Here is a 56,658-nt window from a genome sequence, read left to right as displayed (position 1 = left end):
TGGCAGCGATCAAGCAGGCCTATCCCCAGGTGAGCGTGCACCTGCAGCAGGCCGGTGAAGCCGACGCGCTGGATCGCTTGAACCAGGGTGATGCGGATATCGCCATCATCAGCACCGCCGGCGGTGAGCCCACCGATGGCATCGCGGTGCCGCTGTTCCGCTGGCGACGTCTGGTGGTGGTGCCGAAGGGCCACCCGCTGGACCGTGCCGGCCGCGCACCGGACCTGGCCGCGCTGGCCCGCCAGCCCTTGATCAGCTACGAATCCTCGACGCGACCGAACTCGTCGCTGCAGCGCGCCTTCGCCGCCAATGGGCTGGTGCCCGACCTGGCACTGACCGCGCTCGATGCCGACCTGATCAAGACCTACGTACGTACCGGTCTGGGCGTAGGCCTGCTGGCCGAGATGGCGGTCAGTTCCAACGACGAAGATCTGCGCTCGTGGCCGGCCCCGGAGCCGATCACTGAATGCATTGCCTGGGCGGTGCTGCCGCGCGACCGCGTGCTGCGTGATTACGCGCTGGAGCTGGTGCACGTGCTGGCACCGCAGATCGATCCGCGCGACCTGCGGCGGGTGCTGGATGGCAACCAGGCGGCGGCGTGGCCGGTACCCCCGACGTGGGAGTCACTGACCCAGACCATCACGGTGTGAGGTTGGTCGAGCAGGGCTGCGCCCTGCACCTGCGGTAGTGCCGGCCGCTGGCCGGCAACCTCAGCAGCAACATCAACATCAAATGCGGGTTTCCTGTGGGATGGCGGGGCGGTGTGGGCAGGCAGGACACGCCGTAAACCCATCCATGGGGGCTCGATGGCGCCATCCATGGCGCCAACGGTCCTGCCTGCCCACACCGCCCCACCTCTGACAGATTCCGATGGCTGTTGGTAGGTGTCGACCTTGGTCGACACGGTAGATCCACGCCATGCGTGGATGCTTTTCGATTCCAATTCGAAATATTCGATTCCGATGGAGATTCATCCACGCATGGCGTGGATCTACAGCAGATCGCGGGAATCTGTCGAAGGCGGGGTGGGTCCGGTTGCGGGGGCGTGAGCGCCATGGATGGCGCGACCGAGCCTCCAGGGACGGGTTTACGGCGTCTCCCGCAACCGGACCCACCCCGCCTACCCACAGGAAGCCAGCTTTTGATGTTGCTTCGGCTCTTGCCTTGGACGTGGCCTCTGCGGGTGCAGGGCGCAGCCCTGCCGATAACCCCCCTCCTGCGACGGTTCGTCGCACGGGCAACCCTGGACCCCGCTCTACACTAGCGGGGTGACCCGCCTGTCCCGCCCGCAGCGCCTTCTGCTCCAGCTCGCCGTCGTGGCGACGCTGCTGATGGTGCTTGCACCATTGGTCAGCCGCGCGCTGCAGGCGCAGCCGATGGAGCACGCCGCGATGGCAGGCATGGACCACGCTGCCATGGGCCATGACATGCACGCCATGGCCATGGCCGGGCACGATCAGCACGGCGCCGTGCCGGCCGCACCCAGCCGTCCGGCCGACCCCCACGCCATGCACGGCGAAGCCTGCGAATACTGCGTGCTGGCCATGCGCCTGCTGCCGTGGCTGGCGGTGCTGGTGCTGCTGTTGCCACTGCTGTGGCGGCCGCGGCTGGTGTTCCCGTGGTCGCAACAAGTGCTGCCCGCGCTGCGCTGGCCGGCGCATGCCGCACGTGGGCCGCCGCGCCTCTCCATCGTCCGCTGATGTCCCTATCGAATCTGCCGCACGACGCCTGACCGGGCGCCGTGCGCGCGTGCGTACCTTGGAGCTGTTCCGATGAAAATGACTTCCCGCCCCGCGGGCGCCTGCGCGCGCCTGCCGGTTGCCCTTGGCCTGGCCGTGGCCGCGTCACTGGCCCACGCTGCGCCTGCCGAAGAGGCGCGTACCCTCGACACGATGGTGGTCACCGCCGCCGCACCGTCCTCGCCGCTGCACTGGGTGACCGACCCGCGCCTGCCGCGGCAGCCGGTGCCCGCCAGTGATGGCGCCGATTACCTGAAGACCGTTCCCGGTTTTTCCGCCATCCGCAACGGCGGCACCAATGGTGATCCGGTGCTGCGCGGCATGTTCGGTTCGCGGCTGAACATCCTCAGCAATGACGGCAACCTGATCGGTGCCTGTCCGTCGCGCATGGACAACCCGCTGTCCTACATCGCGCCGGAAAGCTTCGACCGGCTGACCATCATCAAGGGCCCGCAGAGCGTGCGCTGGGGCGCAGGTGCGTCGGCTGGCACCGTGCGTTTCGAGCGCGATACGCCGCGCTTCGAGGAGCCTGGCCTGCGGGCGGACGCCAGTGCGCTGGTCGGCTCGCGCAACCGCAACGACCAGGTGCTGGACCTGACCCTGGGCAATCCGACCGGTTATGTACGTGCCAGCGGCAACCGTTCCGAAGCTGACGACTACAAGGATGGCCACGGTGATGTGGTGCCGTCGAAGTGGCGCAAGTGGAATGGCGACGTGGCCATCGGCTGGACGCCGGATGCCGATACGCTGCTGGAAATCTCCGCCGGTGCCGGCGATGCGATCGCGCGTTACGCCGGGCGCGGCATGGACGGTGCCGCGTTCGAACGCACCAGCTACGCGGCACGCTTCGAGAAGCGCAACCTGCCGGGTGCGTGGGATACGTTGCAGGCCAACGTGTACTACAACGAGGCCGACCACGTGATGGACAACTACACGCTGCGCACGCCGAACCCGCACAGCATGATGCCGATGCCGATGGCCTCGAACGTGGATCGCCGTACCCAGGGCGGTCGGGTCAGTTCCGAGTGGCGCTGGCAGGACGTGCAGCTGGTGGCGGGTGTGGATGGCGAAGACAGCCGCCATCGTGGCCGTATGGGCATGGGCCGCGACACCTACCGACAGGCGGCCTGGGAGACCGATGCCAACTTCCGCCGCTATGGCGTGTTCACCGAACTGACGCTGGGTGCCGGCACCGACCAGCGGTGGATCAGTGGCCTGCGCATTGACCGCGCCAGCGTGCGCGATGAGCGACAGTCGATCCGCGGCATGATGGGCAACATGCCCAATTCGACCGCAGGCCAGCGCCGCAAGGAATGGCTCGGCAGCGGTTTCCTGCGCTACGAACAGGATCTGGCCGATGGCCTGACCTGGTACGCCGGCCTCGGCCACAGTGAACGCATGCCCGACTACTGGGAGCTGTTCTCGCCCAACCATGGCCCTGCAGGTGCAGTGAACGCGTTCACCGGCGTGCAGCCTGAGCGCACCACCCAGCTCGATGTCGGACTGCAGTACAAGGGATCGCGCGTGCAGGCGTGGGTTTCGGCGTACGCCGGGCAGATCCAGGACTACATCCTGTTCACCTACCACGGCAGCGGCATGATGGGCATGAGCCAGGCCAGCAACGTTGATGCGCGCATCGCCGGTGCTGAAGCCGGGCTGGAAGTAAGCGTGGCCGAGCAGTGGAAGCTGGGCGGCACGCTGGCCTATGCCTGGGGCGAGAACCGCGACCAGCAGCGCCCGCTGCCGCAGATGCCACCGCTGGAAGCACGCCTGAGTGCGAACTGGGAAGGCCAGCGCTGGAGCGCCGGTGCACTGCTGCGCGCGGTGACCCACCAGCATCGTGTCGCAGATGGCCAAGGCAACGTGGTCGCACAGGATCTCGGACCGAGCGCTGGCTTTGCCACCTTCGCGCTCAACGCGGCGTACCGCTTCAGTTCGCAGCTGCAACTCAGCGCGGGCGTCGACAACCTGTTCGACCGTGCCTACAGCGAGCATCTGAACCTGGCCGGCAGCGCCGACTTCGGCTTCCCGGCCGACCCGGTGCGCATCAACGAGCCGGGCCGCAGCCTGTGGATGAAGGTGAACTACCGGTATTGATCAACGTGCGGAAACGGTAGCGCCGGGCCATGCCCGGCGTTGCGGTTGGGCAAAAAAAACGGGGCCGGATCCCCGCCAGGATCCGCCCCCGCCCGACGCCCTCCGTCGGGCAGCTTCGACTCTACGATGGCTGTCGCCGCCATGGGCGGCTGGATACACCTCGACACACGCCGACATCGCCGCGACCAGCCTTGCACGGAACGGATTCAAGGCGCTATCACGGCACTGGTTCCACGCCGGTAAACGCTTGGCACATACCGCTTTTGCGGGCCCTTGCCTACACTCGGCGGCCGTGGATCAATCTGGACCGTTCATGTTGGCTCGTATCGCTTCGACCCTGGCCCTTGGCCTCAGCCTGGCCGTGCTGGCCGGGTGCGCAGGCAAACAGGAGGCCGCCGCACGTCGGCAGGGAGAAGCGGTGCCGGTCACCGCGCAGGTCGTGCAGTCCAGGCAGTGGAACGACACCCTGCAGGCACTGGGCACGGCCAAGGCGCGCGAATCCATCAGCGTCACCGCCAAGGTCAGCGAGATCGTCGAGAAGGTGCACTTCGAAAGCGGCCAGCACGTTGCTGCCGGTGCGCCGATCGTGACCCTGCGTGGGCAGGCCCAGGAGGCAGCGCTGGTGCAGGCGCAGGCCACCTTCCACGAGGCCGACCAGCTGTACAGGCGCCAGCGTGAGCTGGCCACGCAGCGGCTGGTGTCCAGCGCCACGCTGGATACGCAGAAGTCGATCCGCGATGCCGCCGAGGCGCGCGTGGCGCAGATGCAGTCGGACATCGGTGACCGCCGCGTGCGTGCGCCGTTCGCCGGTGTGCTCGGCATCCGCCAGGTCAGCCCGGGCACGTTGCTGACGCCGACCACGGTGATTGCCACGCTCGATGACATCGAACACATGCACATCGATTTCCAGGTGCCGGAAGTGGAACTGGCCGCGCTGGGCGTCGGTGACAAGGTCAGTGCCACCAGCGTGGCGTGGCCGGGCCGTACCTTCGAAGGCGTGGTCAGCACCATCGATGCACGCATCGATCCGGCCACCCGTGCGGTGACCGTGCGCGCCGACTTCGCCAACGGTGACCATGCCCTGCGCCCGGGCATGCTGCTGGACGTGCGCCTGTTCCACCCCGAGCGCCCGGCGCTGGTGATTCCGGAAATTGCCGTGGTGCAGGTCGGTCGCGATACCTTCGTGTACCGCATCACCGCCGACGACAGCGTCGAGCGCGTGGACGTGATCACCGGCGCACGCCGTGCCGGCGTGGTCGAGATCAAGCAGGGCCTGGAAGCGGGCCAGCGCATCGTGGTGGACGGTACGGGCAAGCTGCGCCCGGGCTTGAAGGTTGCCGCCAAGGACGCGGCACCGGCCAGTGGTGCAAAGCCCCCTGAAGCCGCTGCGCCGGTCGTGGCCGAGGGCCACGGCGGATGAAGCTGTCCGACATCTCCATCCAGCGGCCGGTGTTCGCCGTGGTGATGAGCCTGTTGCTGCTGGTGCTGGGCGTGATGTCCTTCACCCGCCTGACCCTGCGCGAACTGCCGGCCATCGATCCGCCAATCGTCTCGGTGTCGGTGGACTACACCGGCGCCTCGGCCGCGGTCATCGAAAGCCGCATTACCCAGGTGCTGGAAGACGCGCTGGCCGGTATTGAAGGCATCGACACGATCAACGCGCGCAGCACCAACGGCCGCTCGCAGGTCAGCATCGAATTCACCTCCAACCGTGATATCGAAGCGGCGGCCAATGACGTGCGCGATGCGGTCAGCCGCGTCGCCGACCGCATGCCGGAGGAAGCGCGTCCGCCGGAAATCGCCAAGGTCGAAAGCGATGCCGACCCGATCATCTGGTTCAACATGGTCTCCTCGACCATGGACACGCTGGAACTGAGCGACTACGCCGACCGCTACGTGGTCGACCGTTTCTCCAGCCTCGACGGCGTGGCCCAGGTCCGCATCGGCGGCCGCCAGCGCTATGCAATGCGCATCTGGCTGGACCGTGACCAGCTGGCCGCACGTGGGCTGACCACCGGCGACGTGGAAACCGCGCTGCGCAACGAGAACGTGGAACTGCCGGCCGGGCGCATCGAGTCGACCGACCGCGACTTCACCCTGCGCGTGGAGCGCAACTACATCAAGCCCGAAGACTTCGCGACCATCCCGCTGGGCAAGGGCCGCGATGGCTATGTGGTGCGCATGGGCGACGTGGCGAAGATCGAGCTGGCCTCGGCTGAGCGCCGCGCCTACTACCGAAGCAATGGCGAGCCGGGCATCGGCCTGGGCATCGTCAAGACCTCCACCGCCAACTCGCTGGACGTGGCCCGTGTCGCGCGCGCGGAGGCGGAGCGGGTTGCACTGACCCTGCCCAAGGGCACGCAGATTTTCGTTGCCTTCGACAACACCACCTTCATCGAAGCCGCAGTGGACCGTGTCTACGCCACGCTGGTGGAAGCGATGATCCTGGTGCTGGCGGTGATCTGGCTGTTCCTCGGCAGCTTCCGCGCCGCATTGATTCCCGCAGTGACGGTGCCGGTCTGCCTGGTCGCGGCGTTCATCGCGCTGTATGCGTTCGACTTCTCGATCAACCTGCTGACCCTGCTGGCACTGGTGCTGTGCATCGGCCTGGTGGTGGACGACGCGATCGTAGTGGTGGAGAACGTGCAGCGCCGCATCGATCTGGGCGAGCCACCGCTGGTGGCGTCCAAGCGCGGCACTGCGCAGGTCGCATTCGCAGTGATCGCCACCACCGCCGTGCTGGTGGCGGTGTTCCTGCCGGTCGGCTTCCTGGAGGGCAACACCGGGCGCCTGTTCCGCGAACTGGCAGTGGCGCTGGCCGCCGCCGTGGCGTTGTCCGCGTTCGTGGCACTGACGCTGACGCCGATGATGGCCTCCAAGCTGCTCAAGCCGCACACCGGGCACGCGCCGCGTGGCCTGCATGGCTTCGTCAACCGCAATCTGGAGCGTCTGGCGGGCGCCTATGGCCGCGTGCTCGACCACCACGTCGACCGCACCTGGATCTACCTGCTGGTGATGGTGGCCGCACTGGCCGCCAGCTGGGGCCTGCTCAAACTGCTGCCGTCGGAACTGGCGCCGGCCGAAGACCGCGGTTCGTTCCAGATCATGATCGACGGCCCGGAAGGCGCCGGCTACGACTACACCGTGCAGCAGGTGCAGCAGGTGGAAGCAATGCTGGCACCGCATGTCGGCCCGGACAAACCCATCGTGCGCGCCAACCCGCGCGTGCCGGGTGGCTGGGGCGCCAGCGAGGAAATGCACACCGGCCGCGTCAGCATCTTCCTGCAGCCGTGGCGCCAGCGCAGCGAGGGCACGCCGGAAGTGGCCAACGAACTGCAGAAGGAGCTGGATACCATCCGTGGCGTGCGCGTACGCACGCAGGTGGGCGGTGGCCTGGTGCGCAGCGGCGGCCAGCCGTTCCAGATCGTACTGGGTGGCCCGGAATATGCCGAGATCGCGCAGTGGCGCGACCGCATCCTGCTGCGCATGGCCGACAATCCCGGCCTGGTCGGCCCGGACTCGGACTACAAGGAAACCCGGCCGCAGATGCGGGTGAACATCGACCGCCAGCGCGCGGCCGACCTCGGCGTGCCGGTCACCGCGATCGGTTCGGCGCTGGAAACCATGATGGGCTCGCGCCGTGTCACCACCTTCGTCGACAACGGTGAGGAGTACGACGTACTGGTGCAGGCCGGCCGCGATGGACGTGCCAGCCCGGCCGACCTGGCCGCGATCCGCGTGCGCGCGACTTCCGGCGAACTGGTGCCGCTGTCCAACCTGGTCACGCTGAGCGAAGTGGCCGAGGCCGGCACCCTGAACCGCTTCAACCGCCTGCGCTCGATCACCATCAACGCCGGCCTGGCGCCGGGCTATCCGCTGGGTGAGGCCATCGCCTGGGCGCAGCAGGTCACACGCGAAGAGCTGCCGCAGTACGCGCAGGTGAACTGGAAGGGCGAATCGCGCGAATACCAGAGCGCTGGTGGCGCGGTGCTGCTGACCTTCGCGATGGCGCTGCTGGTGGTGTACCTGGTGCTGGCCGCGCAGTTCGAGAGCTTCGTCCACCCGCTCACCATCATGCTGACCGTGCCGCTGGGCGTGCTCGGTGCGCTGGTCGGTCTGTGGGTGAGCGGCGGCACGGTGAACCTGTTCAGCCAGATCGGCATCGTCATGCTGGTCGGCCTGGCCGCGAAGAACGGCATCCTCATCGTCGAATTCGCCAACCAGCTGCGTGACGACGGAAGAACCGTGCGCGAGGCGATCATCGAATCGGCGATGGTGCGCCTGCGCCCGATCCTGATGACCTCGATCGCCACCGTGGTTGGCGCGATCCCGCTGGTGGTGGCCGGTGGCCCCGGTTCGGCCAGCCGTGGCACCATCGGCATCGTGATCATCTTCGGCGTGACCCTCTCCACCTTCCTGTCGCTGTTCGTGGTGCCGGCGTTCTACGCGCGGCTGGCCCCGTACACCCGCTCGCCGGAAGCGGTGAAGCGTGAACTGGAGAAGCAGGAAGCGAAATCGCCTTCGGTGGGTGGCCATGCCTGACCTGACCGCCAGCGGGGTCGGATCCCTTTCCCAAAGGGAAAGGGCTCTGACCCCACACCTGCAGGGCGAGGGCTTCTGCCTGCGCCCCTGGCGCCCGGATGATCTGGAATCCCTGCTGCGCCACGCCAACGACGCCGAAGTGTCGCGCGGCCTGCGTGACCGCTTCCCGTACCCGTACACGCGCGAGGATGGCGAGGCCTTCCTGGCTGGCCGCGTGCTGGCCCCGGGCACCCTGAACCTGGCCATCGAGATCGACGGCCAGGCCTGCGGCAGCGTCGGGGCCCAGCAGGGCCATGCCGAGCGCGGGCACATGGCGGAACTGGGCTACTGGCTGGGCCAGGCGCACTGGGGCCAGGGCCTGATGACCCGCGTGGTCGGACTGTTCGCACCGTGGGTGATGGACGAGCTGCGCCTGTTCAGGCTGCAGGCCGGGGTAGTCGACTTCAACCTTGGTTCGGCCCGGGTGCTGGAAAAGAACGGCTTCCAGGAAGAGGGCGTGGACCGCTGCGCGGTCTACAAGCGCGGGGTGCTGCATGACCTGCGCCGCTTTGCCCGGGTGCGCACGCAACTGCCCTGAACACGCGCGCAGGCGGCTGTAGAGCCGAGCCCATGCTCGGCTGCCGTCCCCGCCAAGCCGAGCATGGGCTCGGCTCTACAAAACAGCGCTACCGCAGCGGCCTTCGATCAGGGAGAATCGACCGGTCCCCTCCAGCCGACGGGACGTCCTTACAACCCGCCGACTGGAGAGAGCGCGCGTGGAAGCTACCGTACATTTCATCAACAGCATCATCTGGAGCAAGGCGCTGATCTTCATGTGCCTGGCCGCCGGCCTGTTCTTCAGCCTGCGCACGCGTTTCATGCAGATCCGCGGCTTTCTCGAGATGTGCCGCCTCACCGTCAAGGGTGAGAAATCCGACGCCGGTGTGTCCTCGTTCCAGGCCCTGGCCATGTCGATGGCCGGCCGCATGGGCATCGGCAACATCGCCGGCGTGGCCACCGCCATCGCCTTCGGCGGCCCCGGTGCCATCTTCTGGATGTGGGTGATGGGCTTCCTCGGCGCGTCCACGTCGTACGTGGAATGTACGCTGGCGCAGATCTACAAGACCAAGGACGCCGAAGGCCGCTACCGCGGTGGCCCCGCGTACTACATCGAAAAGGCCATGGGCCTGAAGTGGTACGCGTTGGTCTTCGCCATCGCCACGATCATTGCGGCCGGCTTCCTGATGCCGGGCGTGCAGGCCAATGCCATCGCCGACAGCATCATCAACGCCTGCCGCGGCACTGCGCTGTGTGGCCCGCTGGATGGCCAGATGCTGGGCATGGAATCGGTGCAGGCACTGAAGCTGGGTATCGGCATCGTGGTGGCGCTGCTGCTGGGCGTGGTGATCTTCGGCGGCGTCAAGCGCATCGCCAACTTCGCCGAGGTGGTGGTGCCGTTCATGGCAGCGGCCTTCATCCTGACCGCCATCGTCATCATGATCATCAACTACGATCGCGTGCCGGAAATGTTCGGCATCATCTTCAAGAGTGCCTTCGGCACCCACGCCGCGTTCGGCGCGATGATGGGCCTGGCGGTGGAGTGGGGCATCAAGCGTGGCATCTATGCCAATGAGGCTGGCCAGGGTTCGGGCCCGCACGCTGCAGCCGCCTCGGAAGTCTCGCACCCGGCCAAGCAGGGCTATGTGCAGGCCTTCGCCATCTACTTCGACACCATGATGGTGTGCACCGCCACCGCGTTCCTGATCCTGGCCAGCGGCACCTACAACGTGTACTCGCCGGTGGCCGGCGCCGAGCCGATCTTCCAGGGCCTGGCCGGCATTCCGGAAGGTGCGGGCTACGCGCAGGCCGGCGTGGAAGCGGTGCTGCCGGGCTGGGGTTCGGCGTTCGTATCGATTGCGATCTTCTTCTTCGCCTTCACCACCATCATGGCGTACTACTACATGGCCGAGACCAATCTCAGCTATGTGAACCACAACAGGAAGCGCCCGCTGACCGTGCTGGTACTGCGCCTGGGCATCATCGGCATGGTGGTGTTCGGCGCGTTCCATAATGCAACCCTGGCCTGGGCGCTGGGTGACATCGGCGTGGGCCTGATGGCCTGGCTGAACATCATTGCCATCCTCATCATCCAGAAGCCGGCCATGCTGGCCCTGCGTGATTACGAACGACAGAAGAAGCTCGGCCTCGATCCGACCTTCGACCCCGATGCCCTGGGCATCAAGAACGCCGATTTCTGGCGTCAACGCAAGCTGGAGTTGTCCCGTAGTGAATGATCCCTGGAAGAATGCCCGCCGCCCGTCGTCGCGACCGCCGCGGGCCACCCCGCTGCCTCCGCGTGAGGGCGGCACCCCGCCGCCACCGGGACGCGGCAATGACGAACTGCGCCTGTATGGCTGGAACGCCGTGCAGGCCCTGTTCGCCAAGCGCCCGCAGGCGCTGCGCAAGCTGTACCTGGTGGACGCGCTGATTCCGCGCATGCAGCCGGTGCTGAAGTGGTGCGTGGCCAACCGCGTGGGCTATCGCGTGGTGGAAGAGGGCGACCTCAACAAGCTGGCCGCGACCACGCACCACGAAGGCTTGGTGGCCGACGTGCTGCGCGCGCCGGTCGTGCCGCTGGCGCAGTGGCTGGAGGAACTGGACGAAGGCCCGGCGTTGGCGCTGTGGTTGGACGGTGTCGGCAATCCGCACAACTTCGGTGCGATCCTGCGCTCGGCCGCGCACTTCGGCGTCAAGGCGCTGCTGCTGCCGGCTGGCAGCACACTGGCGCTGTCCGGTGCCGCCGCACGCGTGGCCGAGGGTGGTGCGGAGTCGGTGCCGCTGGTGCAGTTGCCGGAGACCGCTCAGGCGATGGCGCAGCTGCGTGCAGCCGGCTTCGGGCTGGCGGCGACCCTCGTTGAGGGGGGCGACGACGTGTTCCGTGCGTCGCTGCCGTCGCGTCTTGTGTACGTAATGGGCGCAGAAGGCGAGGGCATGGACCGCGGCCTTGCCAGCGAATGCGACCTGCAGGTCTCGATTCCCGGCAGCGGCGCGGTGGAGAGCCTGAACGTGGCCTCGGCCACGGCCGTGCTGCTCGCGCAGTGGGCCAGTCGACGCGATTGAACCTCTGCTTGGGGTCGGATCCCTCGCCTGGGCGAGGGCTCTGATCCTGCCGGTTCCCGCTGCAGGATCTGCCGTGGTTGGTGCGAACCTTGGTTCGCACCGCTCCCGCCGCGCTCGCCGGGCATGGCCCGGCGCTACCGCATCACTCGTTCGGCGGCGTGGTCGCCTTCGCTTCGCTGCCGAAGTTGCCATCGGCCTCTGCCGCCAGGTACGCGAACACGGTGTATGCAGCCACGTTCTGCGCCAGTGCCTTCGGGTCGATCTTGTCCAGCGTGTCGTCGGCGGTGTGGTGCAGGTGGAAGTAATCCGAGCCGTCCTGCGCCAGCCACGCCCATGCACCGCCCTTGGCGGCCAACGGACCGACGTCCGGGCCCGAGCCGCCCTTGTCGGCCTGGTACTCGATGCCCAGCGGCTTCATCACTTCGGCAATCTGCTTCGTCGCTTCTCGTGAGCCGTCCGGGTTCGGCGAACCGGTGTTGAAGGCATAGATGCGGCCGGCACCGAAGTCACTCTCGGCGGCCAGCTGGTGCAGGGCCACGTCCTTGGCGTGTGCCTCGGCGTAGGCCTTGCCGCCGTAGAGACCCTGCTCCTCGTTGGCGAAGGCGATCACGCGGATGGTGCGCTTCGGCGCCTGCTTCAGCTGGCCGATCAGGTGGCCGGCGGCCATGGTGATGCCCACGCCCGCGCCGTCATCCACCGCGCCGGTGCCCAGGTCCCACGAATCCAGGTGACCACCGATCACCACCACTTCCTTCGGCAGGCTGCGGCCGGTGATCTCGCCGATCACGTTGTACGAGGTGGCAGTGCCATCCCAACCGCAGTCCAGCGCCACCTTCACCGTGGTGCTGCCTCGCGCGAGCAGACGGGCCAGCTGGTCGGCATCGGGCACCGACAGCGCCGCCGACGGCACCGGGGTCAGACCGTCGTCGAAGCGGGTGATGCCGGTGTGCGGCACGCGGTGCGAGTCGGTACCGGCCGAGCGCATCAGGAAGCCGATCGCGCCCTTGCGGATCGCCTCGGACGGGCCCTTGCTGCGGATCGCACCACCACGGCCGTAGTCGCGGCCATCGCGGAACGGCAGCATCTGGTAATCGACGAAGGCGATCTTACCCTTCAGCGAACCTGCCGGTGCAGCCTGCAGTGCGGCCAGGTCGGCGAAGCGCACCACTTCGGCTTCCACGGTGCCGCCCGGGCTGCCGCCCAATGCGGTGATCTGCAGCGGCTGCGGGTTCTTGCCGGTCACCGCGGCGTGTTCGCTGCGGCGCTCCCACTTCGGGAACGTCACCGGCTCCTTCCAGACCTTGTCGAAGCCGAGGGCCTTGAACTTGGCTTCGGCCCAGGCCACGGCGCGGGCGTCGGCTTCGCTGCCGGCGATGCGCGGGCCGATCTCGGTGGTCAGCGATTCGACCACCTTCCAGCCGGTGTCATCGGCCAGCGCCTGGTCGCGCAGCTGCGCGGCGGTCGCCAGCGACGCCGGGGGCAGGGTGGTGGTGTGCGGCGCCGCGAAGGCCGGGCCGGCCAGCAGGGCGAGGGAGGATGCGATGGCAAGGAGGCGGCGACGCATGGACAACTCCGGGAAGGGACCTAAGCCTTGGAGCTTAACAGTCGTTCAGGCGTGCGCATGGGCGGGAGGTAATGGCTGGCGCGAACGCTGTTTTCCGCCACGTCCGGCAAAGCGAAAGCCCCGCCGGGGCGGGGCTTTCGTGCAGTAGCGGTAGTGCCGGCCGCTGGCCGGCTCCCCGCTTGTTCGGAGGTTGCCGGCCAGCGGCCGGCACTACCGGTAGGCGGACTTATTTCTTCAGGCTGTCGCGGATCTCGCGCAGCAGCACCACTTCCTCGGCCGGTGCGGCCGGGGCGGCTTCCTGCTTGCGCGACAGGCGGTTGATCGCCTTGACCACGATGAAGATGGCGAAGGCCACGATCACGAACTGGATGATGGTATTGATGAAGTCGCCGTAGCCAACCACCACGGCCGGAATCTCCTTGCCATCAGGACCCAGGTGAGCCGGCGACAGGGTCCAGGCCAGACTGGAAAAGTCCACGCGGCCGATCAGGTAGCCCAGTGGCGGCATGATGATCTTCTCGACCAGCGCCGTCACGATCTTGCCGAAGGCCGCGCCGATCACCACGCCGACGGCGAGGTCGATGACGTTGCCGCGCATCGCGAATTCCTTGAACTCGGTGAGCATTCCCATTGTTGTTTTTCTCCGGTGGGGGAAGTGGACAGCGCGCAGGGTAGCGCAGGTGATGTCAGCCGGCGATCACGCCGTGGCGCTCGGCCACGTTTTCCAGGCGGGCACTGAAGCGGTCGCCGGGCTTCAGTGCGGCCACCCCGGACGGGGTGCCCATGAACACCAGATCGCCGGCACGCAGCTGCCACAGCTTGGAAAGTTCATGCAGGATCTCCGGTACGTTCCAGATCATCTGGTCGAGCAGCGCCTGCTGGCGTACTTCGCCGTTGACCTCCAGCGACAGGTTCAGCGCGGCCAGGTCGCCCACTTCCTCGGCGTGGACGATTTCGCTGATCGGCGCGGAGGCATCGAAGCCCTTGGCTGCATCCCACGGGTGGCCCTTGTCCTTGGCCGCGGCCTGCAGGTCGCGGCGGGTCAGGTCCAGGCCGACGGCATAGCCATAGACCAGTGCGTCGGCATCGGCCACCGCCAGCTCGCCGGCGGGCGCATCGCGGCCGATCGCCACCACCAGCTCTACTTCGTGGTGCAGGTTGGCGGTCGCCGGCGGATAGGGGATGGCATCGTCGTGGCCGACCACGATCGCATCGGCCGGCTTGCTGAAGAACATCGGGCGGCCACGGTCATCGGCCGCCGGCACCGCCGCGCCCATTTCGCGGGCGTGGTCGGCGAAGTTGCGGCCGACGCAGTAGATGCGGTGCACGGGGAAGCTGCCGCCACCGGCTACCGGCACACGCGGCAGGGCTACGGCAGGGATCACATCGGAGACATCGGACATGCGGGCATCCAGGAAGGGCGTGCCCGCAGTCTAGAACGCATGGCGCCCGCCGTCAGCGGGCGCGGTGGCGTAGGTCAGCGCGAGGCCGGCAACACCGGCTTGCGCACCACGCGGTACTCGCCCTCGACCACGGTCGGGTCGACCGGACGGGCGACACCCGGCTTGCGCGAAGCCAGCAGCTTCCACGCCAGGCCGACCAGGATCATCGCCGCACCAACAAACACGCCGATGAACACCATCGCGGCCAGGATCGCCAGGCCGAGCAGGCCCACGGCAACACGCACCAGCGGGTGACGCGGCTTGCGCGGCGCGAACAGGGTGCGGAACTGGTTGAAGGCGGATGCGCGATTGAACATGGCGACTCGATAGGCTGGGATCAGCGAAACCAGAGTATCGGGACGCGCCACTGTCATTGAGTGAAAAACTCGTTAAATATAGCCTGTGCTTATTACGGATCAATGACTTGTGTTCATGTCGCAGCCAGTCACCTGAGTGGGCGTGCGACAATGCGGGTTTACTGTCCGAGCCTTCGCCATGACTGCCGCCGCTGCCCTGATCGCCCTTGATGCCATTGCCGATGGCGCGTTTGCCGAGGTCGAAGCGGTGGTTGATGGCGATGCCGAGTCGCTGGTGCTGTACCGCGATGGCGCGCAGGTGCGTGCGTTCCTGAACATCTGCCCGCACGCCGGCCGTCGCCTGGACTGGGCCCCGGGCCAGTTCCTGAAGAGCCGCGAGGGCCACCTGGTGTGTGCCGCCCACGGTGCCTCGTTTGCGCTGGACAGCGGCGACTGCATCGCCGGCCCGTGCAAGGGCGACCGCCTGCGCGCGGTGCCAGTGGACGTGCGCGACGGGCAGATCTACCTGGCCTGAGGCCGGGCGATGTTGCTTGAGGTAGGTGCGGACCGTTGGTCCGCACGCTCCGTTGCAGGCAAGCCCTGTGCGGACCAACGGTCCGCACCCACCTATCGCAGCCCTGCCAACAAGCCCAACCCTCAGAACATCAGGTTGATCATCAGCACCACCACGCACGTGTAGATCAGCGACAACGGTCCGCCGACCCGCCACATTTCGCGTGGGGTGTAGTTGGCCGGGCCGGTGATCATCGAAATCACCGGGTTCGAGGCCGTCATCAGGTTGTTGGAGGCCGACAGCGCCACGATCAGCGCGAACGCCGTCGGATTGCCGCCCGCCGCCAACGCGAGGTTCACCGCAATGGGCACCATCACGATGGTCGCGCCCACGTGGCTGATCACCAGCGAGAACGCCGTGGTCAGCAGCGCCAGTGCCACTTCCAGTACCCATACCGGGATGCCGGTGGGCAGCTTGTCGATGGTGTGGCCGGCCACCCACGCCGCCGCGCCACTGGAATCCATCGCCCAGCCGAGCGGAATCAGCCCGGCCATCATGAACACCGTCTTCCAGTTGATCGAGGCGTAGGCCTCGTCCATGCGCAGCACGCCGGTCAGCAGCATGCCAGCCACGCCGGTCATCAGCGTCAGCGCCACCGGCAGCTTGCTGGTCAGCGCGATCAGGATGGTCAGCGCGAAGATCGCCATGGCGATCTTGAACTTGTGCGGGCGTTGTTCGCCGGTCGGGTAGTCAGTCACCACCACGAAGTCACGGCTCTTGGCGGCCTGCGCCAGGTCGGTCCAGATGCTGTGGAAGACCAGCATGTCGCCAGCGCGCAGCTGCACATCGCGCACGTCCTCGCGGATCACCTGCTTGTCGCGGTTGATCGCCAGCAGGCTGATGCCGCGTTCCTTGCGCAGGCGCAGGTCGGCCGCGCTCTTGCCGATCACGTTCGAGGTCGGCGGCACCACCGCCTCGGAAATACCGGCACGGCTCGGGTTGAACAGGTCACCCAGGTGCTTCAGGCGCGATGACATGCGCAGGAACTGGTTCTGCGCGAAGTCGTTGATCTGCTCGCGCGGGCCCATCGCGCCGAGCACGCTGCCGACCCAGATGCGCATCTCCGCCGGCGGCGCCAGGCGGGTGTCATTGCCGGTTTTCAGGGCCAGCAGCAGCGGGGCATCGTGCAGGGTCTCGGCCTCGCCCAGGGTCATGCCCACCAGCGGACTTTCGGCGGTCACCACCAGCTCGAACACATCGCCTTCGATGCCATAGGTCTTGGCGAAATAGCTCTCGGTGCGCGCCGGGGTGACCCCGTCGTTGACCAGGCTTTCCTCTTCCACCAGCTTGCGGTCGCCGTAGTAGCGGAAGTACAGCAGCGAGGCGATCAGCAGGGCCACGCCGATCGGCAGCGGCGCGAACATGCGCAGCGGCTCGATGGTGGCCAGGCCCGAGGGCAGGTTGTTGTTGGCCGAGGCCAGCAGATCGTTCAGCAGGATCAGCGGCGAATTGCCGACCATGGTCAGCGCGCCGCCCATCACGATCGCCGCCGAGATCGGCAGCAGCAGGCGCTGCATCGTCAGCCCGGTGCGCGCCGCCAGTCGCGAGGCGACCGGTAGGTACAGCGCCATCACCGACGGGTTCTGCATGAAGGACGAGTTCAGGCCGGCGATGGTGGTGGTCATCATCAGCAGACGCTGCTCGACACCGTGGCCGCGCCGCAGCAGCCAGGCTGCCAGGCGGTTCAGCGCCCCGGTGCGGTCCAGGCCCGCACCGAGGATGGTGGTGGCGATGATGCTCATCACCGCGTTACCGGAGAAACCGCCGAAGATCTCCTCCGGCGCGATCAGTCCGGTGACACCGAGCACCACCAGCACCACCAGCGCGACCACGTCGGCGCGGATGCGCTCGAACAGGAACATTGCCATCGTGAAGCCGACCAGCCCGAGCACGAGCTTCATGTCGTTGGTCAGCGTCAGCGCGGTATCCATGTGGGGCGCAGTGTCCTCAGGCGATCGTCAGGTGCGGTCGTACAACAGGTCCCAGACGCCGTGGCCGAGCTTCTGGCCGCGGGTCTCGAAGTGCGTCTGCGGGCGCCAGTCCGGGCGCGGCACGCTGCCACGCGGGCCGGCGCGGTTGACCAGCCCGGCGGTGGCATCAAGCACGTCCCACATCTGCTCGGCGTAGTCTTCCCAGTCGGTGGCGCAGTGCAGGCGGCCACCCGGGCGCAGCTTGCGCACCAGCAGCTCGGCAAATGCAGGCTGCAGCAGGCGGCGCTTGTTGTGGCGCTTCTTGTGCCACGGGTCCGGGAAGTAGATGCGCACTTCATCCAGCGCACCATCGGCGATCTCGTTCTGCAGCACTTCCACCGCATCGTGGTGGTACAGGCGCACGTGGTCGGCGTTGTCGTCGGCCAGCGCGTTCAGCAGCCGGCCCACGCCGGGCGCGTGCACTTCGATGCCGACGTAGTCGCGCGACGGATCGTGCTGGGCGGCGAAGCGCAGCGCGGCACCATTGCCGAAGCCGATTTCCAGCACCTTGTGCGCCGGGCGGCCGAAGGTGGCGTCCAGGTCACGCGGCTGGCCGTTGTAGTCGATGCCGAAGCGCGGCCAGCGTTCGTCGAACGCGCGCTGCTGGGCGGGAGTGAAGCGGCCCTGGCGCAACACGAAGCTGCGCACCTCGCGGCGGCCCTCGCTCACGGTGAAGGGCTTGGGCGGGGCCTTGGAACCGGCGCTGTCGAAAGGATTGGTCATCAGCCGATCAGCCCATCCACCGGGGAAGAGGCGCTGGCGTAGCGCTTGCGCGGGATGCGCCCGGCCAGGAAGGCCTCGCGGCCGGCCTCGACCGCCTTGCGCATGGCGCTGGCCATCAGCACTGGACTGCGTGCACCGGCAATGGCGGTATTCATCAGCACGCCGTCGCAGCCCAGCTCCATCGCGATTGCCGCATCCGACGCGGTGCCCACCCCAGCGTCAACGATGATCGGCACCTTGGCGTCTTCGATGATCTGCAGCAGGTTGTACTTGTTCTGGATGCCCAGGCCCGAGCCGATCGGCGCGGCCAGCGGCATCACCGCAGCGCAGCCGATCTCTTCCAGGCGCTTGGCCAGGATCGGGTCGTCGGAGGTGTAGACCATCACTTCGAAGCCGTCCTTGACCAGCTGTTCGGCGGCCTTGAGGGTCTGCACCACGTCCGGGTACAGCGACTTCTGGTCGCCCAGCACTTCCAGCTTGGTCAGGTTGTGGCCGTCCAGCAGCTCACGGGCCAGCCGGCACGTACGTACCGCGTCTTCGGCGGTGTAGCAGCCGGCGGTGTTGGGCAGGATGGTGTAGCGGTCCGGTGGCAGCACGTCGAGCAGGTTCGGCTCGCCCGGGTTCTGCCCGATGTTGGTGCGGCGGATGGCCACGGTGACGATCTGGGCGCCAGCAGCCTCGGTGGCCAGGCGGGTTTCTTCCAGGTCCTTGAACTTGCCGGTGCCAGTGAGCAGCCGCGAGCCATAGGTCTTGCCGGCGATCACCAGCGAATCGGGGGAGACATGAACGTTCATGGCGCGATTATCGCTTATCCGCCTGAAGATGGGGTCACGCAAGGTGGTGCTGTCCGCAGGAGGGTGAGGGTAGTGCCGGCCGCTGGCCGGCAGATGCAGGGTGCCTCACAGCGTCGGATTGCCGGCCAGCGGCCGGCACTACTAAGGCAGGTCTCAGCCGCCGCCCAGCGCGTGCACGATCTCCACAATGTCGCCTTCGGACAGGACATGCTCGCCATGGCGGCTACGGCTGACGATCTCGCCGTTGACCTCCACCGCCACCCGGCGCTGCAGCAGCTGCTCGGCGTCGAGCAGGTCGTGGAGGGTCGCCGAAGCGGGCAGGGTACGGGGTTCACCGTTGAGCTGGATGTTCATCCGCGCATTGTCGCTGATAGCCCGCCGGGATCGGAACGTTTGCAAATTGAACCGGGCGCCAGCTCCGGCACAGCGGGTTTTCCCGTGCCCGGGCGACAATTCATGCGGCGGCGCAGCGTGAGCAAAAGGCGGCGCGGTGAAACCATTCACCGTGCGCCGGCGTACGTCCGCCGGGTCCTCAACGATATCCCCACAGGAGTTCTTTACATGCTGCTCAGCAAACGCCCGATCCGCTCCCTGATGGCGGCCGCGATCGCGCTGGCCGCGGTACCGGCCATGGCAGGCGAATCCCCGTATTCCAGAGCCGTGTTCTTCGGTGACAGCCTCACCGATGCCGGCTATTTCCGCCCGCTGCTGGATCCGGGCGTGCGGCCGGTCACCGGCCAGTTCACCACCAACCCGGGGCTGGTGTGGTCGCAACAGTTGGCCAATTACTACGGCCTCGATGGCACGCCCAACGGTAATGGCCAGAATGGCGACAACTACGCCGTTGGCGGCGCCCGTGTATCGGTCGACGAAGCGGGTGGCCTGGGAGCCATTCCGTCGCTGAAGTCGCAGGCCGCCCGTTACCTTGCCGCAAATGGCGGCAAGGCTGACGCCAATGCCCTGTACACCGTCTGGGGCGGTGCCAATGACCTGTTCGCGGCCACGCGCGCAGCGGCCGGCGGTGCATCGCAGGCCCAGGTGCAGGGCATCATCGGGGCAGCAGTCACCGACCAGATCGCCCTGGTGGGCGCACTGAAGCAGGCCGGGGCGCAGTATGTGCTGGTGCCGAATCTGCCGGACGTGGGCATCACTCCGCAGTTCCGCGGCCCCAACGCCGCTGCCGCCACCGCGCTGTCGGCCGGCTACAACAAGGCCCTGTACGGTGGCCTGAAGCAGGCGGGCATCGAGTTCATTCCGCTCGACACCTTCAGCATCCTGCGCGAGGTGACCGCCAATCCGGCCATGTATGGCTTCACCAACGTCACCAGCACGGCCTGCAAGATCGATCCGAACAATTCCACTGCGAGCATCATCGGCTGCAACCCGACCAGCTACGTCAGCCCGGATGCGGCCAACACCTACCTGTTCGCCGACGGCGTGCATCCGACCACCGCCGGCCATCAGCTGCTGGGCCAGTACGCGGTCTCGGTGCTGGAAGGCCCGCGTCTGCAGCAGGTGCTGAGCCACTCGGCACAGACCATCGGCCGTTCGCGTGCCGACCAGGTCAGCATGCACCTGGGTGGTCGCCCGGCCGACGGCCTGTCCTGGTGGGGCGGCGTGCGTGGTGACATGCAGCGCTATGACCATGCCGACCTGTACGACGGCCTGGCCCCGGCCGGCCTGTTCGGTATCGACTGGGCGCGCGACGGCATGGTGTTCGGCGGCTTCGCCGGCTTCGGCCGCCTCAATGCCGACTTCGGCAACAGCCGTGGCGACTTCACCCAGAAGGACACCACCGCCGGTCTGTTCGCCGGCTGGTATGGCGACCGCATCTGGGTGAACGGCCAGGTCAGCTACACCTGGTTGTCCTATGACGTGAACCGCAAGGTCCAGCTGGGGCCGGCCACCCGCGAGCACGGTGGTTCGCCGGACGGCAGCAACCTGACTGCTGCCCTGAACGCCGGTTACGAGTTCGGCACCGAAGGCGGCTTCCGCCACGGCCCGATTGCTTCGGTGATCTGGCAGAAGGTGAAGATCGACGGTTACACCGAAAGCGCTGCGGCCGGCACCCTGGCCACCGCACTGGGCTATGACCGCCAGAATGTCGATTCGACCGTCGGTCGCATCGGCTGGCAGGCCCGCTTCGATGGCGGCACCGTCAAGCCGTACGCGCAGTTGACCTACGACCACGAGTTCGAAGACACCAAGCAGGCCAGTGCCTGGCTGCAGACCCTGCCGGAACTGGGCAGCTATCGAGTGCCGGGCCTGAACTTCGACAAGAACTACGCCACCGTGGTGCTGGGTGCCCGTACCGAGCTGTTCGGCCTGCAGAGCAACTTCGGCCTGAGCGCTTCGGCCGGGCAGAAGCGTGCCCAGGACGCGACGCTGTTCGCCAACTTCAGCGGCAGCTTCTAAGCAGAAACCAGGCGGGGTCGGATCCCCTTCGGCAACGAAAGGGCTCCGGCCCCGCTCTGATGCAGGGGGCACCATTGCGCAACACCGGCCCCAGCGCATAGACTTTCCACCGCAACGCGGGCGTAGCTCAATGGTAGAGCTGTAGCTTCCCAAGCTACTGACGTGGGTTCGATTCCCATCGCCCGCTCCATCCTGCGGCCCGGGCCAGTATCAGACGCTCCGGGGTTCCGCACAGCCCTGTGGTTCAACGTGCAGTTTCCACGTTGCTGCGCCACGAGGCCCTGCCAAGACTGTCCATGATCGACGTTGCTTCATGCACATGCGTCGCTCTGCACGTAATCGAGCTCTTCCCGCAGCGCATTGAGATTGAGCATCAGCAGTTTTGATGCCTGTCGGATGTCGCGGCGGTCGTAGCGTGCCTGTGACTCGTGGTCGCGCGCCACCAGACCCGCTCCGGGCAGCTGGTGCAGGCGCTGTGCGCGGCGCACCAGGCAATCCAACCCGAAGACCCGCGACAGCATCCGCCCCAGAACAACCCGGCCTGCCTGGTTGAGGTTCTGCGTATCGATGTCGTCGAACTGGGGTGCCTGAGCCGCAGCGAAGCGGCTGTAGGGGTTGGCCTGCAGGACGTCGCGCAGATTCGCGAACCCGCCAACATGCATCTCATGCAGGGCGATGTCGGCCAGATGTTGGCACAGCAGATCATTGGTTCCATCGAAGATCGTGTACACCCGTGCATCCAGCAGGGCGTGTGCAGCGATGTTGTCTGCACCCGTGCGGTAGCCTTCTCCGCCGCACAGCTGTTGGTAGTCGATGGCGGAATCCAGCATCAGTTCCGACGACAGCACCTTGGTGGCAAGGGAGGCGAACATGCTGCCGGAGATGTCGCAGGTGTAGTCTTCTTCAAGCAGAAGGTGGTGGTAAAGCGCATTGCAGATCACGTAGTGGTTGCGGATGCGCGACACTTTGTAGCGCACGTATTCGATGTCATACAGGGAGCCTTTGCCGATCTGTCGGCTCTGCGTCTGCGACAGTGCTTCCCGGTAGAGGCGGCGCAGAAAGCCGCTGGACATCGCCGCCTTGCTGAACCGCGACGCGCACAGGATCTCGGCTGTATCGCCCAGTCCCGTGCGACGCTTGTCGAGCCGCCGGTGAGGGGCTACCCGGATATCGATTTCGTTCAGACCGTACCCCAGGTTCTTCAGGCCAAGGCTGTCGTAGACCTCGGTGGTAACGAAGCCACCATCCGAGCGCCGGTGCACGAAGTAGCCGAACTGTTTTCCGGCGTACTGGCGGGCGCACACGATCCACCAGTCGGCCTGCGCGCTGAAGGCCTGCCAATGCTTGCTGCCCCGCACGTAGTAGCTGCCATCCTGTTCTTCGTAGGTGGTCTTCATGCGCGACAGGCTCGAGCCATGCTCCGGCTCGGTGAAGGCGATGCCACCGATCACGGGGTTTTCGAGGAAGTCCTCGAAGACCTCGGCCTGCAGCCGGGACGATCCGCTGAGCGCTACGTTGCGCAGGAAAAGCACGGTTACGATCATCGTGTACATGCCCAGCGGCAGGTTGTACTCCGACATCATTTCAATCACTTCGCACATTTCGCGGTGGTTGTGCCGCCCCTCGTGCGCCACCGGAATAGCGGGCAGGCAGATGCCCTCGTCCATCAGTTGCGCCCAGCGCTCCTTGGGCAGCGGCTCCTGCGGCAGCGTATTGCTGTCGAACACGGGCAGCACGTTCTGGATCTGCCGCAGGAAGCTCTCGGTGTCGCGGTGGGTCTTGTTCAGCATGATGGTTCCTTCATCGCAAGTGATTGGGCGAACTCCTCGGTGAAGAAGATCGACAGGGCGCGTCGTCGCGTGCCGTCGATCTCCTGCGCAGCGTTGGCGGAGTAGTCGAAATGGACCATCACGCAGCGTCCGCTGGCGACCTGCTGGCCGCATTGGAAGGCGTTCTGCACGATGGACAGGGACGACCGGCCGATCGCATCAATGCGGGTGTCGATCTCGACGTCGTGCTCTGCGCGGATCTGTTTCAGGAAGTCGATCTCGTAACGGCGCAGGATCAGGCTGAGATCGCGCATGTTTCCGGTTTGGCTGAAATGCAGGAAGATCGGAAGGCGGCCATGCTCGAACCACACCGGCAGTGCAGTGTTGGTGACATGCCCGAGCACATCGACTTCGGAAAATCGCGGGGAGATGACAATGCGCACACGGAGCTCCTTGGAGGCTGGTGAGGTTCATCCGGCGCCGCGCGGGGCGCGTGCCGCCCACGGCAGGGCGACGGCGGCGACATGCAGCGCGGCACTGAGCCATAGCGCGCCGTCCAGACCGGTTCGATCGGCCACTGCGCCGGCGGCCACCGGGCCGATGGCCTGGCCGGCGGCGAAGGCGAGGTTGAACAGGGCCATCGCGCGGCCGATGCGCGCCGCGGGCAGGTTCTGCCGGACAAGGACCGCGATGGCGGCTGCAGCGATGAAGACGCTTGAGCCGAACACCGCTGCGGAAACAAACAGGCCCGTCGTGCCGCCCAGCAACGGTGCCAGCGTGCCCAGCAGTGACACCGCGCAGCACGCTGACAGCACGTGCGCGCCAGGCCATGCACCCAGCGCGCGCCGCCAGAGCATTCCCGAACACAGGATTGCGATGCCCAGCACCGTCCACACGGCGATGCCCTGCTGCCAGGACAGTCCGTGGTCGCGCAGCCACGCGAAAATGAAAGTGAGATAGATGATGTAGCCACCGGCCCAGCAGAAGTAGGCTGCCAGGCAGGCACCCAGGTGCCGAAGTGGCAGCGGCGCAGGGTCGTGCGCTTCCGTGACGGCGGTTGATTCCTGTATCCGGCCGGCCAGTGTCATTGGCCATATCGAGGCGAGGAGCCCAACAGCCCCCAGCACCAGCCACGCCGTTGGCCAGGTTGCGGCCCCATGGATGGCCAGCAGCGGCGCCACGGCCAGGCCGGCGGCAATGATCCCGATGCCGGCGCCGCCGAAGAACAGACCTGTTGCCGCTCCGCGACGGTTGGGTGCATGCCGGTAGTGCAGCAGCACGAGCGTGCTGCCACAGGCCGAGACCCAGGCAGCGCCGACGCCATTGAGCACGCGTTGGGTGCTCAGCCAGGGCAGGGCACCGCTGGCGCCGGTCACGGCGAGAGTGAGCACGCACAGCCCCAGGCCTGCCTGGAACAAGCGGCGTGCGCTGACCCGGTGCAGAAGCGCATAGGCGGTGCCTGCTCCAAGCACATAGCCGAGCGCATTTGCCGTGTTGAGCCAACCCGCCTGCGCATAGGTCCATTGCAGGTCCTCGCGCATGGCGGGAAGCAGCAGTGCGTAGGCAAATCGTCCCAGGCCGTTGGCAACCGCCATCGACAGGCACAGGGCGAAGGCTGGCCACAGTGATGGCAGCACTGCAGGCGAGCCCATCAACACCGTGCTGCGTGGCTCTGTCTGCATTGCTCAAGCCCCCGATGTGATGACCGCGTGACTTATTAAAGCGTTGCTGGTCTACACTGCGAGGTGTCTTGATTGACAAAAAACAATCCAGAATGGACAAACCTGAATTCATCATCGCGGTGCTCGACGGGACGTTGGCGGCCAGCGTGGGCGCGACGCTCGATGTACTGGATTTCGCCAATCGCTCGGCCGAGCGCCTCGGCCAGCCGGCGCTGCGTTGGCGCGTGGTGGGCAGCCGTCGCCAGTTGCGGTTGAGCAATGGCATGACGCTGAAGGCCGATCCGCTGTCCAGCATCAGCGATGGGGCTGCCGGCGTACTGGTCATTCCCAGTCTGGGGCTGGACGGCATGCTCGATGCCAACGGGCACGAGCCATGCGGACTGGACGCCCGCTACACCGACGGTATTGCATTGCGCCGGTTGGCCATGCCGGATGCCCAGCAGCTGGCACGCTTGGCTGCCCACTTCCACGCGCGCGGGGGCAGGGTCTGCGCCAGCTGTTCGGGGGTACTGGTGCTGGGGGAGGCTGGATTGCTCGACGGCCGTCGTGTCACCAGTCATTGGGCATTGGCGGGTCTGCTGCGTCGGCGCTTCCCGCAGGCACGGCTGGATCCGGCCTGCATGGTGGCAGAAGAGGGTCGACTGACCACGGCAGGGGCAGCCATGGCACAGATGGATCTGATGCTGCACCTGGTGCGCCAGTACTCCGGGCGTGACGTGGCCGAGGCGGTCATGCGTTTCCTGCTGGTGGACAGCCGCACCACCCAGGCTCGCTACATGGCCTGGCAGGATGCCGACCACGATGACGACACCGTACGCCGTTTCGAATCGTTGATCGAAACCAGCCTGCCGCATGCTCTGGGCATGCAAGAAGCGGCCCGGCGCCTGCACCTGACCGCGCGCACCCTGGCCCGACGCGTCCATCGGGTAACCGGCAGTTCGCCACGGGTGCTGGTGCAGACGGTACGGATGCGGATGGCTCAGCGGCTTCTGGAGCGGACAGATCTTTCGGTGGAGGATGTGGCCGAGCGGGTTGGCTATGCCAATGCAACGTCGCTGCGGAAGCTGACGTTGAAGATGACGCAGCTGACACCGGCACTGTTGCGCCAGCGGCTCTGAGTACATCCATCATCGCAGCGCCACACGCCCGCGCTATGCTGCGCGCCTGCCGCCCGATCCTGCCGCGATGAAGCTCGCCATCCTGTCCCGCAACAGCTCCCTGTATTCCACCCGCCGGCTGGTGGAGGCAGCGCGCGTGCGCGGCCACACCGTGCGCATCCTCGACCCGTTGCGCTGCTACATGCGCATCGCCGCCGATGGCTTCTCGATGCACTACAAGGGTCGGCCGATGACCGGCGTGGACATGGTCATTCCGCGCATCGGTGCCTCCATCACCCGCTATGGCACCGCTGTGCTGCGCCAGTTCGAGCTGATGGGCGCACGCACGCCCAACCCGTCCGATGCGATCCTGCGTTCGCGCGACAAGCTGCGCGCGCACCAGTTGCTGGCAGCCAAGGGCATCGACATGCCGGTCACGGTGTTTGGCGACAACCCCGATGACACCGTCGACCTGCTCTCCATGCTGGGCCCGCCGCCGCACGTGGTGAAGCTCAACGAGGGTACCCAGGGGCGTGGCGTGATCCTCACCGAGAAGGCCAGCGCCTCGCGCGGCATCGTCGAGGCCCTGCGCGGGCTGTATGCCAATTTCCTGATGCAGGAGTTCATCGGCGAGGCCAAGGGCGCCGACCTGCGCTGCTTCGTGGTGGGCGACCAGGTGGTGGCCTCGATGCAGCGGCAGGCGCCGGAAGGTGACTTCCGCTCCAACCTGCACGCCGGCGGCACGGCGGTGGCCGCCAAGGCCAGCCGTGCCGAGCAGCAGGTGGCGGTGCGTTCGGCCAAGGCGCTGGGCCTGTCGGTATGCGGGGTGGACCTGATCCGCTCCGCGCGTGGCCCGCTGGTGCTGGAGGTCAACTCCACGCCGGGGCTGGAGGGGATCGAAGCCGCCTGTGGGGTGGACGTGGCGACACGCATCATCGAACACGTCGAGAAACTTAAAAAACCCTGATTATTCAGTTGCTTGTGATTCTCACAGGCGAATGAGCCCGGGTTTAACACGCCTTTAATCGGCCCCGGCGTAGCCTTCAGCGAACCGCAGCTCTGCCTCTCAGCAGGATCGGTATCGGGATACAACTTCAGACCCAGGCGGGGGCACCGCCTGGGTCTTTTTTATGGCGGGGAAGCGTCCCTTGTGGAGGGCCGGTGACGGCCGTAGAGTGCCCCCATCGTTCCTGGATGGATCGGAGGCTGGCGATGTACCGCATCACGATGATCGCGTTGTTGCTGGGGCTGGTGGGGACTGCTGCGGCCAAGCCGGAGAACCCCGTTGTGCAGATGGACCGCCAGACGCCGGTGGCCGAGCAGGTGCGGCGGGTCGAAAAGGCCCTGGATGACGGCAACTACAGCGAGATTTCCGTAGACGACCGTGCCCAGGTGCGGCAGGCTCTGGCCCGCATCACCCAGCGGATGGGCGACCACCAGGCGCTGCAGGAACTCCCGCCACAGGTGCAGGCCGAGGTCTTCAACGATCAGGAACGGATCAACACCGTTCTGGCCCGTGCCCACGAGGACAGCCGGCAGATCTGCCAGCACACCCGCACCACCGGCAGCAACATGCCCCGAAGCCGTTGCCTGAGCGTGGCCGAGCGGCGGCGCATCGAAGAAAAGGGCAAGGCGCTGATCCATGACCAGCGGACCTTCAACAACTTCAGCCCGCCCGGCAACCGCTAGGCCGTCCGCCGCCCCGGCGGTTGGCACTTGCTGGCGTGAAGGCGGTGCGAATACAGTCGGCATTCAACCCAAACAAGGATTCGTTTGTCATGAAGCCTCTTCTGATACCTGCAGTCCTGATCCTGGGACTGACCCTGGCCACCACCGTCGCGGCCTCCAAGCGGGCCGGTGAGGTCTTCATCCCGGGCAAACCGCTGCAGCAGCAGATCGAACGCATCGAAGTCGAGCTCAATGATGGCAAGACCTACAGCGAACTGAAGCCGGCCGATCGCAGCCGTGTGCGCGAGGCGCTGGTACGCATGCGCACCGCCGTCGAGCAGCATCCGAACCGTGATGCCATGCCTGAACAGGTGCGAACCGATGTCTTCAACGATCAGGAGATCGTGAACACGGTTTTGACACAGGCGCGTGAAGATAGTCGTCTAATATGCCAACGTGAAAAGGTCATCGGTTCGAACCGGTCCACCACACAGTGCATGACCGTCGCCGAGCGTGAGCGGTACAAGGACAAGGCACAGCACGATCTGAGCAAGGCTCAGCACGTCGGCAAAATCGTCAATTAGAGGTGACAGTGAGAATCCTGGTAATCGAAGACAACAGCGACATTGCGGCCAACCTGGGCGACTACCTGGAGGACCGGGGGCACACCGTGGACTTCGCGGCTGACGGGGTTACCGGTCTGCACCTGGCCGTGGTGCACGAGTTCGACGCGATCGTGTTGGATCTCAACCTGCCAGGCATGGACGGCATCGAGGTCTGCCGCAAGTTGCGCAATGAAGCGCGCAAGCAGACCCCGGTACTGATGCTCACTGCCCGCGATTCGCTGGACAACAAGCTGGCCGGCTTCGATTCCGGCGCAGACGACTACCTGATCAAGCCGTTTGCGCTGCAGGAAGTGGAAGTGCGTCTGAACGCCCTGTCGCGACGCGGCAAGGGCGTGCAGACCCGCGTGCTGGAAACCGGCGATCTGGAATACAACCTGGACACGCTGGAAGTGCGCCGCCAGGGCAAGCTGCTGCAGCTCAACCCGACCGCGCTGAAGATCCTGCAGGCACTGATGGAAGCGGCCCCCGCCGTGGTGACCCGCCAGGAGCTGGAAACCCGTGTGTGGGGCGAGGAACTGCCCGACTCGGATTCGCTGCGCGTGCACATCCATGGCCTGCGTGCGGTGGTCGACAAGCCGTTTGAAGTGCCGCTGATCCAGACCCGCCATGGCATCGGATACCGCATCGCCACCCCGGAAGCCTGATTCGGTGGCAACCAAGGGGGAGCGCCGGCGCACGCCTTATCGGCGGCGCCTGCGCAGCCGCATCATCGTGTCGTTCGTGTTGTTGGGCTTCTGCCTGACAACACTGTTCGCGTTCGCCACCAACTGGGCCCGCATGCGGGTGGAAAACCAGTTGGTGGAGGACGTGATCAACCACAACATCGAAGAGTACGCGCGCCGCTTCTACGAGCATCCGGGGCGCAATCCGGCGGTGCCCGTGCAGCAGATCCGGGCATACGCCTACTCGGCGGACAAGTTCGACAAGGCCCGCGAATCCTGGCCGCAGTGGGCCGACCTGCAGAATGGCAACTACAACCTGAGTGGCACCGACGAGCAGGGCCAGCCGTACGCCTACAAGCTTGCGGTGCGCAAGGCCGACGACGCCTGGTTCTTCCTCGCCTATGACATGACCGACAGCGTGCGCGGCGGCAAGCAGCTCAACCGCGCGCTGGTGCTGTCGGTGCTGGTGTTCAGCGTGCTGTCGCTGGTGCTGGGCTGGTGGTCGGCCTCGAAGGTGATGAAGCCGGTGTCGGATCTGGCCGCGCGGCTGCGTGCCTACCGCGGCGGCACCAGTGATCCCGAGCCGTTGGCGCCACGCTTCCCCGACGACGAAGTGGGGCAGCTGGCCCAGGCACTGGACGACTATTCCTCGCGGCTGACCGAGGTGGTGCAGCGCGACCGCGAGTTCAATGCAGACGTCAGCCACGAGCTGCGCACGCCGCTGGCGGTGATCCGAGGTGCCACCGAGCTGCTGCTGACCCGGCCCGGCCTGGACGAAAAGGTGCTGCAGCGCCTGCAGCGCATCCAGCGTGCCGAGCAGCAATGCAGCGATCTGATCGGCGCGCTGCTGCTGCTGTCGCGCAACGAGCGCGGGCAGGGCACCAGCAACGTGGCCCGCGTGGCCGAGCAGCTGCTGGACGCGCATCGTGCGCAGCTGGGTGGCAAGCCGCTGGAGCTGCTGCTGGAAGGTGAGCGCAACCTGGTGATCGATGCGCCCGAGGCGGCGCTGTCGGTGGCGCTGGGCAACCTGATCGGCAATGCTGTGAAGTACTCGCAGGACGGCGAGGTACGCGTGTTCGTCGGCACCAATTCGGTGTCGGTAACCGACAGTGGCCCGGGCCTGAGCGAAGAAGACGCAGCCAAGCTGTTCCAGCGTGGCTACCGCGGCACCCATGCCGGCCACTCGCAGGGCGGCGGTATCGGCCTGTCGATCGTCAGCCGCCTGTGCGATCTGTACGGCTGGCAGGTGAGCGTGCGCCCCGGTGGCCAGCGCGGCGTGATCGCTACCCTGACGTTCTCGCCGAAGCCGTTGTAAGGGCCCCTGCTTTGGTGGGTGCCGACCTTGGTCGGCACGAACCCTGCCGATCTTGCATCGCGCCCTGTGTCGCTTGTGCCACTGAATCCGCTGTACGCGAACATCGCATCACTGGCCCAACACGACACCAGCGTGATCGCTGCCGCGCCCTGCGCGTGTTCCAGCGCACGCATTGGCAACCCCGCGCCGCACTTGGGAATTTCCTTACAGATCGCCGTGTGCGGCGATGGCCTGATGACCTGGCCGGGGCAGGTGCCTTGGCCGGGATTGGCGTCCTGAAAAAAACCAACATTCAGCAAACTTCCGGCTGGCGTCGGCCTGTCGTGGAAAATGCGCCGCGTGCCTTGCTTCGGCGGGCGGTGCGTGGGGATTCGCCAGAATCCGCTGGAGTCTTTTTTGCTGATTGTTGGGTCTCCGGTACGCCAACCCGCACCGTCCGCCACCTTGCATCTGCAGGTGGCCTGCCGTCTGCGAGGAGCTCCACCATGTCCACCCGCCCGCTGTTCCCCCAGCTGCACGCCCTTATCGGCGACGCCGCCAACCTGCTGCCTGCCGATGTCGCCGAGCGTGTCGAGGTTCTGTTGGATGACCCCAAGGACCTGCTGCCCGCCCTGCTGGCGCGTATGGATGGCCGCGACGCCGCCGACGGCCAGCGGCTGGACGTGCAGGGGGCCAGCCCGGCGCAGGCAGCCACGATGGCCGGCCTCAGCCGCACGCTTGCCGGCCTGAACACCCTGATCCAGCTACTGCACGCCGCCGAAATCGCGCGAGAGCAGGGCGGTGCCCGCCAGCAGCTCAATCCCGATGTGGTCGACGGCCTGCTGCTGGGCGCCCGCGAACTCGCCCGCTACGCCCGCCTGCAGCTGGAGTAGATCCACGCCATGCGTGGAGTTGCTTGGTAGATCCACGCCATGCGTGGATGCACTTCGGTAGTGCCGGCCGCTGGCCGGCAACCAGGCCTCAACCCCCGGCCAACCCCAGGTACCGCGCATGCAACTGTTCCACCTGCACCTGCAGGTCCTCCGGCTGCCCATCATTGACCACCACATCATCGGCCAGCGCCAAGCGCTGTGCGCGGCTGGCCTGCGCAGCAATCATCCGGTCGGCCAGCGCAGCATCAATGCCATCGCGCTGCATCAGCCGGGCGTGCTGCACGGCTTCGGGCGTATCCACCAGCAACACCCGGTCCAGCCACGGGTAGGCCTTCCGCCCACCGACCTCGGTCAGCAGCGGAATCGCGGCAATCGCATAGGGACTCTCAGCCTGCTCGCACTGCTGTTGCATCAGCAGGCGGATGGCCGGGTGGGTGATGGCTTCCAGTGCCGTCCGCTCCGCCGGGTCGGCAAACACGTGGGCGCGCAGGCGGGCCCGGTCCAGACTGCCGTCGGCCAGCAGCATGTCGGCGCCGAAACGCTCGGCAATGCGGGCCAGCGCCGGGCTGCCGGCGGCCACCACGGCGCGGGCGGCCAGATCGGCGTCGGCCACCACGATCCCCAGCGCCTCGAAGCGCCGGGTCACCTCACTCTTGCCGGAGGCGATGCCTCCGGTCAGACCAACCACATAGCGGCTCATGGGAGATTCCCTCAGCGCAGCCCGCTCATCACCATGTACTGCTCCACCAGTGGCGCGCCCCACATGAAGTACAGCCAGCCTGCAACGGCCAAGTAGGGGCCGAACGGGATCGGCGTGGCGCGGTCACGGCCCCGGCTGTACAGCCAGATCGAGCCGATGATGGCGCCCAGCACCGACGACAGCAGGATGATCGGCAGGATGCCCTTCAGCCCGCACCAGGCGCCCAAGGCCGCCAGCAGCTTGAAGTCGCCGTGGCCCATGCCCTCCTTGCCGGTCAGCTGCTTGAACAGCCACCAGACCGTCCACAGCGACAGGTAACCCACCGCCGCGCCTACCAAGGCGGGCTTGGCCGGCATGTACAGGTTGTCGATGCTGCCTATCAACCCCAGCCACATCAGGGGCAGGGTCAACTGGTCGGGCAGCAGCTGCGTGCGCAGGTCGATGCCGGACAGGGCAATCAGGAAGCAGGTCAGCACGATGGCGCCGAAGCCCTGCCAGCCGAAGCCGAACTGCCAGACGCAGGCCAGTACCAGCACCGAGGTCAGCGCCTCCACCAGCGGGTACTGCAGCGAGATCGGCGCCTTGCAGTGCCGGCACTTGCCGCCCTGGATGATCCAGCTGAACAGCGGGATGTTCTCGTACCAGCTCAGCTTGTGCTTGCAGTGCGGGCAGTGCGACGGCTCCACCACGATCCCTGGTGGGGGTGGCTCATAGAAGTCCGGTTCCTCCAGGACCTCGCGCGCATCGCGCTTCCACTGCCACTCCAGCCGCTTGGGCAGCCGCAGGATGACGACGTTCAGGAAACTGCCCAGCAGCAGTCCCAGGGCGGCCGCGGCGGGGTAGCCGAGACCGGGGTGCTGGTCGAGAAATGCCATGTATTTGTTATCCGACGACGGCGCCGAGTTTGAAAATGGGAAGGTACATGCCGATGACAATGCCTCCTACGATGGTGCCAATGAATACCATGATCATCGGTTCCAGCAGGCTGCTCAGTGCGTCCACAGTATTGTTGACTTCCTGCTCATAATACTCGGCCACCTTGAACAGCATGGCGTCCAGGGCGCCGGCCTCTTCGCCGATGCCGGTCATCTGAATGACCATGTGCGGGAACAGGTTGGTCTGCTTCATGGCCATATTGACTGGATAGCCGACCGAGACATCGTCGCGCATGCGCAGCACGGATTCTTCGTAAACCTTGTTGCCAGTGGCGCCGGCCACGATGCCCAGCGCCTCCACCAGCGGCACGCCGGCCTTGAAGGTGACTGCCGTGGTGCGGGCGAAGCGGGCGATCGAGCTATTGTGCATCAGCTGACCGATCACCGGGACCTTCAGGATCAGGCGATCGAACGAGTGCTGCATCGAGGGGGAGCGCTTGTAAGCCATCAGGAGGCCGACGCCGCCACCCACAAGGATGATCAGAAGCAGCCACCACCAGGACAGCATGAGACGAGATGCCCCCACGATCATCTGGGTGAAGGCCGGAAGGTCGGCACCGAAGCTCTTGAAGACTTCCTCGAATTGCGGGACGACGAACATCAGCAGGATTGCAGATACGACAAAGGCCACCACGACAACCATCGCCGGATAGAACAGGGCTTTTTTGATCTTGCCCTTGAGGGCTTCCATGTTCTCTTTGTAGGTAGCGACCGTGTCCAGTACGGTTTCCAGAACGCCGGCTCCCTCACCAGCACGCACCAGATTCCGGTAGAGCTCGTCGAACTGCACCGGATGCTTGCTGATGGCCTCATGCAGTGAAGAGCCGCCTTCGATGTCCGTGCGGACGCTCTCAACCATCTTCTTCATGCGGGGGTTCTTGTGCCCGCTGCCGATGATCTCCAGCGCTGAAACAATCGGCACGCCGGACTTCATCATCGTCGCCATCTGGCGGCTGAAGAAGGCAATGTCCTTGGGCTTGATCGGCTTACCCGCTGCACCGAACAGCGGCTTGGGTTTGGCCTTGACCTGACCTGGATTGATCCCCTGACGACGTAGTTCGGCTTTGAGCAAGTTGGCGTTCTTTGCCAATTGCTCGCCTTTCATCTTCACGCCCCGCCTGTCGGTCCCCTCCCAGACAAACGGTTGCAATTCCAAGGTACTACGCGCTACTGGCTCTTTCTTGATAGCGGTGCGACTGACAGACATGTTGGCTCCCCAAGGCCCGCCATCCCCAGGCAGGCATCATGAGCGGCGATGGTAGCCGGTTCAGGGCCGTCCGGGGAGCCTGCTGGCGTGACGCTGCGCAGGGTTTTCGACCTGACGAGACGAAAGGTGACGTACCGCGTCACATTGCCGCGTCCATCGCAGATTCGGTCAAAGGGGGTTCCCATCAGCGAAATTGCTGCCATCATGGGCGCGGGGAAATCTAGGGGGAGGCGTGCCCGGGTTGGCACGCAACCTGCGTTGATCCACCCGCAGGGCGCCGGACCCGCTCAACCAGTGTCGCCCGGTCCGATCCGGTGCACTGAACTCAACCACCACTATCTTGGGGATGTATCAAATGAAGAACCAGAAGGGCTTCACCCTTATCGAACTGATGATTGTTGTCGCGATCATCGCCATCCTGGCCGCCATTGCTCTGCCTGCTTACCAGGACTACACCGTGCGCGCACGCGTCTCGGAAGGTCTCACCCTTGCTTCGGCTGCGAAGACCATTGTCGCTGAGAATGCAAGCAATGGCTCCGCCGATTTGGGCCAAGGCTACGCTTTTGACAGCACCACTGCCGCTACCAAGAACGTCGATACCATTGCAGTTACAGCGACGACTGGCGTCATTTCGGTTGGCATGAAGGACAATGCCAAGGCTGTTGCGTTTACGCTGACCCCCAAGAGCGGTGGCCAGGCTTTGAAGGCAGGCGAAGTGCCGGGTGATGTGATCACCTGGACCTGTGAGGTTTCCAGCGACGCGAACAACAAGTACGTGCCGTCTGAGTGCCGTAAGGGCGCTGCGAAGGAGTAATCGGGCTCGGGTGGGTCGGTTGCCCATCCAGGTCATATAGAAAAGAAAGCCCCTTATCCGCGAGGAAGGGGCTTTCTTTTTTGCTGGAATGTGGGGTGCCATCCTCAAGGGGAAGAGGAATGAATAAAGGTTTCACGCTCATCGAGCTGATGATCGTCATCGCTATCGTCGCGATTCTGGCTGTACTGGCTCTCCCTGCCTATCAGGACTATACCGTGCGTGCGCGTGTCGCGGAGGCGCTAGTCGGAATGGGCTCTTATAAGTCACTGATTGCAGAGAATATCGCCGCGCAGGCAAGGCTAGCTGTTTCCGCCTGTGACAACATGTCGGGACTTGTTGGGAAGACCACAAACGTCGAGAAGGTCGAATGTGAAGGGAAAGGTATCCTTAAGGTCACAACAACCGATCGCGCGGGCGCAATCGAACTATTGCTCACACCGACTCTTGGGGGAGATTCAGCAATAAGTTGGGTATGCTCGGTTAAGACTGGAGAGCAGCAGCGCGTTCCTGCAGAGTGCCGTGATTGAGTTGCGACCGCAGCTGACTTCGACGAACGAGCATCTTTCAGATGACGTTACCATGTTGGTGGCAATCCGGATCGTAACCATGCTGTCGTTCTAGGTGGTTGGTGCGACTGAAGGGCTTTGTTGCTACTGAAGGTAGCGGCAGGTTCTGGTGCCCTTTGCTGTGCCCTTAGAAGGTGCCCGGCGATGCATGACTCGTAAGCCAAGGATTTCTATGAATGCCGTAACCACCGCCAATCTCGTCGGCATCACCGGGCTGGCCCGCCGCCTGGTCCAGGACGGTGCCCTGGACGAGGCCTCCGCCCGCGACGCCATGGCCAAGGCCACGGCCGCCCGCCAGCCGCTGCCCACGTGGTTCGCGCAGAACAAGCTGGTCAGCGCCTCGCAGCTCGCCGCCGCCAATGCGGTCGAGTTCGGTATGCCGCTGTTCGACGTGTCCACGTTCGACGCCAGCCAGAACGCCATGAGTCTGGTCAGCGAGGAACTGCTGCGCAAGCACAACGTGCTGCCGCTGTTCAAACGCGGTGGCAAGCTGTTCGTCGGCACCAGCAATCCAACCCATGCACTGGATGAGATCAAGTTCCATACCAATCTGGTGGTGGAGCCGATCCTGGTCGATGAGGACCAGATCCGCCGCACGCTGGAACAATGGCATGCCAGCCACGACACCATCGGCGATGCGCTGAGCGGCGACGACGAAGGCATGGCCAACCTCGACGTTGGACTGGGCGACGAAGACAGCGCGGGTGGCGACTCCGGCATCGACGCCAAGGGCGACGACACCCCGGTGGTGAAGTTCGTCAACAAGGTGCTGGTCGATGCGATCCGCAAGGGCGCATCGGACATCCACTTCGAGCCCTACGAAGACGATTACCGCGTGCGCCTGCGCATCGACGGCCTGCTGAAGATGGTGGCGCGCGCGCCGGTGAAGTTGAACCAGCGCATTGCCGCGCGCCTGAAGGTGATGGCGCAGCTGGACATCGCCGAAAAGCGCGTGCCGCAGGACGGTCGCATCAAGCTCAACCTGTCCAAGACCAAGCAGATCGACTTCCGCGTCAGCACGCTGCCGACCCTGTTCGGCGAGAAAGTGGTGCTGCGTATCCTCGATGGCAGCGCGGCCAAGCTGGGCATCGACAAGCTGGGTTACGAGCCGGACCAGCAGAAGCTGTTCCTGGAGGCCATCCACAAGCCGTATGGCATGGTGCTGGTGACCGGCCCGACCGGTTCGGGCAAGACGGTGTCGCTGTACACGGCGCTGGGCATCCTCAACGATGAGACGCGCAACATCTCCACCGCCGAAGACCCGGTGGAAATCCGCCTGCCTGGCGTCAACCAGGTGCAGCAGAACAACAAGCGCGGCATGACCTTCGCTGCGGCGCTGCGCTCGTTCCTGCGACAGGATCCGGACATCATCATGGTCGGCGAAATCCGCGACCTGGAGACAGCCGAGATTGCGATCAAGGCGGCGCAGACCGGCCACATGGTGCTGTCCACGCTGCATACCAACGATGCGCCACAGACCATCGCGCGCCTGATGAACATGGGCATCGCGCCGTACAACATCACCAGCTCGGTGACGCTGGTGATCGCGCAGCGTCTGGCGCGCCGGTTGTGCAACAACTGCAAGCGCCCGGCCAATCTGCCCGAGCATGCGCTGCTGGCCGAGGGCTTCACCCAGGCGCAGCTGGATGCAGGCATTGAGCTGTACGAGGCGGTGGGGTGCGATGAGTGCACCGAGGGCTACAAGGGCCGTACCGGTCTCTACCAGGTGATGCCGATGACCGACGAGATCGCCACGATCGTGCTGGCCGGTGGCAATGCACTGCAGATTGCCGAGGCGGCGCAGCAGATCGGGGTGAATGATCTGCGGCAGTCGGCGTTGAAGAAGGCGGCGGCGGGTGTGACCAGCCTGGCCGAGATCAATCGCGTTACCAAGGATTGAGGTAGAGCCGAGCCTATGCTCGGCTGATGGCCCGAAGAGCAGCCGAGCATGGGCTCGGCTCTACAGTAGATCCACGCCATGCGTGGATGGCGCGGTCCCGATCGCTTACTCCATCCCCAGCTTCTTCAGCTTGTAGCGCAGCGCGCGGAAGGTAATTCCCAGCTGCGCGGCGGTGCGGGTCTTGTTCCAGCGGTTTTCTTCCAGCGCGCGCTGGATGGCGCTGCGTTCCAGCTGCTCGATGTACGAGGGCAGGGCGGCGCTGCCGGGCTGCAGGTCGGCCACGGCTTCGGCGGGCGCGGCACTGCCGGGCGCACGCGGCGCGTGCTGCGGCAGGCGCAGGTCATCGGCGCCGATACAGTCTTCCTCGGCCAGCGCCAGCGCGCGTTCCAGGATGTTCTCCAGTTCGCGCACGTTGCCGGGGAAGGCGTACTGCGCCAGTGCCTCCAGCGCCGAGGGCGCCAGCAACGGGGTGGCACGGCCGTGGCTGCGGGCCAGGCGTGCCAGCACGGCGGCGGCCAGTTCCGGCAGGTCCTGGCGGCGCTCGCGTAGCGGCGGCACCTTCAGCTCAATCACGTTGATGCGGTAGTACAGGTCGTGGCGGAAGCGCCCGTCCTCGACCAGCTCGGCCAGGTCCTTGTGGGTGGCCGAGAGGATGCGTACGTCCACCGGCTCTTCGTTGGCCGCACCGACCGCGCGCACCGACTTTTCCTGGATCGCGCGCAGAAGCTTGACCTGCATCTGCAGCGGCAGTTCGGCCACCTCGTCCAGGAACAGAGTGCCGCCGTGCGCAGCCTGGAACAGGCCGGGCTTGTCGGCATGCGCACCGCTGAAGCTGCCCTTGCGGTGGCCGAAGAACTCGCTTTCCATCAGCTCGCCGGGAATGGCACCGCAGTTGACCGGTATGAACGGACCAGCCGCGCGCGCGCCCTGGGCGTGGATGGTGCGCGCGACCAGTTCCTTGCCCACGCCCGATTCACCGAGGATGTAGACCGGTGCCTGGCTGCGCGCAACCTTGCCGATGGTGGTGCGCAGCACGTCCATGGCCGGCGAAGCACCCAGCAGGCGTGCGCCTTGTTCGGCGGTGGGGCCGGGCGCGGGGCGCTCGGCGTTGTTGAGCTCCAGCGCATGCTTGACCAGGCCGCGCAGCACCGAGATGTCCACCGGCTTGCTGACGAAGTCGAAGGCGCCGGCTTTCAACGCTTCCACGGCCAGGTCCATGCTGCCGAACGCGGTGATCATCGCCACCGGCGTGCGCGGGTAGTGCTGCGCGATTTCGCTGACCAGCTCGATGCCGTTGCCATCGGGCAGCCGCATGTCGGTGATGCACAGGTCGTACGGGTTGCTGGCCAGCAGCTCGCGTGCTTCGGCCAGGTTGGCGGCGGTACTGATGCGCAGCCCCATGCGGCCGAGGGTCAGTACCAGCAGTTCGCGGATGTCGCGTTCATCGTCGACGACGAGGGCGCTGCGGGTTTCGTTCATGGGCGTGAAAGATAAACGAGGGGGCTGGAAGCGACAAATGTTTGACGCACAGATCTGGAATCAGGTGGGCAACAGCGTGTGCGGGCCGGGCAGCACCAGGCGGAAGCAGGAGCCACCGGCGGGTACCGGGATGTAGTCGAGCCGTGCCTGGTTGGCGCGGCACAGTTCGCGTGCGATATACAGGCCCAGGCCGGTGCCATGCTCGGAGGTGGTGAAGAACGGCCGGAACAGCTGTGCGGCCACGCTCTCGGGAATGCCGGGGCCACGGTCCATCACGTCGATCACCGCGCTGCGCTCGTGCTGCGCCACGCGCAGGCGCACGCGTGCCGGCTGCTGGCCGATGCGGCCGTACTTCAGTGCGTTGTGCACCAGCACGGTCAGCACCTGGTAGAGATGCTTCGTGTCGACCTGCGCCATCACTGCCGTATCGCTGATGATCGGTTCGATGCTGTCGGTCTCCAGCGTCTGGCCCTGCTTGTACTCCAGAACGAAGCGGCGCACGAAGGCGACCAGGTCGACGTTCTCGGGCGTGGCGCGTTCGCGACGGGCGAGGCCAAGTACGCTTTCGACAATGCCATTGGTGCGCTGGCACTGCTGGCGGATGATCTGCAGCAGGCGGCGGTCGCTTTCGTTGAAGCCGGTGCCTTCCTCCAGCAGCTGCACGGCGTAGTTGATCGCCGCCAGCGGATTGCGGATCTCGTGGGCGAGGCTGGCCGAGAAGCGGCCCATTGCCGAGAGGGTGAGCGATTCGGCGCGGCGCGAGACCACGCTGGAGTCGTCCAGGAACACCAGGGCCAGCTCGCTGCCGGCCAGCAGGCGCGCGAAGCGCGGTTGCACTTCCGGCTGGTCGGGGTTGAGCTGCAGCGGCAGTTCGTCCTGCGCCCAGCCGTTGCGCCAGCGCTGCAGGCGGCGCGCCAGTTCCGGCGCGGCACTGGCCAGATCCAGGCGTCCTGTCTCACCAATGCCGTCGTTGTCGCCGAGCAGCATCGAGGCCGCTTCATTGGCCAGGGTGATGCGGTTGTCGGCGTCCACCACCAGCACGCCGGTGCGCATGCGGCGGATGATCAGTTCGTTGATCTGGAACAGGTTGGCCACTTCGTCGCCGCGCTGGTTGGCCAGCTGCTGGTTGCGACGCGCGCGGCTGCCCACCTGGTAGCTGATGAAGGCCAGTGCCAGGTAGCTGGTGGCGAACATGGCCAGCTCGGCCAGCGTGCGGGTGGGGTCGCCGCCTTCGAGCACCTTCCAGAGGTATTCGGTACCGGTGGCCAGGCTGGCAGCGACCGCCAGGCCCAGGCCCCAGCTCAACGGCAGCAGGGTGGCGGCGGCGGCGATGTTGAACAGCAGCGACATCGAGATGCCGGCGCTGGCGCCGGGCAGGGCGTGTGCCAGCAGGGTGGCGGCGATGATGTCCACCAGCACGCTGCTGACCACGATCGGGCGCAGCCAGCGTTCGTTGCGGCCAATTGCCAGGGCCAGCAGCGACAGCAGCAGGTAGATGGCCGCGACGGTATCGGCCAGGCGCGGGTGATGGGCCTCGCCGACCATGCCTGACAGGGGGCTGTAGAGCAGGCCGGCGATGACCGCGGCGATCAGTACCCGGTACAGCGCAAAGAAGTACAGCTCACGCCGCGGGATCGATTCGATGCGGTCGATCAATGAAGCACTGGGTGACACGCCGGAACTCCCCTTCTGGCTGCCTGGGTCTGGAATCTGCGGCGGGCCTGCCTGGCATCCCCTGAAGCCGGGCGGGATCGTCGCTTCGATGTGGCCTGCGGTGGAAGCCGTCGAGCACCCCCGACTCTACACACCTTGGTTGACCAGTATAGGGCCCCCGGACAGGTGCCGCCGGAGCGCCCTGGATCGCGCATTTGGCCCGCTGTGGATACCGGTGGCCAACGGCGGCCCGGGCGCAACTGCCTGAATGACGGTGGAAATCTGGCCGGGTCTGGCGTTTTGTACAGACTTCTTTGCGCCCCGGCGCCGGCTCGGCCACAATAGTGGGCCCGCCGCGGTCCATGCCGGCGCCCCGCCGGGGCCCTGAGGAATTGCGTGCGGTCGTTCCTATTCCCACGGTGACGCATGAATTTCCACGAATACCAGTCAAAACAACTGCTTGCCGAGTACGGCATCCCGGTCCCGGCCGGCAAGGTCGCTGCGACCCCGGACGAAGCGGTTGCCGCTGCCAACTCCCTGGGCCAGGGCCCCTGGATGGTGAAGGCGCAGATCCACGCTGGCGGCCGCGGCAAGGCTGGCGGCGTCAAGTTCTGCAAGACCACCGACGACGTGAAGGCCGCTGCGGCCAAGATGCTCGGCACCAAGATGGCCACCTACCAGACCGCTGGCGTTGAACTGCCGGTCAACCTGGTGCTGGTGACCACCGCCGGCGAAATCGTCAAGGAACTGTACCTGTCGGTGCTGGTTGACCGTGGCACCAAGACCATCACCTACATCGCCTCTTCGGAAGGCGGCGTGGAGATCGAGCAGGTCGCCGCTGAAACCCCGGAGCTGATCCACTCGCTGAACGTCGACTTCGTCGAAGGCGTGCAGGGTTACCACGGCCGTGATTTCGGCTTCAAGCTGGGCCTGACCGCCAAGCAGGCCGGCCAGTTCGCCAGCATCATGGTGAACCTGTACCGCCTGTTCAACGAGAAGGACCTGGCCCTGGTTGAAATCAACCCGCTGGCCATCCTGGACGACGGCAACCTGTACGCGCTGGACGGCAAGTTCGACAGCGACGACAACGCCGCCTTCCGCCAGAAGGCCCTGGTCGCCATGCGCGACAAGACCCAGGAAGATCCGACCGAAGTGATCGCTTCGGAGCTGGACATCAACTACGTCACCATGGATGGCAACATCGGCTGCATGGTCAACGGCGCAGGCCTGGCCATGGCCACCATGGACGTCATCAAGCTCAACGGCGGCGAGCCGGCGAACTTCCTGGACGTGGGCGGCGGTGCCAACAAGCAGCGCGTCATCGAAGCGTTCAAGCTGATCCTGTCCTCGGACAAGGTTGAAGGCATCTTCGTCAACATCTTCGGCGGCATCGTCCGCTGCGACATGATTGCCGAAGGCATCATCGCCGCCGTGAAGGAAGTGGGCGTCAAGGTTCCGGTCGTGGTGCGCCTGGAAGGCACCAACGTGGAAGAAGGCAAGCAGCTGCTGCGTGACAGTGGCATGGCCATCATCCCGGCTGACAACATCAACGATGGCGCCAAGAAGATCGTTGAAGCTGTCAAGAACGCTGCCTGATCCGACACCAAGGAATTCCCATGTCTGTTTTGATTAACAAGAACACCAAGGTGATCGTGCAGGGCTTCACCGGCCAGCAGGGCACCTTCCACGCCACTCAGATGATCGAGTACGGCACCCAGGTTGTTGGCGGCGTGACCCCGGGCAAGGGTGGCACCACCCATATCGACCTGCCGGTCTTCAACACCGTTGCCGACGCCGTGCAGAGCACCGGCGCCAACGCTTCGGTCATCTACGTGCCGCCGCCGTACGCGGCCGACGCGATCCTGGAAGCCGCTGCTGCCGGCATCAAGGTCATCGTCTGCATCACCGAAGGCATCCCGGTGCTGGACATGCTGCGCGTCAAGAACGTGCTGACCCGTTCGCATCCGGACACCGTGCTGATCGGGCCGAACTGCCCGGGCGTCATCACCCCGGGTGAGTGCAAGATCGGCATCATGCCGGGCCACATCCACCAGCCGGGCAAGATCGGCATCGTGTCGCGTTCGGGCACCCTGACCTATGAAGCGGTCAAGCAGACCACCGAAGTCGGCCTGGGCCAGTCCACCTGCATCGGCATCGGTGGTGACCCGATCAATGGCCTGAACTTCGTCGACTGCCTGAAGCTGTTCAACGAAGACCCGCAGACCGAAGGCATCATCATGGTTGGCGAAATCGGCGGTGACGCTGAAGAAGCCGGTGCCGAGTACATCAAGAACCACGTGAAGAAGCCGGTCGTCGGTTTCATCGCCGGTGCGTCGGCTCCGGCCGGCAAGCGCATGGGCCACGCCGGTGCGATCGCCTCGGGCGGCAAGGGCACTGCAGAAGGCAAGTTCGCTGCCATGGAAGCTGCCGGTGTTGTCACCGTCCGCTCGCCGGGCGACCTGGGCGCTGCCATCGCCAAGCTGGTGAAATAAGATCGCCTGCCTCCGGCAGACGATTCTGTAGAGCCGGCCGCTGGCCGGCTGCTTCAAACAGAAAGGCCGCCTCCGGGCGGCCTTTCCTGTTCTGCGGGTGGCCCGCTACGGAAGCCATTATTCGACCATGGCCTGCATCTGCGGCCTGATCAGGTCGCGGTATCGAGCGCTGCGGTTCAGCAGTTCTTCGTGCGACCCGGTGGCGGCGACAGCACCTTCATCGATGAGTACGATTCGATCGGCGGCAAGAATGGTCTGCAACCGGTGTGCGACGATGAGCGTGGTCGGCCCCGTGCCCGTTCCGAAAACATGGTCATGTACCGCCTGTTCGGTGTGCGAATCGAGCGCCGATGTCGGCTCGTCGAGCAGCAGGATATCGGCCCGCTTCAACAGTGCGCGCGCAATGGCTACCCGTTGCTGCTGGCCGCCTGACAATCGGGCCCCGCGTTCGCCCAAGGGCTCATCGTAGCCAGCGGGCAATTCATGGATGAAGGCATCTGCGCCTGCAGACACTGCTGCGTTCCTGACATCCTCGTCGGTAGCGTCGAGCTTGCCGTATCGGATGTTCTCAAGCACGGATCGGCCGAAAATCGCAGGCGCCTGCGAGATCGTGCCGATAGCGTTGCGGACGCTTGCAGGCTGGAACGTGGAGATATCGTGGCCGTCGATGAAGATGGCGCCCGCCCGCACGGGATGCAGGCGCAGAAGCAGCGACAGCAGCGTACTCTTGCCTGCGCCGGATGCGCCCACGATGGCGACCTTTTCCCCCTTCGCAATGTCCAGGTTCAAGCATCGCAGGACGGGTCTGTCGGGCGCAGCGGCATACCAGAAATCGACATTCTCGAATCGGATGCTTCCCTGCAGAGCCTGCACCAGCCTGGTTTCCTGCGCCTCATGGTGTGGCAGGTCACCAAATGCGGTGATGCGATCAGTCGCTCCGGCGGAGCGCTGCAGCGCGCCCCAGGTGTCCAGAAGCGCGGCGGCGGCCATGCCGCACATCACGGCATACATGGCGAACTGTCCCAGCTGGCCCGCCGAGAGCGTCCGCTCCATGACCTTGTGGGTGCCTGTCCATAACACAGCGGTGATGCCCAGCAGCATCACGATCAATGACAATGCCGTCAGTACAGACTGCCAGGTCGTGCGCCGACGAGCTCCGCTGACGCTGGCATCGAGCGTCGCCGCATGGCGCTCTGTCTCGAAGGGTTCGCGGGCGAAATCTTTCACCGCCCTGATATGGCCCAGCGCTTCCGCCGCAACGACGCGCGATTGCGCAAGCAGATCATTGTAGTCGCGCGCACTGGCCCGCAGGTGCTTGGAGCCCACCGCGATGGGAACCGATGCAAACGGGATGGCGGCGATCGTCAGCAGCGCCAGGCCAGGGTCGGTAATGAACAACATGGCGACCGCACCAGCCAGCATGATTCCGCTGCGTATTGCCACAGAGAAGCTGACTCCGATGGCTATCCGCAGGTGCTCGATATCCGAGGTCAATCGTGAAAGCAGTTCCGTTGATGGCTGCTGCTGATGGAATTCCAGCGGCTGGACGAGCAATCGTGAGAACAGCTGCCCCCGCAGGTCATTGGTTACTTCGTCAGCGAGGCGATTGATGAAGTAGACCCGCATTGCCGTGGCCACGCCAATCGCCACTGAGATCAAGGCAAGTGTCAGGAAGATGTTGTCGATCTTCTCCAGGCTGTTCAGGTCCAGGCCGCGGTTGCCCCGTGCGGCGATGGGAATGGCGAGGGCGAACGTGGTTGCAACCACGATGCTGGTCAATGCACCCGCCAGGAGTGGCAGGTGGTTGCGCGAAAGACTCGCCAGCAGCCGGAGGGTGCGTGCCACCGGCATGGCCTTCTCGAGGGCTTTATTCACACCCTTCGCTCCTGTCAGTTCCAGTTATTGGAGAAAGCGCCATGACGATGGCTAGTTCATGCACTTGCGCTGCTCCATCGTCCTGATGATGGCCTCGGCACTGCCGGGGTTTGATGCAAGCGCCTGCCGCAGTTCTGCGCACGCCATCCTCCGCCCCATGCGTGCATACCTTCCCATCCATGAGTTGTCTTCGACGCTCACCTGCAATGTGGGCTCGCGCGCCGGAAAGGCGGCCTGGGTCGGTCTTGTCAGGGAGGGGCGCTTGAACGAGATGTCATCGGGACGAATGGCAAGGTCGAGCGGTGCGGGGGCAACAGCCATCGCAGGTCCAGGTGCTTCATCGACAACGTCCAGCGTGGGCCTGCGGGGCGCCGCAGATGCAACAGGCAGCGCCGGGCCAGCAGTCCTGCCTGGCCCTCCCAATGCCCGGGGCATGGCAGCGGGAACAGGCGCTCGCGCGCGAGGGCGCTCGATGAACACGAGCGATACCCTCGTTTCATCATCCCCGACGTTCCCAGGTGCGTTACCGGCGACCTGGCACAGCAGGATCAGCAAGGCCAGCTGCGCTGCCGATGCCAGGAAAAGCGCCGATAGTCGTTCCACTCGAGGCGACATCGGTCGGTCACTGCGGGAGCGCGTTCAAGGTGACTCGACCTCGTATCCGCGCTGGCGCAGCGCATCGATGTATCCGTCGTTGCCGGACAGGTCGGCGATGGGAAGCACCGCGAGCGTCGTCGTGTTGGTCTGCAGTGCCTTGTCTGCGGCCGCAAGCCATTTCTCCCTTACGACCGTGCGGATGTCGGGCATGCCAAAAGCACGCGCTGCGGGCGCGTTGCTGAGCGAGTCCGTGCAAAGTTCATCCCGTTTCGAGGTCAGGGATACGTCGATCCGGGCGGTCTCGCCCGTAGACCATGCATTTGCGTTGGTTACCAGGCGATCCATGCCGGATTCGACAAGATCCATGGTTGCCACCAGGCAGGCGCTGTCGTCGATCGACGTTGACCTGACTGCCTTGAGCATCTGCGCGGCGTTCTGGCGCGAGAGCTTGAGCGTATATCGAGGTGTGTGCAGTCCGATGCCGCGCGCCTTCACTTCGGCGACGATGACGGGAGCGACCACCCCCTTGCTGCTCAGGCTACGCTGGGCCATCACCGCCGACATCAGCTCGTCCGCCGCGGCAAGCGGGCGCTTGCCTTCGAGGTTGCTGCGGCCAGCCAGGTACGTGTCGCGCAGATTCTGCCAGCGCGCGTATACATCCGGTGCCAGGATGTCTTTGAGTTGCGCATTGTCAGGATTGTTCTGTGCCTTCATATAGCTGTAGCCAAGCGACAGCTTGCCGAGCCAGCCGGTGTCGACGTCTACGGTGAAGGATGGCTCCCACAGCACGGTCTGAGCCTCGGCAATCACCTCTCGCACCGCCGCCGAATCCCATGTGATCGAGGATGGCACGGGCTTGAGCGTGCCCAGGATCCAGAGAGTGTGCTCGCCACGCGAGACTCTCCAGAGTCCGGGACCCGGCGCAACCCCGGACACCACGACGGTATCAAGGGTGCGCAATGGGGGCTCGGTGGCATCTGCTGCGGCGGCACAGTTGATGCCCGCCGCGAAAAGCGCCAATGCAATGAGGAGCACAAGACGTGATTTCTGTTTCAGCATGTGGGTGCAGTTGCGTCTCTTCTCAGGTCAATTACTGCGGTAGGGGCGAGCATGTCGGGGTCGCGGGCCAGCAGCCCGGCCACGCGCGCCACATCGGACCTCGGCACCTCAAGATGAGGGCCGTTCTGGGCGATGTGTTGCCGTACGTTCTGCCAGTAGATCAGCTGGTGCTGCATGTGGTGTTCATAGAAGGCGAAGAGCCCGCGCATGACGCGGTAGTCGTCTGCAAGCAGCCTGCGTTCGGACTGGCCCTGTGCTGCAGGTGCCGGCTCAGCGCACGGCGGTGCGAAAACGCTCCTGAAGCCCAGGCCCGACGCGACGGGGGTGGAGATCATCGGGACGATCAGCGCATCGGTTCTGCGGGACAATGCGGCGGTGCCGAGCATGATGCTCATCGAGCGCTTGCAGAAGCTGATGGGGTACGTGGCGTTCTCGTCCTTGAAAACGTCCGGCAGGATGAAGACGGCTGCGCCTGCCCTCAGTTCACGGATGGCTGTTGCCAGGCCTTTGCGGGTGTCATGGACGAAACCAACACCGTTGTCCTCGTTCCAGAACCAGCCGTTGAGCCTGTCGAAGATTTCGTTGCCCGGATGGGTTTCCGGGTTTCCATAGAACAGGAAGGTTTTCCGCTCGTGCCGTAAACGCTCCGCCAGCATGATGATCGACAGAATGTAGTGGGCATGGTGCGGCACTGCGATCAGAAGCCCGCGTGGCGTACGTACCAGTTCATCGAATGCGCTGTAGTCCGTTCGGTCGGCGCGACTGAGCAGGGACAGGAACTCGGTCCGGTTCCCACGCCGCAGAACGTTGGCAACGAACAGCTTCTGCAGGTACCAGTAGTAGTATTCGCCAAATCTCGTGTTTCCCGATTCGGCGCAGGCAACACGCAGGTAGTGCTCGTCGTCGTCGGTCAGAGGGGTCTTGATGATCGACTCGATCCAGGCAATCCGCCGATCAAGGCGGCGCAAGGGACGGGCAAGTTGAGTCAACAATTGCGGAATCAGCATGCAAGCCTTCCCTGTCGATCAACGACATCGCCTTCAAGCGTATCGATCGCTTCCATCAAGGCGTCGAGTTCGGCATCGATACTGTCGGGTTGGTACTGTGCCAGCAGTACGGATCGGAACATCCTGATCTTTCTGCGCGCGTTGTATGTCCTGATCGCCGGCCTGCGCAGTGACTGTTGTTCGCGCAGCAACCATTGATCCCCCAGGCTGCTGCACTGGTGAAGATGGTCGATGATCCCGTGCAGGATCGCGCTGCTGTCGGCCGAATGGGCCTCGATCGTGGAATAGCCCTGTATGCCCCAGAACGACAGTGCATAGCCGTAGCGCTGATTGAGGATCATTTCGAGCGGCGAGACGTAGATGTCCTCGCGCGAGGTCCGAATCAGCAGGGTTGCTTCGTGTGCTGAGACAAGCTGGTCCGAGAAAATGACGAGCGCTGGTCGCTGGCCGGACTGCGCCAGCCGAACCATGCCGCTTGCGCTCAACCCAGGGCTGTTCTCGTTACACACAACGCGTAGGCGCCCTGCATCTGCGAGCTGTCTGCTTCTGGTCAAGACTGCACGCGTGGATGGCAGGACCAGCGCAAGCGCGTTGGTGCCAGCGTGGTCACTGCCTGCATAGGCATGGAGGCTCCGCTCGAACTCCTCCGGTGCGTTGAATCCATCCATGGAATGTGCTCTCGATAATGAAGAGGGCGAAGGCAACCGCCTTCGCCCTCGATCTGCGTCAGTTGATGCCCGGGTCGATTTCCGGCACGCAGTCATTGCCGTTGCTGCCGCAACAGTCCGAGCAGAACAGTGCTACCGCACCATTCCTCACCACTTCAAATGCGGTGCCAATCGACGTTGCGTCTTCGGCCCTCTGCAGCATCCCAGCTTCAAAGCCTGCGACATCCAATGCCATAGAACTCATCCTGATTCTCCATTCCAATTGGATACAGCGATCAATAGCCGGACCGAATTGGCCGGCCAATCTGGACACAACGTCCAAATTCCTTTTTGAACCAGCTTGCGCGGTGATCTGAGCCGTCGAAGGTGATCACCATGAATTTTTCGTGAATGGGAGAGTGCTACTGATGAAGGCGAAAATCAATAGCCCCAGGACGGACATTCGAGGAGGCGATGGCAGTGCCTGGCCGGCAGGGAAACGTGGTCCAGGTCTGCGCGACTCGGGGCGGACCGATCGCATGCATCGGGCCTGACCGGTCCGTGTCCAAAGGCCTAGAATGGTGCAATTGCAACCACAGGCTGGATTCCCATGGCTTCGATCCGCATCGCGATGGCGCAGTTCGATTTCCCGGTCGGCGATGTCGCCGGCAACACCGAGCGCATCATCGAGATGATCGGCCAGGCGCGCGACGAGTATGGCGCCGAGCTGGTGATGTTCCCCGAGCTGGCGGTGAGCGGTTATCCGCCGGAGGACCTGCTGCTGCGTCCCGGCTTCCTGTACGAATGCGAGCAGGCGATGGGCCGTATCGCTGCTGCCTGCCGTGGCATCACCGCGGTGGTCGGCTGGCCGCAGGCGGCTGGCGCGGTGGTCTACAACGCCGCCAGCGTGCTGCGTGACGGCCTGGTCGAACAGACCTACCGCAAGCGCGAGCTGCCCAACTACGCGGTGTTCGATGAGCGCCGCTACTTCGATGTCGATCCGGATGGCGGCAGCTGCGTGTTCGAGGTCAACGGCATTCCGGTGGGCCTGCTGATCTGCGAGGACCTGTGGTTCGCCGAACCGCTGGCCGACACCATGCGCGCCGGTGCGCAGCTGGTGGTGGTGCCCAATGCTTCGCCGTACGAGCGTGGCAAGCACGCCCAGCGCGATGCCGTGCTGGCGGCGCGCACCCGCGAAAGCGGCGCGGCGATTGCCTACCTCAACGTGGTCGGTGGCCAGGACGCGCTGGTGTTCGACGGCGCCTCGGTGGTGGCCGATGGTGACGGCACGGTGCACCCGGCCGCCGCCGCCTTCGTCGACCAGTGGCTGGTGGTGGAGTACGAGGGTGAAACCCGCCGCTTCATGCCGCACGTGTGGATGGACGACGGCGACGAGAGCATGGACGCGCTGGCCTGGCGCGCGGTGACCCGTGGCATCCAGGACTACTGCCGCAAGAACGGCTTCAAGAAGGTGTGGCTGGGCCTGTCCGGCGGCATCGACTCGGCGATCGTGCTGGCCATGGCAGTGGATGCGATGGGCGCCGAGAACGTCACCGCGGTGCGCCTGCCCTCGCGCTACACCGCAGGCCTTTCCAACGACCTGGCCGCCGAACAGTGCCAGGCACTGGGCGTGAAGCTGGAGGCGGTCTCGATCGAACCGGCGTTCAAGGGCCTGATGGAATCGCTGGCGCCGATGTTCGAGGGCACGACCCCGGACGTGACCGAAGAGAACCTGCAGTCGCGCAGCCGTGGCGTGATCCTGATGGCGCTGGCCAACAAGTTCGGTGGCCTGCTGCTGACCACCGGCAACAAGAGCGAGTACGCGGTCGGCTACGCCACCATCTACGGCGACATGTGCGGTGGCTACGCGCCACTGAAGGACCTGTACAAGACGGAGGTGTTCGGTCTTTCCAAGTGGCGCAACACCGTGGGCGGCGCGCCGGTGATCCCGCCGGCCGTGATCAGCCGCCCGCCGTCGGCCGAGCTGCGCGAGAACCAGCTGGACCAGGATTCGCTGCCGGCCTATGACGTGCTGGACGGCATCCTGTACCGCTACATTGACCAGGAGCAGTCGCGCACGGAGATCGTGGCCGCCGGCTACGACGCGGCCGTGGTCGACCGCGTGCTGCGCCTGGTGCGCATCAGCGAGTGGAAGCGGCACCAGGCCGCGCCGGGGCCGAAAGTCTCGCGCCGCGCCTTCGGCCGCGAACGTCGTTACCCGATCAGCAACGGCTACAAGGGCTGAAGCAGCGGTTGGCGGGTAGTGCCGGCCGCTGGCCGGCAACCCGTTGGCCCCTCTCCGGTGGGTGCGGACCTTGGTCCGCACAATGGTCGAAGACCATCCACGCTTGGCGTGGATCTACCGGACTTCGTCAAGCAGCTGTTCGAAGCCGGCGGTTTCGGAAACATCGTCGAAGTGGCCGTCCCCCAGCCGTGCCCGCACGAACGCCAGACCCTCCGCAGCGGCCGCGTCCAGCGTGCCGCGATGGTCGACCGGGTAGCGCCGGAACGCGACCGGCTCGCCACGCAGGGCCAGGCCTGCGGCATACAGCAGGGTGGTCAGGTAGGGCACGTCGCGGTCCTCACTGCCATGGCCCAGCATCAGCGGCTGGCTGAAACCGCGGCGCGGTACGCCGAGATAGTCGTACAGCACCGCCCAGATGCCCGGCACGCTGGTCAGCGGTGCAGTGAACATGCTGCCGGTATCCGCGCCGTCCAGCGTGGCGGCCAGTTCGCCCAGGCACTGCTCGCGTGCCACTGCCACGCGGGCGCGGCCGGTGTCGCTGAGGACGCGGTCGATCTGCGGCGCGACCTGCAGCAGGCCATCAAGCAGGTACGCGTGATAGGCGTTGAGCGCGCCAGGATTGGCGGTGCGGTTGTCGGGCTTCATCACCAGCGCGGTCAGCTCGACTGCGGTAGGCGTGCCGGTGGTGAAGCTGCCACGGTAGTGCAGGGAAGGACCACCATAGGCGGGCGCCAGATGCCCGGCCGTGAGCGCAGCGGCACCACCCTGCGAATGACCAACCGAGACCCAGCGCGGCGACAGCGCTGATGCGCCCAGATACTGGCGGCTGGCCTTGACCAGATCGATGGCGTTGCGGGCCGCCGTGCGGACGTGCAGGTAGGCGTGGTTGCCGGGGCTGCCGAGCCCCTGGTAGTCGGCAGCGACCACGGCATAGCCCTGGGCCAGGAACTGGTCGAGGAAACGCCCGTCGCGCTCGGGCTGGTAGGGACCGGACACTGAAGGTGCACAGCGGTCCGCGATGCCCTGGGTGCCATGTGCCCAGGACACCACCGGCCAGCCGCCTGCAGGCGCCGCGCCTGCGGGCAGGTACAGCAGGCCGGTGCCTTCGGCCAGCTGGCCGCGATGATCCGGGGTGCGGTAGTGCAGCTTGTAGGCCTGCGCGGCCTTGGACGGTACCCATGACGCGCGATAGGGGGCAGCGGACAGCAGATCGCCCGGTGCAACCGGTGCGGCAGTGAGGGGGCCCGAGGACAGCGCCAGCAGGGCAGTGGCGAGGAGGCAGGCGAGGGGGCGGAAACGGCGGGGCGGTGGGGTCATGGAGCGCTCCTTGACGGCCGGGATGGCCGTTGCGCCGCAGTGTGGAGGGGCTCGTCCGCGCCGATTGGGACCAGCGTCGCAACCGCCGGGGATTCGTAGAATTCCTAGTGTCGTGGTCCATTGGCGCACGAACCATCCACGCATGGCGTGGATCCACCGACAAAGAAAAGGCCCCTTTCGGGGCCCTCTCTTATTTCTTTTCCAGTCGCGCGTTGCGCTGGCCGGTGCTGGCGGACTTCTCGCCGGCAAACGGGTTCAGCTTGCGGATCATCCACGGGTACTTCGGCCACTTGCCTTCCAGCCACGGGTGGTCCGGCTGGTTCAGCTGCAGGACGCGGCGGGCGTCGTCGGCCAGGGTCTTGTTGCCCAGGTGGGTGTAGGAATCGGCCAGCACCGCCACAGCGTCGTACTGGAAGGCGCTCTGCGGGTAGTTTTCCAGCAGGTAGTTGGCGCGGCCGGCGGCCGAGACCCAGGCGCCGCGGCGCATGTAGTACAGGGCGTTGTCCAGCTCGTGCTGGGCGAACACGTCACGCAGCTCCAGCATGCGCTGGCGCGCATCGGCGGCGTAGCGGCTGTTCGGGTAGCGGTCCACCACGATGTTGAAGTCCGAATACGCCTGGTGCGGCGTGGACAGGTCGCGGCGGCTGGCATCCAGAGACCATACGCGACGGAGGAAAACCGTACTGCGGTTGGAGTTGGCCAGGCCGCGCAGGTAGTACAGGTACGCGATGTTGCGATGGGTCGGGTAGGTACGAATGAAGCGGTCGATGCTGGACACCGCGTCATCGTGCTTGCCGGCCTTGTACTGCGCGTAGGCGGTTTCGATCATTGCCTGTTCGGTGTACGGGCCGTACGGATACTGGGCCACCAGGCGGCGGAAGCTGGATTCAGCCCCGCTCCAGTTGCCACCCTGCATCAGCTTGTGGCTCTTCTCGTACAACTGTTCGACCGGCGTCCCTTCGTCGGGGCGATCACCCTTCTTGGCACCACGGTGGCAGCCGGTGGCGGCGATGACCAGCACCAGCAGCAGGGCGGTGAGGCGGACGGGCGCGGAGAGCATGGCGGAGCGTCGGATCATGAGGTCGAGGCGGGACGCGGCTGGAATACGAAGGGTCGATGATAGCCTAGTGTCCTGTCCAGCGACTGAAACCGGCCGCCGGGACCCCAAAATTTCAAAGAATCCCCCCTGCCATGTCTGAACAACCCTCTGAATCGGCCCGCCAGGCCATCGTCCCCGACACCGCCGCCGGCCGTCGTTTCGACGCCGTGGTGGCCGAATTGTTCCCCGAATACTCGCGTTCGCGCCTGACCGAGTGGATCAAGGCGGGCGACGTCCTGCTGGACGGCGCCCAGGTGCGCCCGCGCGATGCGCTGCGCGGCGGCGAGGTCGTGACCCTCAACGTGGTGCTCGAGACCCAGACCGACGCCCAGCCGGAGGACATCCCGCTGGACGTGCTGTTCGAGGACGAGCACCTGCTGGTGATCAACAAGCCGGTGGGCCTGGTGGTGCACCCGGGTGCCGGCAACCATAGCGGCACCCTGGTCAACGCCCTGCTGTTCCGCGACCCGTCGGTGGCGGTGCTGCCGCGCGCTGGCATCGTGCACCGCCTGGACAAGGACACCAGCGGCGTGATGGTGGTGGCCAAGACCCTGGAAGCGCAGACCGCGCTGGTCGAACAGTTGGCCGCACGCGACGTGCATCGCCAGTACCTGGCCATCGTGATGGGCGCGCTGGTGGCGGGCGGTACCGCCGATGCCCCGATCGACCGCCACCCGCGCGACCGCCTGAAGATGGCGGTGCGCGAGGACGGCAAGGAAGCGATCACCCATTACCGCCTGCGCGAGCGCTTCCGTGCGCACACCGCGCTGGAGTGCCGCCTGGAAACCGGCCGTACCCACCAGATCCGCGTGCATATGGCGCACGTGCGCCATCCGATCATCGGCGACCCGCTGTACGGCGGTGCGTTGAAGCTGCCCAAGGGCGCCAGCGACGAGCTGGTGGCCGCGCTGCGTGGCTTCAAGCGCCAGGCACTGCATGCCGAGACGCTGGAGTTCACCCATCCGATCACCGGTGAGCCGGTGCGCAACACTGCGCCGGTGCCGGACGACATGCTGCACCTGATGAAAGTGCTGCGCGAAGACAGCGAAGCCTTCGCCGCGCGCGAGCGGGACCGCTGGTGATGACTGCCGCGCTGCCATTGCTGCAGGCGGACTGGCCGGCGCCTCCGGGCATCCATGCGCTGACCACGCGTCGGCACGGCGCGGGCATTTCGCCGGCACCGTTCGCGCAGTTCAACCTGGGCAACCGGCACGCGGCCGATGGTGATACCCCGGCCAATGTCGAGCACAACCGCCAGCTGCTGCAGCAGGGGCTGGCGCTGCCGTCGGCACCGCATTGGCTGCGTCAGGTACACAGCAGTACCGTGCTGCGCTTCAACGCACCCCCGGTGGAAGGAGCGAGCGAGCCGGTGGCCGATGCCGCGGTGACCTCGGTGCCCGGCGTGGTGCTGGCGATCCTGACCGCGGATTGTCTGCCGGTGGTGTTCGCCGCTGCCGACGGTAGCGAGGTGGGCGCCGCTCACGCCGGATGGCGCGGGCTGGCCGACGGCATGCTGGAGGCCACCGTGGCCGCCATGCACACCCCGCCCGCGCAGCTGCGGGCCTGGCTGGGCCCGGCCGCCGGGCCGGCCGACTACGAGATCGGCGAGGAGGTCTACCACGCCTTCGTCGGGCACGACCCGGCTGCCGAGGCGGCGTTTGTGGCGACACGCCCGGGGCACTGGAAGGTGGACCTGTTCGGGCTGGCACGGCAGCGCCTGCAGGCGGCGGGCATGGACCCGGCGCAGGTGTATGGCGGCACGGTGTCGACCATGGCTGATCCGGACCTGTATTCGCACCGGCGCGACCGCCGCACCGGGCGGATGGCGACCCTGGCCTGGATCGCGCCCTGACCCCGCCGCTGTTTGCGCGCGTGCTGGGGCCGGCCTTCGCCACCCTGGCCGCGCCGGTGCAGGCGTTGCACGCCGCACCACTGCCGTGCCGCTATGTGGGGCAGGCACGGATCGAGCGCGGGCGGCACTGGCTGGTGCCGCTGCTGGCCGCGTTGGCGCGGTTGCCGAAGGACGGAGACGCGCTGCCGACCGAAGTGGCGTTCAGTGCACACGGGCAGGGCGAGCAATGGGCGCGGCGGTTTGGCCGCTGGCCGATGGTGTCGCGGCTGTGGGCGCACGAGGGGCATCTGCGCGAGCAGTTGGGTGCGGTGCGCTTCGAGTTCGACCTGCAGGCCCGCGAGGGTGGCATCGACTGGTCGGTGCGGCGGGTCTGGGCGTTCGGGCTGCTGCCGCTGCCGAGGCGCTGGTTTGGTGGCGTGCGTTGCCGCGAAGCCTGGCAGGATGAGCGTTACACTTTCCTGGTCGATGTGACGCTGCCCTGGGCAGGAGCCCTGATCCGCTATGAAGGCTGGCTCGAACCGCAGTGAGGCCGCCGCCGAGGCGGGCAGCGCGGTGATCGTATTCGATGGCGTATGCGCGCTGTGCAACCGCTGGGTGCGTTTCCTGCTGCGCTTCGACCGCACGGGGCGCTACCGCTTCGCGGCGATGCAGGGCGCGCAGGGCAGCGCGATGTTACGCGCGCACGGGCTGGACCCGCAGGACCCGATGTCGTTCCTGCTGCTGGACGAGCAGGGTGCCTGGACCGATACCGATGCGATCCTGCGGGTGCTGGCGGGGCTGGGCGGCGCCTGGCGCCTCACTGGTGCATTGCGCATGCTGCCGCGCAGCTGGCGCGACGCGGCGTACCGCGCGCTGGCGCGCAACCGCTATCGCTGGTTCGGGCGGCATGACGCCTGTTACCTGCCCGCACCGGAGCAGGCCGCGCGGTTTTTGGATTGACCGCCTGTTGTAGAGCCGAGCCCATGCTCGGCTGGCATCACCCGTAGAGTCGAGCTTGCTCGACTGCCTCGCCGACAACAGTTGAGCAAGCTCGACTCTACAAAATGCAGCCGAGCATGGCTTGTATGTTCCTTCCGGCTCCTACGAGGTATGTAGGAGCCAGGGTGGAGGGACCGTCAACATGATATCTGCGGGTAGCAGCCGACAGACGAGCCGAGCGATCCCCATCCCGCACCTTAACGTCGATAAAGGATCTAGCGGCCTTTGAGGACCGCCGATGTAGGCAAGCCAACGTGGTGCGGTACCACCCCAGCCCTTCAACAATAGCTGGGAGTTGCGCAGATGTCAGATCGTCACGCTGTCGGTATCGATACCGATTCAAGGACCCTGGTGGTGGCGTGCCACGGCACCAAGGGCAGCATCCGAATCGCCAATTCAGCCTCGGCCATCAACAAATGGCTGTCCAGCCTGCCCGCGAAGTCCCGTATTGGCGTTGAGGCAACCAACCGCTACCACGAGCTTGTGGTTCACGCTGCCCAGAAGGCCGATCACGCCGTCTTCGTGCTCAATCCTCGCGATATCAAGCACTACGCCAAGGGCGTGGCCTGCCGCGGCAAGACCGACTCCGGCGATGCCCAGGTCATTGCGCGCTACATCGCCAAAGAGGCCGACAATCTGCACGAGCATGTCGCTCGCTCGCCCGAGCAGGAGCGGCTGCACGTGCTGCTCCAGCAACGTGACAGTCTGGTCCGGAGCAAGGCGAAGTTGAATCTCTCTCTGGGCGCGGGGGCATCGGAGTCCGCCCTCTTTGGGCGCATTTTCAGTAGCCTGAAAGAGGCCATTGCCATGCTGGACCAGCAGATTCAGCAGCTGTGTCGCAGCGGCCAACAGCGCGACCTGTACCGGCGGATCATGACCATCCCCGGGATCGGGCCGACGGTGGCTGCCTTCGTCACCCATCACATCACCCGCTGGCCGCTGGCCAACTCCGACGCTTGGATCGCCTGCACCGGTCTGGATCCGCGACCCAACGAGTCCGGTGCACGGATCGGCCGACGCCGATTGTCCAAACGAGGCAATGCCAGCCTGCGCCAGATCCTCTACATGGCCGCCATGGGCCTGACCCGATCCAAAGGCGGCAAGCCTCTCTACCTCGCCATCCGCGAGCGCGGACACAGCAGCACCGCCAGCTTCAACATCCTGGCCAGAAAGCTGGCCAAGATCGCCTGGGGCGTCTTCAAGAGCGGCAAGGATTTCGATCCCGCCATGCTGAAGGTGGGTCAAACCTGCTTCCAGCAGGCTTGACCGCGAACATAGGATCTCGGCTCT

At 65.7% G+C, this 56,658-nt stretch carries 52 protein-coding genes and 1 tRNA gene (1 of these 53 only partly in view); 29 read left to right on the top strand and 24 right to left on the bottom strand.

The genetic code is table 11. The features are described from left to right. The 8 genes from ACJ7C5_RS15695 to ACJ7C5_RS15660 form a co-directional block, all read left to right on the top strand. Window positions 1-650, top strand: the 3' portion of a protein-coding gene (locus tag ACJ7C5_RS15695; protein ID WP_088026948.1) for a LysR family transcriptional regulator. 334 nt of this gene lie to the left of the window's left edge; the window shows 650 of its 984 coding nt (coding positions 335-984); its start codon lies beyond the left edge, outside the window; it ends in the stop codon at window positions 648-650. Between the two features lie 618 nt (window positions 651-1,268). Continuing rightward, on the top strand, window positions 1,269-1,700 hold the full coding sequence (locus ACJ7C5_RS15690) for a DUF2946 domain-containing protein (RefSeq protein WP_093999595.1): 432 nt from the start codon (window positions 1,269-1,271) through the stop codon (window positions 1,698-1,700). A 72-nt stretch (window positions 1,701-1,772) separates the two neighbouring features. Then, window positions 1,773-3,836, top strand: coding sequence for a TonB-dependent copper receptor (locus ACJ7C5_RS15685; protein WP_412704410.1), 2,064 nt, complete (start codon window positions 1,773-1,775; stop codon window positions 3,834-3,836). A 313-nt stretch (window positions 3,837-4,149) separates the two neighbouring features. Continuing rightward, window positions 4,150-5,256 (top strand): efflux RND transporter periplasmic adaptor subunit, encoded by a 1,107-nt coding sequence (locus ACJ7C5_RS15680; protein WP_412704409.1) that lies wholly within the window; start codon window positions 4,150-4,152, stop codon window positions 5,254-5,256. Beyond that, window positions 5,253-8,378 carry an efflux RND transporter permease subunit gene (locus ACJ7C5_RS15675; RefSeq protein WP_412704408.1) on the top strand — a complete coding sequence of 1,042 codons (3,126 nt, stop codon included), beginning with the start codon at window positions 5,253-5,255 and terminating at the stop codon, window positions 8,376-8,378. Before ACJ7C5_RS15680 ends, ACJ7C5_RS15675 begins: the two co-directional genes overlap by 4 nt. After that, window positions 8,371-8,955, top strand: coding sequence for a GNAT family N-acetyltransferase (locus tag ACJ7C5_RS15670; RefSeq protein ID WP_412704407.1), 585 nt, complete (start codon window positions 8,371-8,373; stop codon window positions 8,953-8,955). Before ACJ7C5_RS15675 ends, ACJ7C5_RS15670 begins: the two co-directional genes overlap by 8 nt. Before the next feature lie 178 nt (window positions 8,956-9,133). After that, on the top strand, window positions 9,134-10,651 hold the full coding sequence (locus ACJ7C5_RS15665) for an alanine/glycine:cation symporter family protein (RefSeq protein WP_412704406.1): 1,518 nt from the start codon (window positions 9,134-9,136) through the stop codon (window positions 10,649-10,651). Then, window positions 10,644-11,477 carry a TrmH family RNA methyltransferase gene (locus ACJ7C5_RS15660; RefSeq protein ID WP_412704405.1) on the top strand — a complete coding sequence of 278 codons (834 nt, stop codon included), beginning with the start codon at window positions 10,644-10,646 and terminating at the stop codon, window positions 11,475-11,477. The genes ACJ7C5_RS15665 and ACJ7C5_RS15660 overlap by 8 nt, the downstream gene beginning before the upstream one ends. A gap of 142 nt (window positions 11,478-11,619) precedes the next feature. Here the strand turns inward: ACJ7C5_RS15660 and ACJ7C5_RS15655 are convergent, their stop codons facing one another. From ACJ7C5_RS15655 to ACJ7C5_RS15640, 4 genes are all read right to left on the bottom strand, one after another. Further along, on the bottom strand, window positions 11,620-13,041 hold the full coding sequence (locus tag ACJ7C5_RS15655; protein WP_412704404.1) for a M28 family peptidase: 1,422 nt from the start codon (window positions 13,039-13,041) through the stop codon (window positions 11,620-11,622). A gap of 226 nt (window positions 13,042-13,267) precedes the next feature. Then, complete coding sequence (gene mscL, locus ACJ7C5_RS15650; RefSeq protein ID WP_014038282.1) at window positions 13,268-13,672, bottom strand: large-conductance mechanosensitive channel protein MscL; 405 nt, start codon at window positions 13,670-13,672, stop codon at window positions 13,268-13,270. 55 nt (window positions 13,673-13,727) lie between these two features. Beyond that, a complete protein-coding gene (locus ACJ7C5_RS15645; protein ID WP_019660190.1) occupies window positions 13,728-14,444 on the bottom strand; it encodes a fumarylacetoacetate hydrolase family protein in 717 nt (238 codons plus the stop codon). Between the two features lie 74 nt (window positions 14,445-14,518). Next, window positions 14,519-14,800: a hypothetical protein gene (locus ACJ7C5_RS15640; RefSeq protein ID WP_005410817.1), complete on the bottom strand. Its 282-nt coding sequence runs from the start codon at window positions 14,798-14,800 to the stop codon at window positions 14,519-14,521. A gap of 178 nt (window positions 14,801-14,978) precedes the next feature. Between ACJ7C5_RS15640 and ACJ7C5_RS15635 the strand changes: the two genes are divergently transcribed. Further along, a complete protein-coding gene (locus ACJ7C5_RS15635) occupies window positions 14,979-15,314 on the top strand; it encodes a Rieske (2Fe-2S) protein (RefSeq protein ID WP_049401603.1) in 336 nt (111 codons plus the stop codon). 122 nt (window positions 15,315-15,436) lie between these two features. Here the strand turns inward: ACJ7C5_RS15635 and ACJ7C5_RS15630 are convergent, their stop codons facing one another. The 4 genes from ACJ7C5_RS15630 to thiS form a co-directional block, all read right to left on the bottom strand. Next, the gene (locus ACJ7C5_RS15630) at window positions 15,437-17,284 is read right to left on the bottom strand and encodes an SLC13 family permease (RefSeq protein ID WP_412704403.1); all 1,848 of its coding nucleotides are present in this window, start codon (window positions 17,282-17,284) and stop codon (window positions 15,437-15,439) included. A 27-nt stretch (window positions 17,285-17,311) separates the two neighbouring features. After that, window positions 17,312-18,046 (bottom strand): tRNA (guanosine(46)-N7)-methyltransferase TrmB, encoded by a 735-nt coding sequence (trmB, locus tag ACJ7C5_RS15625; protein WP_412704402.1) that lies wholly within the window; start codon window positions 18,044-18,046, stop codon window positions 17,312-17,314. Continuing rightward, window positions 18,046-18,840, bottom strand: a complete 795-nt coding sequence (locus ACJ7C5_RS15620) for a thiazole synthase (RefSeq protein ID WP_053450634.1) — start codon at window positions 18,838-18,840, stop codon at window positions 18,046-18,048. The genes trmB and ACJ7C5_RS15620 overlap by 1 nt, the downstream gene beginning before the upstream one ends. A gap of 153 nt (window positions 18,841-18,993) precedes the next feature. Continuing rightward, complete coding sequence (thiS, locus tag ACJ7C5_RS15615) at window positions 18,994-19,194, bottom strand: sulfur carrier protein ThiS (protein ID WP_088026936.1); 201 nt, start codon at window positions 19,192-19,194, stop codon at window positions 18,994-18,996. 207 nt (window positions 19,195-19,401) lie between these two features. Here thiS and ACJ7C5_RS15610 point away from each other — a divergent pair, with 207 nt between their 5' ends. Beyond that, window positions 19,402-21,255 (top strand): autotransporter outer membrane beta-barrel domain-containing protein, encoded by a 1,854-nt coding sequence (locus ACJ7C5_RS15610; RefSeq protein ID WP_412704401.1) that lies wholly within the window; start codon window positions 19,402-19,404, stop codon window positions 21,253-21,255. 116 nt (window positions 21,256-21,371) lie between these two features. After that, a tRNA-Gly gene (locus tag ACJ7C5_RS15605) sits at window positions 21,372-21,445 on the top strand. A gap of 121 nt (window positions 21,446-21,566) precedes the next feature. Here ACJ7C5_RS15605 and ACJ7C5_RS15600 read toward each other — a convergent pair. Genes ACJ7C5_RS15600 through ACJ7C5_RS15590 form a run of 3 tightly spaced genes read right to left on the bottom strand, consistent with a single transcriptional unit; the run spans window position 21,567 to window position 24,619 of the window. Beyond that, window positions 21,567-22,982, bottom strand: a complete 1,416-nt coding sequence (locus tag ACJ7C5_RS15600; protein WP_412704400.1) for an acyl-CoA dehydrogenase family protein — start codon at window positions 22,980-22,982, stop codon at window positions 21,567-21,569. A 56-nt stretch (window positions 22,983-23,038) separates the two neighbouring features. After that, complete coding sequence (locus ACJ7C5_RS15595) at window positions 23,039-23,467, bottom strand: acyl-CoA thioesterase (protein ID WP_088026932.1); 429 nt, start codon at window positions 23,465-23,467, stop codon at window positions 23,039-23,041. A 27-nt stretch (window positions 23,468-23,494) separates the two neighbouring features. Then, the gene (locus ACJ7C5_RS15590) at window positions 23,495-24,619 is read right to left on the bottom strand and encodes a YbfB/YjiJ family MFS transporter (protein WP_412704453.1); all 1,125 of its coding nucleotides are present in this window, start codon (window positions 24,617-24,619) and stop codon (window positions 23,495-23,497) included. Window positions 24,620-24,798: 179 nt separating this feature from the next. Between ACJ7C5_RS15590 and ACJ7C5_RS15585 the strand changes: the two genes are divergently transcribed. From ACJ7C5_RS15585 to ACJ7C5_RS15555, 7 genes are all read left to right on the top strand, one after another. Continuing rightward, window positions 24,799-25,824, top strand: coding sequence for a GlxA family transcriptional regulator (locus tag ACJ7C5_RS15585; RefSeq protein ID WP_093999612.1), 1,026 nt, complete (start codon window positions 24,799-24,801; stop codon window positions 25,822-25,824). A gap of 67 nt (window positions 25,825-25,891) precedes the next feature. Continuing rightward, complete coding sequence (gene rimK / locus ACJ7C5_RS15580; RefSeq protein WP_412704399.1) at window positions 25,892-26,770, top strand: 30S ribosomal protein S6--L-glutamate ligase; 879 nt, start codon at window positions 25,892-25,894, stop codon at window positions 26,768-26,770. A gap of 245 nt (window positions 26,771-27,015) precedes the next feature. Then, window positions 27,016-27,492: a hypothetical protein gene (locus ACJ7C5_RS15575; RefSeq protein ID WP_412704398.1), complete on the top strand. Its 477-nt coding sequence runs from the start codon at window positions 27,016-27,018 to the stop codon at window positions 27,490-27,492. Between the two features lie 89 nt (window positions 27,493-27,581). Next, a complete protein-coding gene (locus ACJ7C5_RS15570; protein ID WP_412704397.1) occupies window positions 27,582-28,055 on the top strand; it encodes a hypothetical protein in 474 nt (157 codons plus the stop codon). Window positions 28,056-28,063: 8 nt separating this feature from the next. Further along, window positions 28,064-28,741 (top strand): response regulator transcription factor, encoded by a 678-nt coding sequence (locus ACJ7C5_RS15565; RefSeq protein WP_005410804.1) that lies wholly within the window; start codon window positions 28,064-28,066, stop codon window positions 28,739-28,741. 4 nt (window positions 28,742-28,745) lie between these two features. Then, on the top strand, window positions 28,746-30,074 hold the full coding sequence (locus ACJ7C5_RS15560) for a sensor histidine kinase (protein ID WP_088026927.1): 1,329 nt from the start codon (window positions 28,746-28,748) through the stop codon (window positions 30,072-30,074). A gap of 485 nt (window positions 30,075-30,559) precedes the next feature. Further along, the gene (locus tag ACJ7C5_RS15555) at window positions 30,560-30,946 is read left to right on the top strand and encodes a hypothetical protein (protein ID WP_412704396.1); all 387 of its coding nucleotides are present in this window, start codon (window positions 30,560-30,562) and stop codon (window positions 30,944-30,946) included. Window positions 30,947-31,034: 88 nt separating this feature from the next. On the opposite strand, the gene coaE is transcribed toward ACJ7C5_RS15555, so the two are convergent. The 3 genes from coaE to ACJ7C5_RS15540 are packed head-to-tail and all read right to left on the bottom strand — an operon-like array spanning window position 31,035 to window position 33,788. Continuing rightward, on the bottom strand, window positions 31,035-31,646 hold the full coding sequence (coaE, locus tag ACJ7C5_RS15550) for a dephospho-CoA kinase (protein ID WP_412704395.1): 612 nt from the start codon (window positions 31,644-31,646) through the stop codon (window positions 31,035-31,037). Between the two features lie 11 nt (window positions 31,647-31,657). After that, complete coding sequence (locus ACJ7C5_RS15545) at window positions 31,658-32,521, bottom strand: prepilin peptidase (protein WP_049447482.1); 864 nt, start codon at window positions 32,519-32,521, stop codon at window positions 31,658-31,660. A 7-nt stretch (window positions 32,522-32,528) separates the two neighbouring features. Further along, on the bottom strand, window positions 32,529-33,788 hold the full coding sequence (locus ACJ7C5_RS15540; protein ID WP_088026923.1) for a type II secretion system F family protein: 1,260 nt from the start codon (window positions 33,786-33,788) through the stop codon (window positions 32,529-32,531). 355 nt (window positions 33,789-34,143) lie between these two features. Here ACJ7C5_RS15540 and ACJ7C5_RS15535 point away from each other — a divergent pair, with 355 nt between their 5' ends. The 3 genes from ACJ7C5_RS15535 (at window position 34,144) to pilB (ending at window position 37,068) form a co-directional block, all read left to right on the top strand. Then, complete coding sequence (locus ACJ7C5_RS15535) at window positions 34,144-34,602, top strand: pilin (protein ID WP_412704394.1); 459 nt, start codon at window positions 34,144-34,146, stop codon at window positions 34,600-34,602. 119 nt (window positions 34,603-34,721) lie between these two features. Continuing rightward, entirely contained in the window at window positions 34,722-35,129 is a 408-nt protein-coding gene (locus ACJ7C5_RS15530; protein WP_412704393.1) for a pilin, read from the top strand. A gap of 211 nt (window positions 35,130-35,340) precedes the next feature. Beyond that, window positions 35,341-37,068: a type IV-A pilus assembly ATPase PilB gene (gene pilB, locus ACJ7C5_RS15525; RefSeq protein WP_412704392.1), complete on the top strand. Its 1,728-nt coding sequence runs from the start codon at window positions 35,341-35,343 to the stop codon at window positions 37,066-37,068. Between the two features lie 105 nt (window positions 37,069-37,173). On the opposite strand, the gene ACJ7C5_RS15520 is transcribed toward pilB, so the two are convergent. After that, window positions 37,174-38,547 carry a sigma-54-dependent transcriptional regulator gene (locus ACJ7C5_RS15520; protein ID WP_088026919.1) on the bottom strand — a complete coding sequence of 458 codons (1,374 nt, stop codon included), beginning with the start codon at window positions 38,545-38,547 and terminating at the stop codon, window positions 37,174-37,176. 60 nt (window positions 38,548-38,607) lie between these two features. Further along, window positions 38,608-40,221, bottom strand: coding sequence for a sensor histidine kinase (locus tag ACJ7C5_RS15515; RefSeq protein ID WP_088026918.1), 1,614 nt, complete (start codon window positions 40,219-40,221; stop codon window positions 38,608-38,610). 405 nt (window positions 40,222-40,626) lie between these two features. On the opposite strand from ACJ7C5_RS15515, the gene sucC reads away from it, so the two are divergent. Further along, window positions 40,627-41,796 carry an ADP-forming succinate--CoA ligase subunit beta gene (gene sucC, locus ACJ7C5_RS15510; RefSeq protein ID WP_004154430.1) on the top strand — a complete coding sequence of 390 codons (1,170 nt, stop codon included), beginning with the start codon at window positions 40,627-40,629 and terminating at the stop codon, window positions 41,794-41,796. Window positions 41,797-41,816: 20 nt separating this feature from the next. Then, on the top strand, window positions 41,817-42,692 hold the full coding sequence (gene sucD / locus ACJ7C5_RS15505; protein WP_005410793.1) for a succinate--CoA ligase subunit alpha: 876 nt from the start codon (window positions 41,817-41,819) through the stop codon (window positions 42,690-42,692). 117 nt (window positions 42,693-42,809) lie between these two features. On the opposite strand, the gene ACJ7C5_RS15500 is transcribed toward sucD, so the two are convergent. The 6 genes from ACJ7C5_RS15500 to ACJ7C5_RS15475 form a co-directional block, all read right to left on the bottom strand. Then, window positions 42,810-44,567, bottom strand: coding sequence for an ABC transporter ATP-binding protein (locus ACJ7C5_RS15500; protein WP_412704391.1), 1,758 nt, complete (start codon window positions 44,565-44,567; stop codon window positions 42,810-42,812). 51 nt (window positions 44,568-44,618) lie between these two features. After that, window positions 44,619-44,888 (bottom strand): hypothetical protein, encoded by a 270-nt coding sequence (locus ACJ7C5_RS15495; RefSeq protein ID WP_049447475.1) that lies wholly within the window; start codon window positions 44,886-44,888, stop codon window positions 44,619-44,621. Between the two features lie 318 nt (window positions 44,889-45,206). Continuing rightward, window positions 45,207-46,223, bottom strand: coding sequence for a TraB/GumN family protein (locus ACJ7C5_RS15490; protein WP_412704390.1), 1,017 nt, complete (start codon window positions 46,221-46,223; stop codon window positions 45,207-45,209). After that, the gene (locus tag ACJ7C5_RS15485) at window positions 46,217-47,230 is read right to left on the bottom strand and encodes a hypothetical protein (RefSeq protein WP_412704389.1); all 1,014 of its coding nucleotides are present in this window, start codon (window positions 47,228-47,230) and stop codon (window positions 46,217-46,219) included. The genes ACJ7C5_RS15490 and ACJ7C5_RS15485 overlap by 7 nt, the downstream gene beginning before the upstream one ends. Further along, window positions 47,224-47,898: a hypothetical protein gene (locus ACJ7C5_RS15480; protein WP_412704388.1), complete on the bottom strand. Its 675-nt coding sequence runs from the start codon at window positions 47,896-47,898 to the stop codon at window positions 47,224-47,226. The genes ACJ7C5_RS15485 and ACJ7C5_RS15480 overlap by 7 nt, the downstream gene beginning before the upstream one ends. A gap of 58 nt (window positions 47,899-47,956) precedes the next feature. Then, complete coding sequence (locus ACJ7C5_RS15475; protein WP_141097650.1) at window positions 47,957-48,142, bottom strand: hypothetical protein; 186 nt, start codon at window positions 48,140-48,142, stop codon at window positions 47,957-47,959. Between the two features lie 345 nt (window positions 48,143-48,487). On the opposite strand from ACJ7C5_RS15475, the gene ACJ7C5_RS15470 reads away from it, so the two are divergent. Beyond that, window positions 48,488-50,122, top strand: coding sequence for an NAD+ synthase (locus ACJ7C5_RS15470; RefSeq protein WP_350259519.1), 1,635 nt, complete (start codon window positions 48,488-48,490; stop codon window positions 50,120-50,122). 114 nt (window positions 50,123-50,236) lie between these two features. On the opposite strand, the gene ACJ7C5_RS15465 is transcribed toward ACJ7C5_RS15470, so the two are convergent. Then, complete coding sequence (locus tag ACJ7C5_RS15465; protein ID WP_412704387.1) at window positions 50,237-51,439, bottom strand: lipase family protein; 1,203 nt, start codon at window positions 51,437-51,439, stop codon at window positions 50,237-50,239. A 190-nt stretch (window positions 51,440-51,629) separates the two neighbouring features. Continuing rightward, entirely contained in the window at window positions 51,630-52,499 is an 870-nt protein-coding gene (locus tag ACJ7C5_RS15460) for an outer membrane protein assembly factor BamD (protein WP_412704386.1), read from the bottom strand. Window positions 52,500-52,630: 131 nt separating this feature from the next. On the opposite strand from ACJ7C5_RS15460, the gene rluD reads away from it, so the two are divergent. The 5 genes from rluD to ACJ7C5_RS15435 all read left to right on the top strand — a co-directional run bounded on the left by rluD (window position 52,631) and on the right by ACJ7C5_RS15435 (window position 56,634). Continuing rightward, entirely contained in the window at window positions 52,631-53,620 is a 990-nt protein-coding gene (gene rluD, locus ACJ7C5_RS15455; protein ID WP_088026914.1) for a 23S rRNA pseudouridine(1911/1915/1917) synthase RluD, read from the top strand. Further along, entirely contained in the window at window positions 53,620-54,390 is a 771-nt protein-coding gene (gene pgeF, locus ACJ7C5_RS15450) for a peptidoglycan editing factor PgeF (RefSeq protein WP_412704385.1), read from the top strand. Before rluD ends, pgeF begins: the two co-directional genes overlap by 1 nt. Window positions 54,391-54,410: 20 nt before the next feature. After that, window positions 54,411-54,917: a DUF4166 domain-containing protein gene (locus ACJ7C5_RS15445; RefSeq protein WP_412704384.1), complete on the top strand. Its 507-nt coding sequence runs from the start codon at window positions 54,411-54,413 to the stop codon at window positions 54,915-54,917. Then, on the top strand, window positions 54,892-55,329 hold the full coding sequence (locus ACJ7C5_RS15440) for a thiol-disulfide oxidoreductase DCC family protein (RefSeq protein ID WP_412704383.1): 438 nt from the start codon (window positions 54,892-54,894) through the stop codon (window positions 55,327-55,329). The genes ACJ7C5_RS15445 and ACJ7C5_RS15440 overlap by 26 nt, the downstream gene beginning before the upstream one ends. A gap of 342 nt (window positions 55,330-55,671) precedes the next feature. Next, window positions 55,672-56,634: an IS110 family transposase gene (locus tag ACJ7C5_RS15435; protein ID WP_088026673.1), complete on the top strand. Its 963-nt coding sequence runs from the start codon at window positions 55,672-55,674 to the stop codon at window positions 56,632-56,634. The last annotated feature ends 24 nt before the right edge of the window (window positions 56,635-56,658 follow it).

It is taken from the genome of Nocardiopsis yanglingensis (assembly GCF_045809185.1).
Classification (GTDB): domain Bacteria; phylum Pseudomonadota; class Gammaproteobacteria; order Xanthomonadales; family Xanthomonadaceae; genus Stenotrophomonas; species Stenotrophomonas yanglingensis.
Note: the sequence above shows the minus strand (reverse complement) of the source record. Positions and strands in the feature narration are given on the sequence as shown.

Coding starts and splice junctions, on each gene's coding strand:
- rimK (WP_412704399.1), top strand. CDS start 25,892: ATGAAGCTCGCCATCCTGTCCCGCAACAGCTCCCTGTATTCCACCCGC.
- ACJ7C5_RS15545 (WP_049447482.1), bottom strand. CDS start 32,521: ATGGCATTTCTCGACCAGCACCCCGGTCTCGGCTACCCCGCCGCGGCC.
- ACJ7C5_RS15465 (WP_412704387.1), bottom strand. CDS start 51,439: ATGACCCCACCGCCCCGCCGTTTCCGCCCCCTCGCCTGCCTCCTCGCC.
- ACJ7C5_RS15470 (WP_350259519.1), top strand. CDS start 48,488: ATGGCTTCGATCCGCATCGCGATGGCGCAGTTCGATTTCCCGGTCGGC.
- ACJ7C5_RS15645 (WP_019660190.1), bottom strand. CDS start 14,444: ATGTCCGATGTCTCCGATGTGATCCCTGCCGTAGCCCTGCCGCGTGTG.
- ACJ7C5_RS15540 (WP_088026923.1), bottom strand. CDS start 33,788: ATGTCTGTCAGTCGCACCGCTATCAAGAAAGAGCCAGTAGCGCGTAGT.
- ACJ7C5_RS15635 (WP_049401603.1), top strand. CDS start 14,979: ATGACTGCCGCCGCTGCCCTGATCGCCCTTGATGCCATTGCCGATGGC.
- ACJ7C5_RS15495 (WP_049447475.1), bottom strand. CDS start 44,888: ATGGCTGTTGCCCCCGCACCGCTCGACCTTGCCATTCGTCCCGATGAC.
- ACJ7C5_RS15480 (WP_412704388.1), bottom strand. CDS start 47,898: ATGGATGGATTCAACGCACCGGAGGAGTTCGAGCGGAGCCTCCATGCC.
- ACJ7C5_RS15575 (WP_412704398.1), top strand. CDS start 27,016: ATGTACCGCATCACGATGATCGCGTTGTTGCTGGGGCTGGTGGGGACT.
- sucC (WP_004154430.1), top strand. CDS start 40,627: ATGAATTTCCACGAATACCAGTCAAAACAACTGCTTGCCGAGTACGGC.
- pgeF (WP_412704385.1), top strand. CDS start 53,620: ATGACTGCCGCGCTGCCATTGCTGCAGGCGGACTGGCCGGCGCCTCCG.
- ACJ7C5_RS15590 (WP_412704453.1), bottom strand. CDS start 24,619: ATGGCGGTTGCCAACGGCCTGGGACGATTTGCCTACGCACTGCTGCTT.
- ACJ7C5_RS15685 (WP_412704410.1), top strand. CDS start 1,773: ATGAAAATGACTTCCCGCCCCGCGGGCGCCTGCGCGCGCCTGCCGGTT.
- ACJ7C5_RS15585 (WP_093999612.1), top strand. CDS start 24,799: ATGGACAAACCTGAATTCATCATCGCGGTGCTCGACGGGACGTTGGCG.
- ACJ7C5_RS15475 (WP_141097650.1), bottom strand. CDS start 48,142: ATGAGTTCTATGGCATTGGATGTCGCAGGCTTTGAAGCTGGGATGCTG.
- ACJ7C5_RS15670 (WP_412704407.1), top strand. CDS start 8,371: ATGCCTGACCTGACCGCCAGCGGGGTCGGATCCCTTTCCCAAAGGGAA.
- rluD (WP_088026914.1), top strand. CDS start 52,631: ATGTCTGAACAACCCTCTGAATCGGCCCGCCAGGCCATCGTCCCCGAC.
- ACJ7C5_RS15490 (WP_412704390.1), bottom strand. CDS start 46,223: ATGCTGAAACAGAAATCACGTCTTGTGCTCCTCATTGCATTGGCGCTT.
- ACJ7C5_RS15460 (WP_412704386.1), bottom strand. CDS start 52,499: ATGCTCTCCGCGCCCGTCCGCCTCACCGCCCTGCTGCTGGTGCTGGTC.
- ACJ7C5_RS15620 (WP_053450634.1), bottom strand. CDS start 18,840: ATGAACGTTCATGTCTCCCCCGATTCGCTGGTGATCGCCGGCAAGACC.
- ACJ7C5_RS15520 (WP_088026919.1), bottom strand. CDS start 38,547: ATGAACGAAACCCGCAGCGCCCTCGTCGTCGACGATGAACGCGACATC.
- thiS (WP_088026936.1), bottom strand. CDS start 19,194: ATGAACATCCAGCTCAACGGTGAACCCCGTACCCTGCCCGCTTCGGCG.
- ACJ7C5_RS15680 (WP_412704409.1), top strand. CDS start 4,150: ATGTTGGCTCGTATCGCTTCGACCCTGGCCCTTGGCCTCAGCCTGGCC.
- coaE (WP_412704395.1), bottom strand. CDS start 31,646: ATGAGCCGCTATGTGGTTGGTCTGACCGGAGGCATCGCCTCCGGCAAG.
- ACJ7C5_RS15675 (WP_412704408.1), top strand. CDS start 5,253: ATGAAGCTGTCCGACATCTCCATCCAGCGGCCGGTGTTCGCCGTGGTG.
- ACJ7C5_RS15440 (WP_412704383.1), top strand. CDS start 54,892: ATGAAGGCTGGCTCGAACCGCAGTGAGGCCGCCGCCGAGGCGGGCAGC.
- ACJ7C5_RS15535 (WP_412704394.1), top strand. CDS start 34,144: ATGAAGAACCAGAAGGGCTTCACCCTTATCGAACTGATGATTGTTGTC.
- sucD (WP_005410793.1), top strand. CDS start 41,817: ATGTCTGTTTTGATTAACAAGAACACCAAGGTGATCGTGCAGGGCTTC.
- ACJ7C5_RS15570 (WP_412704397.1), top strand. CDS start 27,582: ATGAAGCCTCTTCTGATACCTGCAGTCCTGATCCTGGGACTGACCCTG.
- pilB (WP_412704392.1), top strand. CDS start 35,341: ATGAATGCCGTAACCACCGCCAATCTCGTCGGCATCACCGGGCTGGCC.
- ACJ7C5_RS15640 (WP_005410817.1), bottom strand. CDS start 14,800: ATGTTCAATCGCGCATCCGCCTTCAACCAGTTCCGCACCCTGTTCGCG.
- ACJ7C5_RS15485 (WP_412704389.1), bottom strand. CDS start 47,230: ATGCTGATTCCGCAATTGTTGACTCAACTTGCCCGTCCCTTGCGCCGC.
- trmB (WP_412704402.1), bottom strand. CDS start 18,046: ATGACCAATCCTTTCGACAGCGCCGGTTCCAAGGCCCCGCCCAAGCCC.
- ACJ7C5_RS15435 (WP_088026673.1), top strand. CDS start 55,672: ATGTCAGATCGTCACGCTGTCGGTATCGATACCGATTCAAGGACCCTG.
- mscL (WP_014038282.1), bottom strand. CDS start 13,672: ATGGGAATGCTCACCGAGTTCAAGGAATTCGCGATGCGCGGCAACGTC.
- ACJ7C5_RS15655 (WP_412704404.1), bottom strand. CDS start 13,041: ATGCGTCGCCGCCTCCTTGCCATCGCATCCTCCCTCGCCCTGCTGGCC.
- ACJ7C5_RS15555 (WP_412704396.1), top strand. CDS start 30,560: ATGTCCACCCGCCCGCTGTTCCCCCAGCTGCACGCCCTTATCGGCGAC.
- ACJ7C5_RS15530 (WP_412704393.1), top strand. CDS start 34,722: ATGAATAAAGGTTTCACGCTCATCGAGCTGATGATCGTCATCGCTATC.
- ACJ7C5_RS15630 (WP_412704403.1), bottom strand. CDS start 17,284: ATGGATACCGCGCTGACGCTGACCAACGACATGAAGCTCGTGCTCGGG.
- ACJ7C5_RS15610 (WP_412704401.1), top strand. CDS start 19,402: ATGCTGCTCAGCAAACGCCCGATCCGCTCCCTGATGGCGGCCGCGATC.